The 56,445-nt window shown below is 60.7% G+C and carries 50 protein-coding genes (2 of these 50 only partly in view); 23 read left to right on the top strand and 27 right to left on the bottom strand.

All coding sequences use genetic code 11. From position 1 onward, the window contains the following. Positions 1-67, top strand: the final stretch of a protein-coding gene (gene dnaQ / locus ABDB87_RS17015) for a DNA polymerase III subunit epsilon (protein ID WP_345929267.1). Its footprint begins 644 nt before the window's first position; the window shows 67 of its 711 coding nt (coding positions 645-711); its start codon lies off the left edge, out of view; its stop codon occupies positions 65-67. 8 nt (positions 68-75) lie between these two features. Here dnaQ and ABDB87_RS17020 read toward each other — a convergent pair whose 3' ends face one another. Beyond that, complete coding sequence (locus ABDB87_RS17020) at positions 76-1,182, bottom strand: HD-GYP domain-containing protein (protein WP_345929269.1); 1,107 nt, start codon at positions 1,180-1,182, stop codon at positions 76-78. A gap of 155 nt (positions 1,183-1,337) precedes the next feature. Between ABDB87_RS17020 and ABDB87_RS17025 the strand changes: the two genes are divergently transcribed. The 9 genes from ABDB87_RS17025 to ABDB87_RS17065 all read left to right on the top strand — a co-directional run bounded on the left by ABDB87_RS17025 (position 1,338) and on the right by ABDB87_RS17065 (position 12,167). Then, a complete protein-coding gene (locus ABDB87_RS17025; protein ID WP_345929271.1) occupies positions 1,338-3,311 on the top strand; it encodes a DNA topoisomerase IV subunit B in 1,974 nt (657 codons plus the stop codon). Further along, the gene (gene mnmL, locus ABDB87_RS17030) at positions 3,311-4,282 is read left to right on the top strand and encodes a tRNA modification radical SAM protein MnmL/YtqA (RefSeq protein ID WP_345929273.1); all 972 of its coding nucleotides are present in this window, start codon (positions 3,311-3,313) and stop codon (positions 4,280-4,282) included. The genes ABDB87_RS17025 and mnmL overlap by 1 nt, the downstream gene beginning before the upstream one ends. Before the next feature lie 131 nt (positions 4,283-4,413). Further along, positions 4,414-4,716, top strand: coding sequence for an HU family DNA-binding protein (locus ABDB87_RS17035; RefSeq protein ID WP_345929275.1), 303 nt, complete (start codon positions 4,414-4,416; stop codon positions 4,714-4,716). A gap of 284 nt (positions 4,717-5,000) precedes the next feature. Then, positions 5,001-6,311, top strand: coding sequence for a trigger factor (gene tig / locus ABDB87_RS17040; protein WP_345929394.1), 1,311 nt, complete (start codon positions 5,001-5,003; stop codon positions 6,309-6,311). A gap of 129 nt (positions 6,312-6,440) precedes the next feature. Beyond that, a complete protein-coding gene (clpP, locus tag ABDB87_RS17045) occupies positions 6,441-7,019 on the top strand; it encodes an ATP-dependent Clp endopeptidase proteolytic subunit ClpP (protein WP_345929396.1) in 579 nt (192 codons plus the stop codon). Between the two features lie 30 nt (positions 7,020-7,049). Beyond that, entirely contained in the window at positions 7,050-8,318 is a 1,269-nt protein-coding gene (gene clpX / locus ABDB87_RS17050; RefSeq protein WP_345929276.1) for an ATP-dependent Clp protease ATP-binding subunit ClpX, read from the top strand. An 84-nt stretch (positions 8,319-8,402) separates the two neighbouring features. Next, positions 8,403-10,829: an endopeptidase La gene (lon, locus tag ABDB87_RS17055; protein WP_345929278.1), complete on the top strand. Its 2,427-nt coding sequence runs from the start codon at positions 8,403-8,405 to the stop codon at positions 10,827-10,829. A gap of 123 nt (positions 10,830-10,952) precedes the next feature. Then, the gene (locus ABDB87_RS17060) at positions 10,953-11,324 is read left to right on the top strand and encodes a PilZ domain-containing protein (protein WP_345929279.1); all 372 of its coding nucleotides are present in this window, start codon (positions 10,953-10,955) and stop codon (positions 11,322-11,324) included. Between the two features lie 66 nt (positions 11,325-11,390). Further along, positions 11,391-12,167: a TatD family hydrolase gene (locus ABDB87_RS17065; RefSeq protein ID WP_345929280.1), complete on the top strand. Its 777-nt coding sequence runs from the start codon at positions 11,391-11,393 to the stop codon at positions 12,165-12,167. A gap of 261 nt (positions 12,168-12,428) precedes the next feature. Here ABDB87_RS17065 and pflA read toward each other — a convergent pair whose 3' ends face one another. The 7 genes from pflA to ABDB87_RS17100 form a co-directional block, all read right to left on the bottom strand. Continuing rightward, positions 12,429-13,271, bottom strand: coding sequence for a pyruvate formate-lyase-activating protein (pflA, locus tag ABDB87_RS17070; protein ID WP_345929282.1), 843 nt, complete (start codon positions 13,269-13,271; stop codon positions 12,429-12,431). A gap of 121 nt (positions 13,272-13,392) precedes the next feature. After that, entirely contained in the window at positions 13,393-15,654 is a 2,262-nt protein-coding gene (gene pflB / locus ABDB87_RS17075; RefSeq protein ID WP_345929284.1) for a formate C-acetyltransferase, read from the bottom strand. 441 nt (positions 15,655-16,095) lie between these two features. Beyond that, the gene (locus ABDB87_RS17080; RefSeq protein ID WP_345929286.1) at positions 16,096-16,944 is read right to left on the bottom strand and encodes a D-hexose-6-phosphate mutarotase; all 849 of its coding nucleotides are present in this window, start codon (positions 16,942-16,944) and stop codon (positions 16,096-16,098) included. 25 nt (positions 16,945-16,969) lie between these two features. After that, positions 16,970-17,554, bottom strand: coding sequence for a DNA-3-methyladenine glycosylase I (locus ABDB87_RS17085; protein WP_345929288.1), 585 nt, complete (start codon positions 17,552-17,554; stop codon positions 16,970-16,972). Next, positions 17,551-17,862: a putative quinol monooxygenase gene (locus tag ABDB87_RS17090; protein ID WP_345929290.1), complete on the bottom strand. Its 312-nt coding sequence runs from the start codon at positions 17,860-17,862 to the stop codon at positions 17,551-17,553. The genes ABDB87_RS17085 and ABDB87_RS17090 overlap by 4 nt, the downstream gene beginning before the upstream one ends. A 37-nt stretch (positions 17,863-17,899) precedes the next feature. Further along, a complete protein-coding gene (locus ABDB87_RS17095) occupies positions 17,900-20,602 on the bottom strand; it encodes a bifunctional acetate--CoA ligase family protein/GNAT family N-acetyltransferase (protein ID WP_345929292.1) in 2,703 nt (900 codons plus the stop codon). Between the two features lie 226 nt (positions 20,603-20,828). After that, positions 20,829-21,539, bottom strand: coding sequence for an acetate uptake transporter (locus tag ABDB87_RS17100; RefSeq protein ID WP_345929294.1), 711 nt, complete (start codon positions 21,537-21,539; stop codon positions 20,829-20,831). Between the two features lie 245 nt (positions 21,540-21,784). On the opposite strand from ABDB87_RS17100, the gene acs reads away from it, so the two are divergent. After that, complete coding sequence (gene acs, locus ABDB87_RS17105; protein WP_428715126.1) at positions 21,785-23,746, top strand: acetate--CoA ligase; 1,962 nt, start codon at positions 21,785-21,787, stop codon at positions 23,744-23,746. Positions 23,747-24,020: 274 nt separating this feature from the next. On the opposite strand, the gene ABDB87_RS17110 is transcribed toward acs, so the two are convergent. From ABDB87_RS17110 to ABDB87_RS17130, 5 genes are all read right to left on the bottom strand, one after another. After that, positions 24,021-24,560 (bottom strand): YgjV family protein, encoded by a 540-nt coding sequence (locus tag ABDB87_RS17110; protein ID WP_345929298.1) that lies wholly within the window; start codon positions 24,558-24,560, stop codon positions 24,021-24,023. A 133-nt stretch (positions 24,561-24,693) separates the two neighbouring features. Next, on the bottom strand, positions 24,694-25,314 hold the full coding sequence (locus tag ABDB87_RS17115) for a 3'-5' exonuclease (RefSeq protein ID WP_345929300.1): 621 nt from the start codon (positions 25,312-25,314) through the stop codon (positions 24,694-24,696). Continuing rightward, positions 25,311-27,122 (bottom strand): putative nucleotidyltransferase substrate binding domain-containing protein, encoded by a 1,812-nt coding sequence (locus ABDB87_RS17120; RefSeq protein WP_345929302.1) that lies wholly within the window; start codon positions 27,120-27,122, stop codon positions 25,311-25,313. Before ABDB87_RS17120 ends, ABDB87_RS17115 begins: the two co-directional genes overlap by 4 nt. A 60-nt stretch (positions 27,123-27,182) precedes the next feature. Continuing rightward, the gene (locus ABDB87_RS17125) at positions 27,183-28,835 is read right to left on the bottom strand and encodes a cation acetate symporter (protein ID WP_345929398.1); all 1,653 of its coding nucleotides are present in this window, start codon (positions 28,833-28,835) and stop codon (positions 27,183-27,185) included. Beyond that, positions 28,835-29,146 carry a DUF485 domain-containing protein gene (locus ABDB87_RS17130; RefSeq protein ID WP_345929304.1) on the bottom strand — a complete coding sequence of 104 codons (312 nt, stop codon included), beginning with the start codon at positions 29,144-29,146 and terminating at the stop codon, positions 28,835-28,837. Before ABDB87_RS17130 ends, ABDB87_RS17125 begins: the two co-directional genes overlap by 1 nt. Before the next feature lie 208 nt (positions 29,147-29,354). On the opposite strand from ABDB87_RS17130, the gene ABDB87_RS17135 reads away from it, so the two are divergent. Both ABDB87_RS17135 and ABDB87_RS17140 read left to right on the top strand, forming a co-directional pair. Then, positions 29,355-30,242 carry a LysR family transcriptional regulator gene (locus tag ABDB87_RS17135; RefSeq protein WP_345929306.1) on the top strand — a complete coding sequence of 296 codons (888 nt, stop codon included), beginning with the start codon at positions 29,355-29,357 and terminating at the stop codon, positions 30,240-30,242. Beyond that, the gene (locus tag ABDB87_RS17140; protein WP_345929308.1) at positions 30,239-30,697 is read left to right on the top strand and encodes a YaiI/YqxD family protein; all 459 of its coding nucleotides are present in this window, start codon (positions 30,239-30,241) and stop codon (positions 30,695-30,697) included. Before ABDB87_RS17135 ends, ABDB87_RS17140 begins: the two co-directional genes overlap by 4 nt. Positions 30,698-30,708: 11 nt before the next feature. Here the strand turns inward: ABDB87_RS17140 and recQ are convergent, their stop codons facing one another. From recQ to yccS, 4 genes are read right to left on the bottom strand one after another with little or no spacing between them, the layout of a single operon-like run. Then, complete coding sequence (gene recQ, locus ABDB87_RS17145; protein ID WP_345929310.1) at positions 30,709-32,529, bottom strand: DNA helicase RecQ; 1,821 nt, start codon at positions 32,527-32,529, stop codon at positions 30,709-30,711. Continuing rightward, positions 32,526-33,653: a methyltransferase gene (locus tag ABDB87_RS17150; protein WP_345929312.1), complete on the bottom strand. Its 1,128-nt coding sequence runs from the start codon at positions 33,651-33,653 to the stop codon at positions 32,526-32,528. Before ABDB87_RS17150 ends, recQ begins: the two co-directional genes overlap by 4 nt. Then, entirely contained in the window at positions 33,650-35,263 is a 1,614-nt protein-coding gene (locus ABDB87_RS17155; protein WP_345929314.1) for an NAD(P)/FAD-dependent oxidoreductase, read from the bottom strand. Before ABDB87_RS17155 ends, ABDB87_RS17150 begins: the two co-directional genes overlap by 4 nt. 47 nt (positions 35,264-35,310) lie before the next feature. Continuing rightward, positions 35,311-37,485 carry a YccS family putative transporter gene (gene yccS / locus ABDB87_RS17160; protein WP_345929316.1) on the bottom strand — a complete coding sequence of 725 codons (2,175 nt, stop codon included), beginning with the start codon at positions 37,483-37,485 and terminating at the stop codon, positions 35,311-35,313. A gap of 81 nt (positions 37,486-37,566) precedes the next feature. Between yccS and ylqF the strand changes: the two genes are divergently transcribed. Then, positions 37,567-38,487 (top strand): ribosome biogenesis GTPase YlqF, encoded by a 921-nt coding sequence (gene ylqF / locus ABDB87_RS17165; protein ID WP_345929318.1) that lies wholly within the window; start codon positions 37,567-37,569, stop codon positions 38,485-38,487. A 15-nt stretch (positions 38,488-38,502) separates the two neighbouring features. Here ylqF and ABDB87_RS17170 read toward each other — a convergent pair whose 3' ends face one another. Together ABDB87_RS17170 and trxB are read right to left on the bottom strand one after the other, a co-directional pair. Then, a complete protein-coding gene (locus ABDB87_RS17170; RefSeq protein ID WP_345929320.1) occupies positions 38,503-39,330 on the bottom strand; it encodes a Smr/MutS family protein in 828 nt (275 codons plus the stop codon). A gap of 5 nt (positions 39,331-39,335) precedes the next feature. Further along, positions 39,336-40,292, bottom strand: a complete 957-nt coding sequence (gene trxB / locus ABDB87_RS17175) for a thioredoxin-disulfide reductase (RefSeq protein WP_345929322.1) — start codon at positions 40,290-40,292, stop codon at positions 39,336-39,338. 224 nt (positions 40,293-40,516) lie between these two features. Here trxB and ABDB87_RS17180 point away from each other — a divergent pair, with 224 nt between their 5' ends. The 4 genes from ABDB87_RS17180 (at position 40,517) to ABDB87_RS17195 (ending at position 45,568) form a co-directional block, all read left to right on the top strand. Beyond that, positions 40,517-41,188 (top strand): Crp/Fnr family transcriptional regulator, encoded by a 672-nt coding sequence (locus ABDB87_RS17180; protein WP_345929324.1) that lies wholly within the window; start codon positions 40,517-40,519, stop codon positions 41,186-41,188. Positions 41,189-41,267: 79 nt separating this feature from the next. Then, positions 41,268-43,583 carry a DNA translocase FtsK gene (locus ABDB87_RS17185; protein WP_345929326.1) on the top strand — a complete coding sequence of 772 codons (2,316 nt, stop codon included), beginning with the start codon at positions 41,268-41,270 and terminating at the stop codon, positions 43,581-43,583. 58 nt (positions 43,584-43,641) lie between these two features. Further along, positions 43,642-44,253 carry an outer membrane lipoprotein periplasmic chaperone LolA gene (gene lolA, locus ABDB87_RS17190; RefSeq protein WP_345929328.1) on the top strand — a complete coding sequence of 204 codons (612 nt, stop codon included), beginning with the start codon at positions 43,642-43,644 and terminating at the stop codon, positions 44,251-44,253. Between the two features lie 10 nt (positions 44,254-44,263). Continuing rightward, entirely contained in the window at positions 44,264-45,568 is a 1,305-nt protein-coding gene (locus ABDB87_RS17195; RefSeq protein ID WP_345929399.1) for a replication-associated recombination protein A, read from the top strand. A gap of 117 nt (positions 45,569-45,685) precedes the next feature. On the opposite strand, the gene ABDB87_RS17200 is transcribed toward ABDB87_RS17195, so the two are convergent. After that, complete coding sequence (locus ABDB87_RS17200) at positions 45,686-45,949, bottom strand: hypothetical protein (protein ID WP_345929330.1); 264 nt, start codon at positions 45,947-45,949, stop codon at positions 45,686-45,688. Positions 45,950-46,199: 250 nt separating this feature from the next. Between ABDB87_RS17200 and serS the strand changes: the two genes are divergently transcribed. After that, positions 46,200-47,483 (top strand): serine--tRNA ligase, encoded by a 1,284-nt coding sequence (serS, locus tag ABDB87_RS17205; protein WP_345929332.1) that lies wholly within the window; start codon positions 46,200-46,202, stop codon positions 47,481-47,483. Positions 47,484-47,543: 60 nt separating this feature from the next. Here the strand turns inward: serS and ABDB87_RS17210 are convergent, their stop codons facing one another. The 5 genes from ABDB87_RS17210 to grpE all read right to left on the bottom strand — a co-directional run bounded on the left by ABDB87_RS17210 (position 47,544) and on the right by grpE (position 52,526). Continuing rightward, a complete protein-coding gene (locus ABDB87_RS17210) occupies positions 47,544-48,230 on the bottom strand; it encodes an LrgB family protein (RefSeq protein WP_345929334.1) in 687 nt (228 codons plus the stop codon). Next, positions 48,227-48,640, bottom strand: coding sequence for a CidA/LrgA family protein (locus ABDB87_RS17215; protein ID WP_345929336.1), 414 nt, complete (start codon positions 48,638-48,640; stop codon positions 48,227-48,229). The genes ABDB87_RS17210 and ABDB87_RS17215 overlap by 4 nt, the downstream gene beginning before the upstream one ends. Before the next feature lie 90 nt (positions 48,641-48,730). After that, the gene (gene dnaJ, locus ABDB87_RS17220; RefSeq protein WP_345929338.1) at positions 48,731-49,867 is read right to left on the bottom strand and encodes a molecular chaperone DnaJ; all 1,137 of its coding nucleotides are present in this window, start codon (positions 49,865-49,867) and stop codon (positions 48,731-48,733) included. Positions 49,868-49,951: 84 nt separating this feature from the next. Then, positions 49,952-51,871 carry a molecular chaperone DnaK gene (gene dnaK / locus ABDB87_RS17225; protein ID WP_345929340.1) on the bottom strand — a complete coding sequence of 640 codons (1,920 nt, stop codon included), beginning with the start codon at positions 51,869-51,871 and terminating at the stop codon, positions 49,952-49,954. 91 nt (positions 51,872-51,962) lie between these two features. Continuing rightward, positions 51,963-52,526: a nucleotide exchange factor GrpE gene (grpE, locus tag ABDB87_RS17230; RefSeq protein WP_345929342.1), complete on the bottom strand. Its 564-nt coding sequence runs from the start codon at positions 52,524-52,526 to the stop codon at positions 51,963-51,965. 143 nt (positions 52,527-52,669) lie between these two features. Here grpE and ABDB87_RS17235 point away from each other — a divergent pair, with 143 nt between their 5' ends. Together ABDB87_RS17235 and ABDB87_RS17240 are read left to right on the top strand one after the other, a co-directional pair. Next, positions 52,670-54,034: a serine/threonine-protein kinase gene (locus tag ABDB87_RS17235; protein ID WP_345929343.1), complete on the top strand. Its 1,365-nt coding sequence runs from the start codon at positions 52,670-52,672 to the stop codon at positions 54,032-54,034. 97 nt (positions 54,035-54,131) lie between these two features. Then, positions 54,132-54,986: an SPFH domain-containing protein gene (locus ABDB87_RS17240; protein ID WP_345929344.1), complete on the top strand. Its 855-nt coding sequence runs from the start codon at positions 54,132-54,134 to the stop codon at positions 54,984-54,986. Positions 54,987-55,008: 22 nt separating this feature from the next. On the opposite strand, the gene smpB is transcribed toward ABDB87_RS17240, so the two are convergent. Next, positions 55,009-55,458 carry an SsrA-binding protein SmpB gene (smpB, locus tag ABDB87_RS17245; protein WP_345929346.1) on the bottom strand — a complete coding sequence of 150 codons (450 nt, stop codon included), beginning with the start codon at positions 55,456-55,458 and terminating at the stop codon, positions 55,009-55,011. 95 nt (positions 55,459-55,553) lie between these two features. On the opposite strand from smpB, the gene ABDB87_RS17250 reads away from it, so the two are divergent. After that, positions 55,554-56,015 (top strand): type II toxin-antitoxin system RatA family toxin, encoded by a 462-nt coding sequence (locus tag ABDB87_RS17250; RefSeq protein ID WP_345929348.1) that lies wholly within the window; start codon positions 55,554-55,556, stop codon positions 56,013-56,015. Continuing rightward, positions 56,005-56,304 carry an RnfH family protein gene (locus ABDB87_RS17255; protein WP_345929350.1) on the top strand — a complete coding sequence of 100 codons (300 nt, stop codon included), beginning with the start codon at positions 56,005-56,007 and terminating at the stop codon, positions 56,302-56,304. The genes ABDB87_RS17250 and ABDB87_RS17255 overlap by 11 nt, the downstream gene beginning before the upstream one ends. Before the next feature lie 45 nt (positions 56,305-56,349). Here ABDB87_RS17255 and ABDB87_RS17260 read toward each other — a convergent pair whose 3' ends face one another. Continuing rightward, on the bottom strand, positions 56,350-56,445 hold the final stretch of the coding sequence (locus ABDB87_RS17260) for a DUF4124 domain-containing protein (protein WP_345929351.1). Its footprint extends 384 nt past the window's final position; the window shows 96 of its 480 coding nt (coding positions 385-480); the start codon falls outside the window, past its right edge — the gene reads right to left on this strand; it ends in the stop codon at positions 56,350-56,352.

The following is a 56,445-nucleotide window of genomic DNA, read 5'->3' on the forward strand; positions in this document are numbered from 1 at the left end:
GGTACTCGCGGAGATTGCCAAGAAGGCAAACTGCCTCTGGTTGCCGCCAGCGCCCGCGGCGGAGTAAGCGCTGCCTTACTTCGTCCAGTAGCGCTCCGGGTCGATTTCAACTTTCACCTGCTCGCGCGCAAGCATCCGGGTGACGGCGTATTCCTTGCGCGATGTGTTCCTTGGCAAGGGAGCGCCGTATGACGAGCCCGCCGGGCTCAGCAGGCTCACCACGTCCGGCGCGTGCGCGAGTTTGCCGCGCTTGAGGACCAGTGCGACTTCGCCGTTTTCCAGTTGTACGAAACTGCCCGGCGGATAAATGCCTACTTCCTTGATCAGCGCGGCGATGACGGGATTGCGCTGATCGGCGGTAGAGGCCAGAAACATGGCCCGGGCGGCCTCCGACGCGGTCACCGGCTTGCGTGCGGCACGCGGGCTGACCTTGGCCGAGAAAGTGTCGGCAGTCTGGATCAGCAATGCTTCCTCGCTCGGCGTGGTGATCCCGAAAGGGTAACCGCCTCCCCCCGGCGCCTCATGATGTTCGAGTACCGCGCGCAGCCATACCGCGTCACTTACGCCGGCGCTCGTCAGCATGTCGTGGCCGAGTTTGGGGTGTCGCCGGATTTCTTCGCGCTGGGTTGCAGACGGCGCGATCCGCTGGCGACAGAGCTTCAGCTGCAGATCGATCATGCCGAGGTTCTGGGTGAGCGCTGCGCACACCAGGCTGCGGCGTCGCTCTGGAAGCCACCCGAGTCGTTGTGCGACCAGTTCGCACAGCACGGCAACATGCGCGCTGTGCGCGATGGGGTAACGCTGCTGATCGCTCAGTATCAACGCTGCAAGTGCGGTGTCCGCACTGCGTCGTGCCATGTCCTGGATCAGTCCGGACAGCGAAGCAAGCTGCGCGGGAAAGTCTTCCTGCAGACGGATTTTTTCGAGCAGCACTTCCGTTTCATCCAGAATGCTGCGCCAGACCTGAAACGGTCTGTACGCCTGACTCGGTGGCCGGGTGCGGGAAGGCGGTGCAACAGGCGATTCGGCGTAGAGACCGCGTGCTGCCAGGACTTGCCGCTGTGATTCGCGTGTAATGCGAAATCCCATGCACAGCAGGAGTTGTCCGTGCTCGTCAAACACATTCCAGGGCAGGGGGGCATTCAGCTCGAGCTGGTCGATGTGAATCCTGGATCGATGCATGGTGAAGGAGACTCCTCTGACAGACGCCCGCGCATGTTCGCCCGGGCCTGACGGTTCTACTCCGGATGAGGTACCGCACGCCTGCGCATTTTGCGCTGCACGCGGAGAGGCGATGTGAAAAAATGCGCACCTTGGATTGAACAGCCGGTAACGACATGAGCCAGAAACAGTACGACGAATCCTCTTTCCGTGTTCTCAAGGGGCTCGAACCCGTTCGTGAGCGCCCGGGCATGTACACGCGCACGGATTCGCCCTGTCACATGATTCAGGAGGTCATTGACAACGCCGCGGACGAGGCGTTGGCTGGCTTCGCCAAGAGTATTCATGTGCAGGTGCTGCGTGATGGCTCCATCACGGTTACGGATGATGGCCGTGGTATTCCCGTGGGGCCACATCCGGTCGAGAAAGTGCCGGTGGTGGTGCTCGCTTACACGGTGCTTCACGCGGGCGGCAAGTTCGACAAGAAGTCCGGCAATTCGGCTTATGCCTTTTCAGGCGGTCTGCATGGCGTGGGGGTGGCGGTCACGACCGCACTCTCCCTGCGCGTGGAGGTTGAGGTCAGGCGCGAAGGCAAGATCCATCAGGTGAGTTTTGTCGATGGTGGACGAGAAATCGGTGAGATCGTCGAGGCGGGTAACTGCGGTCGGCAGACCGGAACGCGGGTTCGGGTGTGGCCGGATGGCCGATATTTTGACTCGCCCCGGGTGCCGATGAATGAACTTGAGCGCCTCTTGCGCTCGAAAGCCGTTCTCCTGCCTGGTGTGCGCGTGATCCTGGAGATCGAGCAGGCCGACGGTTCTTTCAGCAAGCAGGACTGGCGCTACGAGGATGGCTTGCCCGGCTATCTGCGCGAGATGATGAATGGCTTCGAGCCTCTCGTTCCGGTTTATTCGACGGAAAAGTACGCGGGCGAAGATGAGGATTACGCGCCCGGAGAGGGCGCCGCCTGGGCCATCGGCTGGTTCGATGGTCACCAGATCGGTGAGAGCTATGTCAATCTGATTCCGACCGTGGCCGGCGGTACGCACGAGTCAGGTTTGCGGGCCGGCGTTTTCGAAGGCGTTCGCAACTTCATCGAGCATCACAGCCTGCTGCCAAAGGGAGTCAAGCTTCAGCAGGAGGATGTTTGCGGGCGAATGAGTTTCGTGCTGTCCGCCCGGCTGCTCGATCCGCAGTTCCAGGGGCAGGTCAAGGAAAAGCTCAATTCTCGCGAGGCGGTGAAGCTGGTTTCGTCGATGCTGCTCAATCCGTTCGAGGCTTGGCTGAATCAGAACGTCGAGCAGGGCAGGGCGATCGCTGATATCGCGATCCGGCAGGCGCAGTCCCGTCTGAAGGATGCGCAGAAGGTCGAAAAGCGCAAGAGCAGCGGCGTTGCCGTGCTGCCCGGCAAGCTCGCGGATTGCGAAAGCGGGCGCATCGATGAAAATGAGTTGTACCTCGTCGAAGGGGACTCGGCAGGTGGTTCTGCCAAGCTTGCGCGCGATCGCGAGACGCAAGCCATTCTCCCTCTGCGCGGCAAGGTTCAGAACGCCTGGGAAATTGACCCGAACAGGCTTTTCGCCAACGCCGAGATCCATGACGTCTCCGTTGCCATCGGCGTCGATCCGCACAAGGCGGACGCACCTGATGCCGTCCTGGCCAATCTTCGCTACGGCAAGATCATCATCATGGCGGACGCTGATGTGGATGGCTCCCACATTCAGACGCTCCTGCTCACGCTTTTTCTGCGCCACTTCCCGCGTCTGGTTGCGGCTGGCCATGTTTTCATCGCCTTGCCGCCGCTGTATCGGGTGGACGTACCCGCGCAGGGCAAGAAACGTCCTCCCAGAAGGTTCTACGCACTGGATGACGGCGAGCTGACTTCGATCCGGGATCGTTTGATCAAGGAAGGTTTCAGGGAGGATCAGCTTGAGGTAGGTCGCTTCAAGGGGCTGGGAGAAATGCAGCCCGCGCAGCTCAAGGAAACGGCCATGGCTCCGGCAACGCGTCGTGTGCTTCCGGTAACGCTGGGCGAGCTCGCGCACGCCGAAATCGACGCGCTCTTTGACTTGCTCATGGGCAAGGGCGAGGCCTCTGGGCGGCGTGCCTGGATGGAGCTCAAGGGCAATCTCGTCGAAGCGGATCTGTGATGGAACACTCCGAACTGCCCCGGGAGTTCGGTGGGCGTCGCTATCACGCCTACAACGACTGGGTCAGGCGTGAGCATGGCGGTCGTCTGCAGAAAATTTCCATCGATGCCGGCTTTACCTGCCCGAATCGCGATGGCAGTCTCGGCACAGGTGGCTGCAGCTTTTGCAACAACGACGGATTTACGCCCTCTTATCTGCGGGAGCAGCCGCGGCTAGAGGATCAGATCGAAACGGGTCTGACCTTCATGCGCCGTCGCTATCCCGAAACGAAGCGCTTTCTGGCCTATTTCCAGAGTTACTCGAATACCTACGGTGAGCTGGATGTAGTCAAGAGTGCCTATGCGGCGGCGCTGGCGCATCCCGGAATTGACGGTCTGGTGATCGGAACCCGACCTGACTGTCTGTCCGACGAGATGCTTGACCATCTCGCCATGCTTGCCCGGAAACATGTCGTCGAACTGGAGATCGGTATCGAATCCTGTTCTGACGCGGTGCTGCGGGAATGTCTGCGCGGACACGATTTTGCGAGCACGCAAAGCGCGATTCGTCGTGCGGCGGCGCGCGGGCTTTTCATTACCGGCCACTTGCTGGTCGGATTGCCGCGGGAGACGCGTCAGAGTCTGATTGACGGCGCGCGCGAGCTTTCGGCGTTGCCGATCGATGCGCTGAAATTTCATCAGCTCCAGATCGTCCGGCATACGCGGCTTGCGGTGCAATATCAGCGTAATCCGGATAGCGTTCCGCTGCTCTCCCCGGACGAATATGTCGATCGGGTCGTGGATATGCTCGAGCTTTTACCTGCGCATATGAAGGTGCAGCGGCTCGGGAGTGAAGTGCCTCCCTCGCTACGGGTTTCTCCTGATTGGGGGCTGCGTTTATCGGCTTTTCCTGCCTTGCTCAACACCCGCTTCAAAGCCCGCCAGACCTGGCAATCCCGTCTCGCTCCGGTTCGCGAAGGGCCAGTTGCCTGAAAATTTGATCAAACGACGCTGCAGCCCAGAAAAAAGTGCTTTTTCGGCGACAGAGGGACTATACAGCGCCCGACAAGGCTCTATACTCGGCCCTGCAGAAATGCACACCCATTTTTAACCGGAGATAACGCATGAACAAGACCGATCTGATCGCAGCGATCGCTGAGAAAACCAATCAGTCCAAGGTTGCTACGGGCGAGTTCCTGGATGCTGCCGTTGCCGTGATCGAAGAAACTGTTGCTGCTGGTGACTCGGTGACCCTGGTTGGTTTCGGCACTTTCAAGGCCGCCGCCCGCGCCGCTCGCGAAGGCAAGAACCCGAAGACTGGCGAAAAGATCAAGATCGCAGCGACGACCGTGCCGCGTTTCTCTGCAGGTGCCGGCTTCAAGACCAAGGTTGCTGCCAGCAAGCCGAAGAAGGCTGCCAAGAAGTAAGCTGCAATACCGGTTTCAGAACAGGGCACCTTCGGGTGCCCTGTTTGTTTTGTTCGCCCCGTTTTGCGTCTTGTTTGCCGCGATACCGTGCAGGAAAAAGCCGTTGCTTGTCGGCTTTGCGCCAAGCCTGGTCCATTCACCGCGAGGGGCTGGCGAATGTGATAGCATCGCCGGTTTGTTGGTTTTCTAGCCGGGCGTTTTTGCCGCGAACGAAAACAGTTTGCTTGCCGAAGTGATCTCGTTTGCTGTGTCCGCCCACTGTTCTGCTTCCAAGGATATTCCGCATGCAAACGAATGAAGTGACGCTTGGCGCGCTCGAGCGCCGCATCGACCTGACCGTTAACCTCAGCGACGTCGAAGCGCAGGTTTCAGAGCGCCTGAAGCGCTTGAGCCGTACCGTGAAGATGGCTGGTTTCCGCCCCGGCAAGGTGCCGATGAAAATGGTCGAGCAGTCCTATGGGCCCCAGGTTCGCAACGAAGTCCTGGGTGAGTCCGTCGAAAGCGCCTTCTCCAGAACGGTTCAGGAACAGAATTTGCGTGTTGCTGGCTATCCGAACATTGAGCCGAAGGCTTCTTCGGCCGAGGGCCAGATGGAATTCGTCGCGACTTTCGAAGTCTTCCCCGAAGTGGTGGTGGGTGATCTCGCCGCTGCCGAAATCGAGCGTCCGCAGCTGAGCGTTGGCGAAGCTGAAGTTGAGCGCACGATCGAAGTGCTTCGCAAGCAGCGCACCAGCTATGAGAAGGTTGAGCGCGCCTCGGCAGAAGGCGATCGCGTGGTAATCGATTTCACCGGCCGCAAGGATGGCGAGGTGTTTGAAGGTGGCCAAGCCAGCGATTTTGCCGTGGTTATCGGCAGCGGTCAGATGCTTCCCGATTTCGATGCAGCGCTGGCTGGGCTCTCGATCGGTGAAAGCAAGACCTTTGATCTGACCTTCCCGGAACAGTATCAGGCTGCGAATCTCGCGGGTCAGACCGTTCAGTTCGAAATCACCATGAAGGGTGTTGAAGGTCCGATTCTTCCTGAGGTTGATGCGACCTTCGCAAAGGCGCTGGGCGTGGTGGATGGTGATGTCGCCAAGATGCGTGAAGAGATCAAGGCCAATCTCGAGCGCGAAGTGGCACGTCGTATCCGTGCCCGTGTGCGTGATCAGGCCCTGGACGCCCTGAACAAGGCCTGCAGCTTCGAGGTGCCGAAGGCTCTGGTTGATGGCGAAGCAGGCCGCATGGCTGAGGCTGCCAAGCGCGATCTCGCTCAGCGTGGCGTCGATGTGAAAAACGTACCGGTCAGCAAGGACTGGTTTACCGAGCAGGCAGCCAATCGTGTCAAGCTTGGGCTCGTTGTTTCCGAAATCGTTGGCAAGAACGGCCTCGCAGCCAAGCCGGAGCAGATTCGCGCTCGCATCGAGGATATGGCTCAAACCTACGAACAGCCGGACGAAGTGGTGCGCTGGTACTACTCCAAGCCCGAGAATCTGCGCGATATCGAGGATTCTGTGGTTGAAGACAATGTTGTCGAATGGGTGCTCGCTCAGGCGAAAGTCGCCGACAAGGGCTTTACTTTTGAAGAGCTGATGGAGCAATCTCAGGCTGCGTAAGCTCAGTGAGGAACGGAGTCGGTCGGTTTGGGCCGGCTCCGGCTTGATGATGACTGAAGGGGGACGGCTTTGAAATTCTCAAACACGCAGCACTCTGATTGGGATCCGGTGGGCCTGGGCCTCGTGCCCATGGTGGTCGAACAAAGCGGTCGCGGCGAGCGCTCCTACGACATCTATTCGCGTTTGCTCAAGGAACGCGTGGTGTTTCTCGTGGGCCCGGTCAACGATGTGACGGCCAACCTGATTGTTGCCCAGCTTCTGTTCCTTGAATCCGAGAATCCGGACAAGGATATTTATTTCTATATCAACTCACCGGGTGGTTCCGTGACTGCCGGCATGTCGATTTACGACACGATGCAGTTCATCAAACCGAACGTGAGCACGCTCTGCATTGGTCAGGCTGCCAGCATGGGCGCATTCCTGCTCGCTGCAGGTGCCGAGGGCAAGCGTTTCTCCCTGCCGAATTCCCGCATCATGATTCACCAGCCGCTTGGCGGATTCCAGGGTCAGGCTTCGGACATTGAGATTCACGCTCGCGAGATTCTTTCTCTGCGCGCGAAACTCAATGACATGCTGGCCAAGCACACGAAGCAGCCGGTCGAACGGATCGAGAAAGATACGGACCGCGACAACTTCATGTCTGCTGAAGAAGCCTGCGCTTACGGCCTTGTCGACAAGGTTCTGACCAGCCGTGGCGACGTGGCCTGAGTCGATCATCTCTTTTAAGGAAGGCTGAAAATGACGGACAAGAAGTCTGGCAGCGAGAAGCTGCTTTACTGTTCGTTCTGCGGCAAGAGTCAGCATGAGGTTCGCAAGCTGATCGCGGGGCCCTCCGTATTCATCTGTGATGAATGCATTGACCTCTGCAACGACATCATTCGCGATGAAATCGGCAGCGATGCTTCTGGCCGTATGGACAAAGGCGAGCTGCCCACGCCTCGCGAAATCGCGGAAATCCTCGATCAGTACGTAATCGGGCAGGGGCCGGCCAAGCGTATCCTGGCCGTGGCGGTGTACAACCACTACAAGCGCCTGCGCCATCAATCGAAGGCGACGGACGAGGTCGAGCTTGCCAAGAGCAACATCCTGCTCATCGGCCCGACCGGTTCCGGCAAGACGCTGCTGGCCCAGACGCTCGCTCGTCTGCTTAATGTTCCTTTCGTGATGGCTGACGCCACGACACTTACCGAAGCCGGTTACGTCGGTGAGGATGTGGAGAACATCATCCAGAAGCTTCTGCAGAAGTGCGACTACGATGTGGAGCGCGCTCAGCAGGGCATCGTCTATATCGACGAAATCGACAAGATTTCGCGCAAATCGGACAACCCCTCCATCACCCGTGATGTGTCGGGCGAGGGGGTGCAGCAGGCGCTGCTGAAGCTCATCGAAGGCACGGTTGCTTCGGTGCCGCCTCAGGGCGGGCGCAAGCATCCGAATCAGGACTTCGTTCAGGTCGACACGGCCAACATCCTGTTCATTTGTGGCGGCGCCTTCGACGGTCTGGAAAAAGTGATCCGGAATCGTACCGAAACGGTCGGCATCGGATTCGGTGCCGAGGTGCGCAGCAAGACGGATATCAAGGTTTCCGAGGCTTTCCGTCAGTGCGAACCGGAAGATCTGATCAAGTTCGGCCTGATCCCTGAGTTCATCGGCCGTCTTCCTGTCGTGGCTACGCTGCAGGAGCTGGACGAGGCAGCACTGATCCAGATTCTGATCGAGCCGAAGAATGCGCTGATCAAGCAATACGCCAAGCTCTTCTCGATGGAAGGTGTCGAGTTGGAAGTACGGCCTGCTGCGTTGCAGGCAATTGCCAAGCGAGCCATCAAGCGTCGCTCCGGCGCACGTGGTTTGCGCTCCATTCTCGAGAGCGTGCTTCTGGATGTCATGTATGAACTGCCCGGCATGGAAAATGTCGAAAAGATCGTGGTGGATGAAAACACCATCGAATCCGGCGCAGCCCCGCTTCTGATGTATTCGGAGCAAGCGAAGGTTTCAGGTTCGAACTGAGCTGTTTCCCGACGGCTCGGTCGGGCTTGAAACCCCGGTTGTCACCCTCATGTAGCAAGCGTGCAGCCTCATTAGGACAAAAACATGACTAGCAAGCCTGAGCTCCCCCCTGAAGTGATCGAACTGCCCCTGTTGCCCCTGCGTGACGTGGTGGTTTTTCCCCACATGGTGATTCCGCTGTTTGTGGGTCGTCCGAAGTCGATCAAGGCACTCGAAGTTGCCATGGAGGCTGGCAAGAGCATTCTTCTCGTGGCGCAGAAATCCGCCGCGAAAGATGAGCCCTCGGCTGACGATCTGTATGACATCGGGTGCGTCGCCAACATTCTCCAGATGCTCAAGCTGCCTGACGGAACCGTGAAGGTTCTGGTCGAGGGTACGCAGCGTGCCCGCCTTGAACGCGTCGAAGAGCAGAAAGCGCTGTTCGTGGCCGAGGTTACGCCGGTCGCGAACGATGAGCGTGGTACGCACGAAGTCGAAGCCATGCGGCGTGCCATCATCAGCCAGTTCGACCAGTACGTTAAGCTCAACAAGAAGATCCCGCCTGAGATCCTGACTTCTTTGGGGGGTATTGAAGAGGCCGGACGTCTGGCGGACACCATTGCCGCCCATCTTCCGCTCAAGCTTGAGCAGAAGCAGGCTGTGCTTGAACTCTTCAACGTGGGTGAGCGACTCGAACGCCTGCTCTCTCAACTCGAAACCGAACTCGACATCCTTCAGGTCGAGAAGCGTATCCGTGGCCGCGTAAAGCGCCAGATGGAGAAAAGCCAGCGCGAGTACTACCTCAACGAGCAGGTCAAGGCGATCCAGAAGGAGCTTGGTGAGGGCGAAGACGGCGCGGATCTCGAAGAGCTCGAGAAGAAGGTCAACACTTCCGGTCTTTCCAAGGAAGCGCTTGCCAAGGCCCAGTCCGAGCTCAAGAAGCTCAAGCTGATGTCGCCGATGTCTGCAGAGGCTACGGTCGTTCGCAACTTCATCGAAACGCTGACCGGACTGCCCTGGAAGAAGAAGTCTCGCATCAGCAAGGATCTGGCCGAAGCACAGAAAGTGCTCGACAAGGATCACTTCGGGCTCGATAAGGTCAAGGAACGCATCCTTGAATATCTGGCTGTGCAGCAGCGCGTTGATCGCCTGAAGGCTCCGATCCTGTGTCTGGTTGGCCCTCCTGGTGTGGGGAAGACCTCGCTCGGGCAGTCGATCGCCAAGGCAACGAATCGCAAGTTCGTTCGCATGGCACTGGGTGGCGTGCGCGATGAAGCTGAAATCCGCGGTCACCGCCGGACCTATATTGGTTCCATGCCCGGCAAGATCCTGCAGAACATGACCAAGGTTGCGGTACGCAATCCGCTGTTCCTGCTCGACGAGGTTGACAAGATGGGTGCCGATTTCCGTGGCGACCCGTCGTCTGCCTTGCTGGAAGTGCTCGACCCTGAACAGAACTCGACCTTCGTCGACCACTATATCGAGGTGGAATACGACCTCTCCGAAGTCATGTTCGTGGCCACGGCGAATTCGTTCAACATTCCAGCTCCGCTGCTGGACCGCATGGAGATCATTCGTCTGTCCGGTTACACCGAAGACGAGAAGGTCAATATTGCCCAGCGTTATCTTCTGCCCAAGCAGATGAAGAATAACGGCGTCAAGGCGAACGAATTATCGGTTACGGAAGAGGCGCTTCGCGACATCATCCGTTACTACACTCGCGAGGCGGGCGTGCGCAGTCTTGAGCGCGAGGTTTCCAGAATTTGCCGCAAAGTGGTGAAGGCGCTCGTGTTGAAGAAGCGCGAATCCAAGGTGATCGTCAACGCGAAAAACCTGGACAAGTATCTCGGCGTGCGTCGATTCTCCTTCGGAATGGCCGAGAAGGAGAATCAGGTCGGGCAGGTGACAGGCCTGGCCTGGACGGAAGTAGGTGGCGAACTCCTGACCATCGAGGCGGTCAATCTCCCTGGCAAGGGCAAGATCATCACGACCGGCAAGCTGGGCGAGGTGATGCAAGAGTCGATTCAGGCGGCCTTGTCTGTCGTGCGAAAGCGCGCCCGGCAACTCGGTATTGCCGAGGACTTCCACTCCAAGAGCGATATTCACATCCACTTGCCGGAAGGTGCTACCCCCAAGGACGGGCCCTCGGCCGGTATCGCGATCGCCTCAGCGCTGGTTTCTGTGCTGACAGGTATTCCGGTTCGGGCAGATGTGGCGATGACGGGTGAAATCACCTTGCGTGGAGAGGTCTTGCCGATCGGTGGGCTGAAGGAGAAGCTGCTTGCGGCGGTGCGTGGCGGTATCCAGAAGGCGCTGATTCCGGAAGAGAACGTGAAGGATCTGGCTGACCTTCCGCCTGATATCAAGGATCGTATTGAGATCGTTCCGGTGCGCTGGTTCGACAAGGTGCTGGAACACACGCTGGAGCGTCAGCCCGAGCCGCTGCCTGATTCGACTGAAGTGGCTGCAGCACCTGCCATTGCAGAGGCGGAGACCGAGGACGGATCAGGAACCGGTGTGGTTACCCACTGACAAAAAACGGGTCTGGTACATCCAGGCCCGTTTTTCCGTCGGCTATCTGCTCTCAAGCCGTTTTTTCGCAGGCCGATATATGATCACGGTTCAGGGCATTGCTGCCCGTGTTCAGGAGTTTGAATGTCTCAATCTGCTGTTTCGCAGGCATCCGGCGTCCGTGCCGGCGTGCTGTCGCTGAATATCAATTCCAAGACGGCCTTGTATGCGGCCTACATGCCCTTCTTGAAAGGCGGCGGCTTGTTCATTCCGACCAATCGTGCCTATGTGTCCGGCGATGAGATTTTCATGCTTTTGCAGTTGATGGATGATCCCCAGAAGCTGGCCGTCAAAGGCAAGGTTGTGTGGCTCACGCCTGCAAACGCCCAGAATGGCAAGACGCAGGGCGTGGGGGTGCAGTTCGAGCCCGACGAGGGCGGCACGGCCGTCAAGATCAAGATCGAGCAGATTCTCGGTGGAGCCATCGGGTCCAATCGCCCAACCCATACGCTTTGATCTTGTTACGCGATGTACCGGGAACCGGGCTTGTGAGCCCGGTTTTTTGTTTCAAAGGGACGTTTCATGTATGTAGATTCACATTGCCATATCGATTTTGAAGATCTCGTTGCGCAGGGCGATGCATTGTTTGACCGCATGAGTGCCGCCAAGGTCAGTCATGCCGTGTGTATTGGCGTCAATCTCGAAAACATCGGGCGAGTGTTGGAGTTGGCGAACTCCCGTGCGAACCTCTTCGCGACTGTTGGGGTGCATCCGGAATACACCGAAGGCGAGGAACCCGATCTGGACCGTCTTGTAGCATTGGCAGCTGACCCGAAAGTGATTGCGATCGGAGAAACGGGCCTGGACTACTACTGGCACAAGGACAAGCCGGAATGGCAGCGTGATCGTTTTCGTACGCATATCCGTGCTGCTCGGGCCTGCAAGAAGCCGCTCGTTATTCATACCAGGGATTCGGCAGAGGACGTGATCAGGATTCTTTCAGAAGAGCAGGCCGAGGAGGTTGGTGGCGTCATGCACTGCTTTACCGAAAATCTTGAGGTGGCGCGTGCCGCCATCGAACTTGGATTCTGCATCTCCTTCTCCGGCATTCTCACCTTCAAGAATGCGACACAGGTGAAGGATGTTGCGGCCGCCGTTCCGCTCGACCGGATCCTCATAGAAACGGATTCCCCTTATCTGGCGCCCGTGCCTCATCGAGGGAAAATGAACGAGCCCTCCTACGTTCCGCATGTGGCCGCAGAACTGGCCAGGCTGCGGGGTATCACGCTTGAGGAGGTAGCTGCTGCTACGACAGCCAACTTCTTCCGGCTCTTCAGAACGGCTTTGGTAACACCCTAAGGGTTGCTGGATTGCGCGCCTGTATCTTTTACTGGCGGGGATGGACTGTGCGGACTGAACTGCGCACAGGACCGGCACGTGCAGGGAATAGAGGGCTATCGTGTTGATGCCGCTCTGAGCATCGGATCTGGCCTATTGCATGAGAGGCTCGCTGATCGGGCGCCGCACCGGTGACCCCGTGCGGAGCGCTCAGGATAGCGGGCACCGGCGCCTCGAGAAGCCGCGGGTGGCGATCCGCGGCTCTGTGCAGGACTGTTGCCTTCAGCTCGGGCAGTTCAGTCCGTATGAGCGGAAAATGATCTTTGCCGACTCCGTGGCTTCTGGGGATGGCGCATGGATGTCGGCCAATTCGTATTTCATGCCCATTTGTTCCCACTTGAAGCGACCAAGCTGGTGGAACGGCAGCACATCAACACGTTGCACGTTTCCGAGTGAGGCCGCGAAGGATGCGACCCCCTTGATGTTGTCGGCCGCGTCGGTGTGTCCGGGGACAAGCACGAAGCGCAGCCAGATCGGACGGCCGCGCGCAGCCAGCCGGCGTGCAAATGCCAGAACCGGTTCAACGTGTTTGGCAGTGACCTTGAGGTGGGTGGCAGGATCCCAGCTCTTGATGTCCAGAAGGAAGAGATCAATCTTGGACAGATCTTCGTCGGTCAGCCGGTCTCCCAGGTAGCCGTTTGTATCCAGCGCCGTGTGTATTCCCAAGTCATGAGCGCCACGAAGGATGTTCATGACGAAGGGCGCCTGAACCAGCGGCTCACCACCCGATATCGTGACGCCACCGCCGGCGAAGCGCAGGTAGTCCTTGTATTTCTTGAGCTCGTCCAGGATGTCGTCTGCGCAGACGATCTGGCCGTTCTTCATTTTCCAGGTGTCGGGGTTGTGACAGTAGGTACAGCGGAATTCACAACCCGTGGTCCAGAACACCACACGCATTCCCGGGCCGTCGACGGCCGAGCCGGTTTCCTCAGAGTGAAGGAAGCCCCACCGTCCTTCTTTTGCCATGCGTTCCGCTTCGGCATCATCGATCTGGTTTTCGTTCGCGCGCAGCTCGTATCGGCTGGCTTTGAGCGGACGTGTATTGCCTTGATTTTCCGGGGTCATCTATCGGGCACGTTCCATGAAGTAAAAGGTCTCGGCACCGTTGGCACAGTACCGAGACCTGAGTGTGACGCAATCGGCAGTGATCGGGAAAGGGAACTTCAGTCCCTTTCCCGGGAGCAGATCAGACCTCGCCGTGGAAGGTGCGGTTGATCACGTCAAGCTGCTGTTCCTTGGTCAGCTTGATGAAGTTCACCGCATAACCCGAAACACGGATGGTCAGTTGCGGATACTTCTCCGGATTTTCCATTGCGTCGATCAGCGTGTCACGGTTGAGCACGTTGATATTGACGTGGAAACCCGTCGTGCCGAAGAAACCATCCAGCGAGCGTGCCAGGTTGGCGACCTGATCGGTACGGGTGTTGCCCAGACCGCTCGGCACGATGGAGGATGTCAGCGAGATACCGTCCTGGCAGTGCTCGTACGGGATCTTGGCGACCGACATCGCGGACGCAATGAAGCCCATCTTGTCACGGCCATGCATCGGGTTAGCACCCGGTGCGAAAGGCTCGCCAGCGCGACGACCGTCCGGCGTGTTGCCGGTTGCCTTGCCATACACGACGTTCGAGGTGATGGTCAGCACCGATTGGGTGTGCAGCGCGTTGCGGTAAGTCGGATGCTTGCGCAGCTTGTTCATGAAGGTTTCGGCCAGCCACGAAGCGTACTGGTCGACACGATCGTCGTTGTTGCCGAATTTCGGGAAATCGCCTTCGATCTGGTAGTCAGTGATCAGGCCCTTGTCGTCGCGGACAACCTTGACCTTGGCATTCTTGATGGCGGACAGCGAGTCAGCAACCACCGACAGACCGGCAATGCCGAAAGCCATCGTGCGCAGCGGGTTGTAGTCATGCAGCGCCATTTCGATACGCTCGTAAGCGTACTTGTCGTGCATGTAGTGGATGCAGTTCATGGCATTCACATAGGTGCGGGCCAGCCACTCCATCGCGATATCGAACTTTGCCATCACATCGTCGAATTCCAGATACTCCGTCTTGACCGGCTCGAAAGCGGGCATGACCTGGTCACCCGAGACTTCGTCGCGACCGCCGTTGATTGCGTAGAGCATGCACTTGGCGAGGTTCACACGAGCGCCGAAGAGTTGCATCTGCTTGCCGACGCGCATGGCGGAAACGCAGCAGGCGATGGCGGTGTCGTCACCCCATGCCGGACGCATCAGTTCGTCGGACTCGTACTGGACGGACGAGGTGTCGATCGAAACCTTCGAGCAGAACTGCTTGAAGCCTTCCGGCAGCTTGGGCGACCAGAACACGGTCATGTTGGGCTCCGGTGCCGGTCCAAGCGTGTAGAGGGTGTTCAGGAAGCGGAAGGAGTTCTTGGTTACCAGCGCGCGGCCGTCTTCCGACACGCCACCAAGGGACTCGGTCACCCAGGTCGGGTCGCCGGAGAACAGCGCATCGTATTCCGGCGTACGCAGGAAGCGAACGATACGGAGCTTGATGACGAAGTCATCAATGATTTCCTGGGCTTGAGATTCGGTGATCGTGCCTTCAGCCAGATCGCGTTCGAAGTAGGCGTCGAGGAAGGTGGAGGTGCGGCCCAGCGACATGGCGGCGCCGTTCTGCTCCTTCACGGCGGCCAGATAACCGAAGTACAGCCACTGCACGGCTTCCTTGGCGGTGCTTGCAGGCTTGGAGATATCAAAACCGTACTTGCTGGCCATGACCTTCAGCTCTTTGAGGGCCTTGACCTGTTCGGACAGCTCTTCGCGGTCACGGATGATTTCGTCGGTCGAGTGGGCGCCATCGATGCTGCGCTTCTCGGCTTGCTTGGCTGCGATCAGCTTGTCGACACCGTAAAGGGCGACACGACGATAGTCGCCGATGATGCGGCCGCGGCCGTAAGCGTCGGGCAGGCCGGTCACGATGTGCGAGGAGCGAGCCTTGCGCACATCTTCCGGATAGGCATCAAAAACGCCGTCATTGTGGGTCTTGCGATACTTCGTGAAGATCTCGCGAACCTTGGGATCGGCTTCGTAGCCGAAGGCTTTCAGCGAGGTCTCGACCATGCGCCAGCCGCCATTCGGGAAAATGGCACGCTTGAGCGGGGCTTCGGTCTGCAGGCCGACGATGACTTCATTGTCCTTGTCGATGTAGCCGGCATCGTGGGCGGTGATGGAGGTCGGGATCTGGGACACGTCCAGAACGCCTTTTTCGCGCTCCTTGACGAAGAGTTCGGAAAGCTTGGCCCAGATCGCGGTGGTGCGGGGGGTAGCAGGGGCCAGGAATGTATCGTCGCCTTCATACGAAGTGACGTTCTTCTGGATGAAGTCGCGGACTTCAACCTTTTCCTGCCATTCGCCGCCCTTGAAACCGCGCCATGCATGGGCAACAGCTGCATCGAGGGTGAGAGTGTCACGTTCAGACATAAGAACCTCCAGTGATTGAATCAAAACCTGTGTGCCCCGATCGGGCCTTTCAAGGCCGGTCGCCATTGTGTGCCGCCCGGCTGCGTATTCCTTGAGTCCTGTACATCGGGGCGGGATGTCTTCACCGCGCCCTGTACTCTGTGGCCCCAATGCTAGATATTGTTAGAAGTGAATCCGAATCGAATGTTCGGATTTCGACATAAAGGATTGTGAAGGTGCGGCGCAGCAATTTTGATTGCTGTGTAACCTCATGATTTAAAACGTTTAAAAAGTGATTTTGAGGGGTTTCAGACAAAAGCGGATTTGAATGCACCCTCCGGGGCCGAAAACAGAAACGATTTTTCATGATCTATCTCAATTCGGGCCCGGAGGCGCCCCCCGGCGATACCGCTTTATTGCCTCAGCTAGAACTCTAGTCCGCGTGCTCGCGAAGTAAATCACTTACATCGCAACAAGGCTCTGACGACCCCACCAACTCTGACTCGCTTCGAGCTCAACCGGCTTGGTGATTGCCCCGGCTTCAACGCAGAGGAAACGCCGGAATGCGTTGTCCGGCAAATCTCCGATGGCGGCGCAGGTCTGCTCCCAGGGATTCCAGACCACGGTATCGGGCATGTTTTCGGTGTTGATGCCCAGCGCCTGGCGATCTTCCCGGAGCAGGAGCGGATTGGCGGTTTCCCTGTAAAGGCGTGTCGTTTCCCGATCAATGGAAACGAATGTGCCAGTCTCGGTATGCTCAGTACCCGTCAGCAGGTCGCGGTATTGCTGACCCCGCAGGCCTTCCAGTTGAACTTCCTCGGCTTCCTTGACCCTCATGTAGGTATGAAGCGCGGCAGTGAAGCTCAGCGAGGCGTCACCGGTGTTTTCGACTTCGAACTCCATATCCAGGCGTGCGCCCGTGATGCTGATGCTGAATTCGGCGGCAAATGGGTGAGGCCAGATGGCACGGGTTTCGGGGGTGTCGGTGATTCTGAAAACCGCCATGGCGAAATCATCGCCGCCGCGTGCCAAAACCTTGCTCCATTGCATGTTGCGAACGAAGCCATGCTGCGGCAGGGGCCCCGTCTTGCCGAATTGGGGAAAGCAGATCGGCACACCGCCGCGAATCGCCGCGCCGTTGTCGTAGACGGCTTGCTCGGAGAGGTAGATTCGCTCTTCTCCACCAGCGGGTTTCCAGGAAACCAGATGAGCGCCATGAAGCAGAATGATGGCTTCGGCACCGGCGGGTGTGGTCAGGGAGACGGCGGGAACGCCATTAAAAGTGATGTCTTGCGTGCTGGCTTGTGGCATGTGTCGAGTTCCATGACAGGTTGAATCAGGCATCGGGGTGGCAGAAACAGTCGGTCGTATGGTCGTTGACCATGCCGCTGGCCTGCATGAAGGCGTAACAGATCGTAGTGCCGACAAACTTGAAGCCGGCTTTGCGCAGTGCTTTCGACATGGCGTCGGACTCGGCGGTAGAGGCTGGAACAGCCGAGAGATCCTGTGGCGAGCGGATGAAGGGTTTTCCATCCACAAAGCGCCAGAGATATTCCGCCACGCTGCCATGCTGCGCTCTCAGGGCGATCCAGGCGGCTGCATTGCCGATCGCGGCCTGGATCTTGGCCCGGTTCCGGATGATCCCGGCGTTGTTCATCAGGCGGGTCACATCGGTCTCGTCGTAAGCTGCGATCCGCTCGATATGGAATCCGTCGAAGGCTTGGCGATAGTTGTCCCTTTTTTTCAAGACGGTGATCCACGACAGGCCGGCTTGTGCAGCCTCAAGGCAGAGAAGTTCGAACAGGCGCTGCTCATCGTGGCAGGGAACGCCCCATTCCCGGTCGTGGTAGTCCCGATAGATCGGGTCGGCAGAGGTGGCCCAGTTGCCGAGCCAGGCACAACGCGTCCGGGAGCCGCTCATTCGGAGAGTTCGCTGATGGGACGCAGGATGCGAATGTGCGGCAGTCCCTTCATTTTGCCGATCAGGCTCAGCACGCCTCTCGCGACGTGCGCGGAGTCAAGGTGGCGCTGGTGATCTTCCCGGTTGCGCCAGGTTTCGATCGTGTTGAGCTGATAAGGCTGCGTCGAATCGACGTAGACGTCGAAGCGGATGCATCCTTCCTCCTGCCGGCAGAGGTTCGCAAGAGCGGAAAGCGTTTCGAGGACTTCCGGGAAGTGCTCGGGCAAGGCTTCTGCCAGGGTGATGACGTGGATCTGGGTTCCGCTCATGTCGTGTGTGAAGTGGATTCGAGAGGGTACGCGATTGTCATTCGGCCAGATTGGCCTTGGCAAGGTCGAGCGTGCCATGCTTGAGAGATTTGTCGTCAGGATCACTGCGCAGCTCGAAACCGATCCGTTCGACAAAGCGAAGCATGCGGGCGTTGCTCGTCAGGAATTCGCCCTTCATCGTCTTGAGGCCGCGCTGCCAGGCAGTCTTGATAAGAAGGCCCATCAGGCGCCGCCCAAGACCGCTGTGCTGGAATTCGTCCGACACGACGATCGCGAATTCGCAGCTCGTGCCGTCCGGATTGGTCGTGAAACGGCAGACGCCGATCTGCTGTTCAAGATCGTCGATTTCACGCGTCGCGATGAAGGCGAGCTCGCGGTCATAGTCGATCTGCGTGAGCTTGGCCAGCAGCGCTGGCGAGAGTTCGCGCATGGCGCTCATGAAGCGGAAGTACTTGGTCTCTGGAGACAGCCTGCGCACGAAGTCCTGGTTGAGCTCGGCATCTTCCGGTTTGATGGGGCGGACGGTGATGGGCGTGCCATCCTTGAGCGTCCAGTGCTGTACGAGATTGCCTGGGTAGGGGTGGATGGCCATGTGCCCGTAATGGGGTGAGTGCCGGGAAACCTGCGTAATCTCGATGCGGGTGTCGGAGATCTCGAGTCCGCGATCATCGATATTGAGCGGATTGATTTCGAGCGACAGGATGGCCGGCATCTCGCAGATGATGTCCGAGATGCGGAGCAGGGTGTGTTCGAGTGCCTCGAGATTGGCCGCCGGCAATCCGTCGAGGGCGCCGAGGAGCCGGCTGGCATGAGTATTCTGCAGCAGGTCGCGAACCAGAAAGGCGTTCAGCGGAGGCAGGGCCACGGCGCGATCCGGCCAGTAGTTGGGGTCAAGGCTGCGCTCGCCGATTCCGATGACGGGGCCGAACACCGGATCGCGCCACACCTTCAGCATCAGCTCACGCGTGTTCCGGCTCTGCCAGGCAGGTTCGATGCACATCGCACCGGACTCTTCCGGCGTGAGGTATTGGCCGAGCTGAACCGAGAGATCTTCCCAGGCCAGATGCAGGGCGACGGTGCTGGCCAGATTGTCCCGTCCGCCGAGGTTCTTCAGACGGGTGCCCGTGAGCGAAACGTCGGGTCGGAGATTGACCGGGAAACCCGTGTTCATCGCAATCTCGATGGCTTCTGCCGGCGAACGCGCGAGTCGGGATTCAACCACCGGAATGTGAAAGGCCGCGAGCAGAGCCAGCGACTCATGGCGCCGCAGCACCGTGCGGCGCGCCTTGAGTGCCGTGTCGATGATCGAGTGGGCAAGTTCGTGGAGCGGGTCTTTCTCTGATTCCAGCGGCGAGGGGACCTGGCTCAGCAGTTGCTGGTTGCGGTAGTAGGAGCTGATATGCGAGAACACATCGACGGCACTTTCCGGCGTTCGAAGTGACGGAATGCGAGCCTGGCGGAAAAGCTCGCGGGCTTCGAGACACGCGTCGTCACCCAGCCAGCAGGTCAGCACAGGTTTGTCCCCCTGCCTGGTCAGCTCTACAACACGACGTGCGACTTCCGTGGGGTGACTCATGGCCAGGGGCGAGAGCAGGCACAGAACGCCGTCGACGTTGTCATCGGCGAGCAGTGCTTCCAGTGCTGCGCCGTAGCGTGCCGGACTTGAGTCGCCGATGAGGTCAACGGGATTGCCGACAGAAGAATGGGAGGGCAGCAGGGCTTCCAGCCTTCCGATGGTTTGCGGCGTGAGGCGGGCGAGCTGGATGCCGAGGTCTCCGGCCCTGTCGGCCGCCATCACGCCCGGTCCTCCGCCGTTTGTAATGATCGCAAGCCTGTTGCCCCGTGGCCGGAAGTGAACGAACAGTCCCTTCAGGTTGCTCAGCAGTTGGGTGAGCGTTCCAAGCCGGATCACGCCGGAGCGGCGCAATGCGGCATCAAAGACGGCGTCGTCGCCAGTCACGGCGCCCGTGTGGGCCTGTGCTGCACGCGAACCCACCGGATGGCGCCCGACCTTCAGCACCATCACCGGCTTGACCCGGGCCGCGGCGCGAATCGCGCTGAGGAAGCGGCGCGCATCGCGAATGCCTTCGATGTAGACGAGGATGGCTTCTGTCCGGAAATCCCACACCAGGTAGTCAAGGATCTCGCCGAAATCGAGCTCGGCCGATACCCCCAGCGAAATCACGTTCGAGAACCCGACGCGATTGGGCTTGGCATAGTCGAGCACCGCAGAGCAGAGTGCTCCGGATTGCGAAACGAAGCCGATCGAGCCCGCCGTTGCCGAACTGCCTGCAAACGTGGCATTGAGACCGACCAGCGGGCGTGCGACGCCAAAACTGTTGGGACCCAGCACACGCATGCCGTAGCCGCGGGCGATGCTGACCGTGTCTGCTTCCAGTTGGGCGCCCAGCGCACCGCTCTCGCCGAAACCTGCAGAAAGTACGGCCGCTACCCTGACGCCAGCGCGGCCACACTCATCAACCAGTCCGGGAACCGTGCCGGCCGGCGTGGCTATGACGGCAAGGTCCACCTTGCCGGGAACGTCCTGGATATGGGCGTAGCAGGTAATCCCCTGAACGCTCTGATATTTCGGATTGATGGCGTGCAGCGCGCCCTTGAAACCCGCCTCACGCATGTTCCGGAGGAGGATGGCTCCGAGGGCGTCAGCACGCTCGGTGGCTCCGATGATGGCGACGCTGCGCGGTTCGAAGAGGGGAGACAGATAGTGTTTTTCGTCCACGGGCCACTCGGGGAGCTCATCTCGATGAAGGCTGACCGAAGTATGCATGATGGACATGCGTTCTGCTTCGCGGCTTGCCCCTATCGCGATGTCCGGAACAAAGGCCTTTGCGATGAGACAAACACTTCGCGGATCCGCCCTGGCCGATTCTGGCTGTTGACGCCGTCGATGATACAAAAAAAGCCCTCCTGAACTCAGGAGGGCTTGGTGTTCGACGCGTGAGCGTTCAGGCTGCTTTCTTGAGGGCGGCTGCGGCGACTGCCGGCTTGTTTCCGAGCGGAAGCACTTCACGACCGAACATTTCGTTCAGAACCTGTGCCGCTGCTGCATACATGGCCGAGGCACCGCAGAAGATCCCTTCCCAGCCAGCGAGGTGGGTGATGGCTTCGTTGCCGGTTGCATCACCGATCGCAAGCAGAGCGAAGAGCAGCGTCAGCGAGCCGAAAATAATTTGCGTGGCGCGGTTCAGCGTGAAGGTGCCGACGAACAGGAACGCCGTGAAGATGCCCCACAGCGTGAGGAAGGCCACCATGCCGCCGGCGCTGGTTGCGTCCATCAGGCCGGTCTTGGGGAAGCTGACGATGCCAACCAGAACCATCCAGAAGAAACCGTAGGAGGTGAAGGCGACGGTGCCGAAGGTGTTGCCTTTCTTCCATTCCATCAGGCCGGCGATGACCTGGGCAGCGCCACCGTAGAAAAGGCCCATCGACAGGATCATGGCATTCATGCTGAACAGGCCAGCGTTGTGCAGGTTCAGCAGAATGGTCGTCATGCCGAAGCCGAGCAGTCCGAGCGGGGCGGGGTTGGCGGTGAAATCGTTGTGGTTGGCATGCGCCATGGAATAACTCCGTTTATGGGAAAGTTCGGGTTTTCCCGGTGATCGGGAAGGCGCGGCATTTTGGCATTTCTTCCCATCCGCGTTGTTTTTCCAGATCAAATTTGCTGCGACTGATGGATAAATGTTTCTATGGGTCGATAGGTTTAATGAATGGATATGATCAGCCAGGAGCCCCCGATTCGCGCAAGCACGAGGTGCTGAGGCGCGCGCGATATGCCGTTGGCAAGCAATCGCTATACCTTCGTACATCAGGGCTTGTGTTTATTTCCAGTGTGGTAGCCGCCACTTAGCATGACCGCACCCATCAGAGGAGACAAACACAGATGAGCACAATAAGTTCAGTCATGCAGGAAACCCGTGTCTTTCCGCCCTCTGCCGAAACGGTGGGGCGGGCGGCCGTTGCGGGAATGGCTGCCTATGAGGCGCTTTGCAAGGAAGCGGAGACAGATTACGCCGGCTACTGGGCGCGTCTTGCGCGAGAGCATGTGGTCTGGAAAACACCGTTTACCCAAAGCCTTGACGAGTCCAACGCGCCTTTCTATCGGTGGTTTGCTGATGGCAGCCTGAACGTTTCGTGGAACTGTCTTGACCGCAACCTCGAGAACGGAAATGCGGACAAGACCGCGATCATCTTTGAGGCGGACGATGGCAAAGCGACCCGGGTAAGCTACCGCGAATTGCATTTGCTGGTCTGCCGCTTTGCCAACGGCTTGAAATCCCGTGGCATCGGCAAGGGAGACCGGGTTGTCATCTACATGCCGATGTCCGTCGAGGGCGTGGCTGCAATGCAGGCCTGCGCGCGAATCGGTGCCACGCATTCGGTCGTGTTCGGTGGCTTCTCGGCGAAGAGCCTGCAGGAGCGCATTTCCGACGCCGGTGCGGTCGCCGTCATCACGGCTGACGAGCAATGCCGGGGGGGCAAAACCCTGGGGCTCAAGAGTGTGGTTGATGAAGCGCTGGGCATGGGAGGCTGCGAATCCATCAAGACCATGGTTGTCTATCGGCGAACCGGCGCGGACATCCCCATGCAGGCGGGGCGCGATGTGTTCCTTGACGACCTGCTGGCAGGGCAGGCTGACACCTGCGAACCCGAGTGGGTGGGGGCCGAGCATCCGCTGTTTCTGCTGTACACCTCGGGCTCCACCGGCAAACCGAAGGGCGTTCAGCATTCGTCCGGTGGCTATCTGCTGCATGCCATCCTGACCATGAAGTGGACCTTCGACATCAAGCCCGAAGATGTCTACTGGTGCACCGCAGACATTGGCTGGGTAACCGGCCACACCTACATTACTTATGGTCCGCTGGCCTGTGGCGCAACACAGATCGTGTTCGAGGGGGTGCCGACCTGGCCCGACGCGGGCCGTTTCTGGCAAACCATCGAGAAGCACGGGGTCAGCATCTTCTACACTGCACCTACCGCCATCCGTGCGCTCATCAAGGCCTCCGAAGTCGATCCCAAGGTTCATCCCCGGAACTACAGCCTGAGTACTTTGCGGCTGCTCGGCTCGGTAGGCGAGCCAATCAATCCAGAAGCCTGGATGTGGTACTACGAGCAGATCGGAGGCTCGCGCTGTCCCATCATGGATACCTTCTGGCAGACGGAAACCGGTGGGCACATGATTACGCCGCTACCCGGCGTGACCCCGCTGGTTCCGGGGTCCTGCACCTTGCCCTTCCCGGGTATCCAGGCGGCCATCGTTGATGAAACCGGCCATGACGTTGAATGGGGCAAGGGGGGCTTCCTGGTGGTCAAAAAGCCCTGGCCATCGATGATCCGGACAATTTACGGTGATCCTGAACGCTTCAAGAAAAGCTATTACCCGGAGGACCTCGGTGGCCGGCTCTATCTGGCTGGCGACGGTGCCATGCGTGACGCCAAAACCGGCAACTTCACCATCATGGGACGTATTGACGACGTCCTGAATGTCTCCGGCCACCGGATGGGAACCATGGAGATCGAGTCCGCGCTGGTTGCCAATCCGCTGGTCGCCGAGGCTGCGGTGGTGGGGCGACCCGATGATCTTACCGGTGAGGCCATCTGCGCCTTCGTCGTCCTCAAGCAGGCACGGCCGAGCGGTGATGCTGCCAAGCTGATGGTCAAGCAGTTGCAGGACTGGGTTGCCAAGGAAATCGGTCCGATTGCGAAGCCGAAAGACATCCGCTTCGGCGACAACCTGCCCAAAACGCGGTCCGGCAAGATCATGCGGCGGCTGCTGAGGGCGCTGGCCAAAGGCGAGGAAATTACGCAGGACGTTTCTACGCTGGAAAATCCGGCGATCCTGGAGCAGCTCAGACAGTCCGCCTGAGCCCACGAAGCGTTCCGGAAAAGGCAGGGCTTTCGTCCTGCCTTTTTTGCGGGCCGATGTCAGAAGGGCAGACGTCGTCTTGGGCGGTGAGCGTCTGACTTCTCTTCGACGTCTTTTTTCTCTTCAGCCCTGACCGGTTTGGCGGGGGTGTTCATGCTGGCTTCGGCAAAGCGAACCCTGCCTTCCAATACACAACCACGCATGCCAGGCGAACAGCGGGCACCGACGACGCGCTGACAAACGCCTCCTGCATCATGCGGGCAGCCCCAGGCGCTCATCCTTCGATCTCCACCGCATGCGCCTTGTGAGCGCCAGCTCTGGCATCCCGCCGCATGCGTCGGATGGTGTTGCAATTGACCACGAAGATCACGATCTCCAGGGCGCTGCCGCCGATGGAGCCTGAGATGAGGTTGTTGGCGATCCAGAGTGCAGTGCCGAACAGCATGGCGATCCGCATCCGGATGCCGCTCAGCAGGAAAAGCGCAAGCGTGCCGATGCAGGATGCCAGCAGGGGAAACCAGTTCCACCAGTGTTCGACTAGTCCGGCACCGAGCCCCAGATTGATGCTGACGACCACAATCGCCACCCACACCGAGTTCGTGTAGAGCGAGAGTATCGAGCGGGCGGTGGACATGATCGAGCTTGCGACTGCGGTCGGATTGCCGAGCAGCCAGAAATGCAGCACATAGGCGATGCACTCGCCAGTCATGAACAGCTTGAAGCGGCGATCGTTCTTTTGCAGGAAGGAGCCGACGCCGAGAACAAATGCTGCGTAGCCGAAAAGCTGGCCGGGGGATAACGCGTCGTGAAACATGGGATGAAGCCGTAACCGGTAAGCCGGTCACTTTATCCCTTGCTGCGCGGATGGTCGATCCCTGACCTGAATGTCATTTGGTTGACTGGTTAACGCAGCGTTTTTCAGAAAAACTGATGCAGCAGATTGGCGTTCATGATGAAGACACGCGGGCAGCACGAAGTTTCACGAATATCATCGCCGCCAGCACCGCATCATTGACCGGGTCATGCCGGGGCAAGTCGGGCAAATCGAGATTCCGGAGGATGCTCGTGAGGCTCAGATCAACTTCCGGTCGGTAGGCTGTAACCGTGCGATCGTAGTAGAGGCCGGAAACCTCGATGAGTTTGTTGGGAAGCGCGATACCCAGCCGCGGTTTCAGCGCCCGGTCAAGCAGCGCGACGTCGAACTCCAGGTAATAGCCCAGCAGCGGGCGCGGGCCGATGAAGTGGAGCAACGCTCCGAGCGCCTGATCCAGCTCGAGACCGTTTTCGAGATCCTGCTGGCGAAGCAGGTGAATCGGGATGCTCCCCGGCGAGATCGGGTTGCGTGGCCGGATCTTCAGGTACAGCGCCCGGGAGCGCTGGATTGTGTTGCCCGAGACCGGCACTGCCGCAATGCTCAGGATCTCTGCCTCGGCCGGATTGAGACTGCTGGTCTCACAGTCGATGCTGATCCATTCGTCGGCAGGCGGCTCGTCGAACAACCCTGCGTGCTCCGGATCCCGCAAGTGCCGGCGGGCGTACCAGCGCTTGAACGCTTCAATCGGGCTCATGTGATCCTTTGCAGCTGGAAGTGGTGCTCGACATGCTGGCGGAAGCGTTTGACTACGCCCAGGGCATCCTTGAGCAGGTCACGATCCAGAGTGGAAAGCACTTCCGGATCAATCAGGTTGTCCGCGCCTCGCCCGGCACGGATGGCGTGGATTCCGTGCTGCAATCGGATGCCTTGCAGGAACGACAGGGTTTCCCGCAGATCCAGGGCAAGCTCGGGCGGCAGCAGCCGCGCGGAAACCAGCTCCTCGATGCGTCGGTAGGAGTTTGTCGGGGTGATACCGGCTTTGACGGCCATGCTGCGCAGACCGTGTACCAAGGGGAAAATCCCGCCCTTCTTGATGTCCAGCCGATCCTTGTCCGAGCCGGCGTCCACGACCAGACGCGAGAAGAAGTTCAGCGGCACGTCGAACTGCATGACCGGCAGCGCGAAACGTGCAAGGAAAGGCGTGTCCAGTTCGGGGAGCGATGCCAGGCGCACCGGCTCGAGCAATGCGGCATTGCCCGCGACCGCTTGTGCATCGGCCCAGATGGCCAGTTTCATGACGTTTTCCGCGGTGGCGCTACGAATCCACTCAAGCAGGCGCTGTCGCATGCGGGACTGACTGCAGCACCATTCGGGCTGGCTCAGCATGATGCCGCCCGGGCAGGGCGGGTAGCCGAAATCGAGCAGGGTTTCGGTAAAGCGCTGGCAAACCTGGTCGAGCTCCGGAGCCTCGTAGCCATTCTCGATCAGCAGCGCATTATCCTGGTCCGTCTTGAGGATCTGTTCGCCGCGGCCTTCCGAGCCCAGCACGAGCAGGCAGACGTGCTCCAGCATGCCGGGGGGCGCAATGAGCGTGAAGAGGCGGGCGAGCAGATGGCGGCGCAGCTCGCACAGGAGATCTGCGATCATCGTGACCTTGACGCCGTTGCCATGCAGCAGACCGATGAGCTCTTCCATGCCGTTGCTGGCGGTGCGCAACTCCTCAATGCTCCGTGCGCGCTCGATCTGCGCGATCACGATGTGGGACTGGTTGGACAGGAAGGACAGCAGCTCCACCTGCTCAAGCACGCCGATCACCGCATCGTTGCGCATCACCACCAGACGCTGGATCGTGTGCGTGGTCATCGCCAGTTGTGCCCGATAAAGATAGTCGGTGGCTTCGATCGTATGCAGAGGCCGCCTGGCGAGCGGGCCCAGCAGCGCGAGTGCGGCGTCTTGCCGGCTGATCACGAAGTCGCGCAGATCGCTGCGCGTAAAGATGCCGGGCCCTGCTGCTGTGTCGCGGACCAGCACGCAGCTCGCATGATGCTGCTTCATGAGCTCTGCGGCAGTCAGTACCGTGTCGCCTGACTCTAGCCAGAGCGCTGGTGAGAGGTAGGCGGAATCCAGCCTGCTCATCAGCATCGACTGCAGTTGCCCCTGTATGGGCCGGTTCGCGAGGGCCGCGAAGCGTGCGGCTACCTGCTGGTAGAAGAAGGCGCCGAAAACCGGATTGCGCTGGGTGAGATCAAGAATGACGCCGCGAGGAATGCAGAACACCAGGCTGTCTTCCGTGGCGAGAAAACGGTGCTGCGCCTTGCCGCCCAGCATCGAGCGCGAGTCGAAGCTGTCCTGCGGGCCGTAGAGCGCCGTGGTTTCCCCCTCATCCTGTTCAGCGACGAGTCCCTTGATCACGACATACAGGGTTTCAACATGGGAGCCCGCCTCGTGAAGGCATTGGCCAGCCGGGAAGTAGGCGATGTCGACATGCCGTGCGAGCCGTTCCCGCTCGGCGGTGGTGAGGCAGTCGAAGGGGGCGTGGCTGAAGTCGAAGGGTGTCGTCATGCAGCGGCCTCACATGAAAAAGCCCCGGACAGGTGTCCGGGGCCGTTGCTTTGCTGCGGATCAGTGCTTGCTTGCGCCTTCTGCACCGACTCCCGTCATGGAGCGGATGAACTGCGGCAGGAAGGCCGCACGCTCCTTGTTGGCGGCCTCGCTGCTGTCCATCACCGAGAACAGCCAGGTGAAGACGAAGGCCGCGGTCATCGAGAAGAGTGCGGGGTTCTTGTACGGGAAGATGGCCTCGGGGTTCTTCAGCACATCTACCCACACGGTTGGACCGAGCACGATGAGTGCGACGGCGGAAGTCAGGCCGATGATGCCGCCCAACAAGGCGCCGCGCGTCGTGAGGCCTTTCCAGAACATCGACAGGAACAGGACCGGGAAGTTGGCCGAGGCAGCGATCGAGAATGCCAGACCGACCATGTAGGCGATGTTCTGCTTCTCGAACGCGATCCCCAGCAGGATGGCGACGATACCCAGCCCGACTGTCGCAAACTTCGAGACGCGGATCTCGTCGGCTTCGGTGCTGCGGCCATGGCGCCAGACGCTGGCATACAGGTCGTGTGAAACGGCCGAAGCGCCCGAGAGTGTGAGCCCTGATACCACCGCCAGGATCGTGGCGAAGGCCACCGCCGAGATGAAGCCGAGGAAGAGGTCACCGCCCACTGCATTGGCGAGATGGATGGCCGCCATGTTGTTGCCGCCGATCAGGCCCTTGGCATCCATGTACTCCGGCTTGTTCAGCACCAGCATGATGGCGCCGAAGCCGATGATGAAGGTCAGGATGTAGAAGTAGCCGATGAAGCCGGTGGCATAGAACACGGATTTGCGTGCTTCCTTGGCGTCAGAGACGGTGAAGAAGCGCATCAGGATGTGCGGCAGCCCCGCCGTACCGAACATGAGGCCGATACCCAGCGAGATGGCATCGATCGGATTGGCTACCAGGCCGCCCGGCGACATGATTGCCGCGCCCTTGGAGTGGGCTGCGATGGCCTGGCTGAACATGGTCTCGAGGCTGAAGCCTGACATGCTGAGCACCATGAAGGCCATGAAGCTCGCGCCTGCCAGCAGCAGGACCGCCTTGATGATCTGCACCCAGGTGGTGGCCAGCATGCCGCCGAACATCACGTACATCACCATCAGTATGCCGACCAGTACCACGGCGGAGCTGTAGTTCATGCCGAAGAGCAGCTGGATCAGCTTGCCCGCGCCGACCATCTGGGCGATCAGGTAGAGCGCGACCGTGCAGAGCGTGCCCACCGCCGCAAAAGTGCGGATCGGCGCCTGCCCGAGACGGTACGAGGCGACGTCGGCAAAGGTGTACTTGCCGAGGTTGCGCAGGCGCTCTGCGACGAGGAAGGTAATGACCGGCCAGCCGACGAGAAAACCGATCGAGTAGATCAGGCCGTCATAGCCGCTGCCGAACACGAGTGCCGAGATCCCGAGGAAGGATGCGGCCGACATGTAGTCGCCGGCAATCGCCAGGCCATTCTGGAAGCCGGTGATGCCGCCGCCGGCCGCATAGAAGTCCTTGGCGGAGCGGGTGCGCTTGGCGGCCCAGTAGGTAATGAAGAGTGTTGCACCAACGAAAATGAAAAACATCACGATGGCATGGACATTGAGCGAGCGTTGCTCGACCGGGCCGCTTACCGCATCGGCCGCGAGCACATGGGCGCTGCCGAGCAGGCTCGCCAGCAGGAACGACAGACGCTTCATCATTGCTGCGCCTCCTCTACGATTTCGCGGGTCAGTTGGTCGAATTCCCTGTTGGCCCGGCGTACATAGATGCCGGTCAGGATGAAGGCCGAGAGGATGATGCCGACGCCGACCGGGATACCCCAGGTAATGACGGTGTCGGGCCCGATGGGCGTGCCGAAGAGTTCTTTCTTGAAGGCGACGATGAGGATGAAGCCGCAATAGATGGCGAGCATCGCGATCGACAGTGACCACGAGAAGCTGCTCTTGGTGCGGACCATTTCATGGAACTTCGGATTATTTTGTATCCGTTCAATGGTGCTTGCTGACATGTCTCTCTCCTTTCGGGATGAACCTTGTGCGAGCCAAGGTGAATCAACTTTATTTAATCGTTTATTGATGTGGCTAATGAGAATTCCTGATGTGGTGGATCAGGATGCATAATGCAGGGCGAAACAGGCCCTGTTTTCAAGGGTTTCGAGAAAGACCCATGTCCTGATCAGGACTTTCATCCTGCGAGTAAACACCTAGGCTCCTGTCATGGAAATCTATCAACTCAGAAGCTTCCAGGCCGTTGCACAACAGGGTCATCTGACCCAGGCAGCAGAGATGCTGCACCTCTCCCAGCCGGCCGTGACTTCCCACATCAAGGCGCTTGAGGAGGCCCTTGGCGTCAGCCTGTTCGTGAGGGTTTCGAGTGGTGTGCAGCTGACCGATGCGGGGCGCCGTCTGCTGGCGGATGCCGAGCGCGTGCTCTGTGACATGCGGGCGATGTACGACCATGCCCGCAGCATGCAGGCCATGCTGCAGGGAAATATCCGCATCGGCACGCTGGCGGTTCCGGCGCGATTGCGGCTGGGGCAGTGGCTGCAGGATGTGAATCGCCGGCATCCACTGCTGGGAATCCAGACCCGGCTCGGGCTCTCGCGCGAGTTGCTCGCGGAAATCCGGCGCGAGAATCTCGATTGCGGCTTCTTTCTCGGGCGGGACGAGTTCAAGGGCATGAGCACGGTCGCGCTGGCGGAAATCGGTTTCTGCGTCGCGATTCCCTGCCACCTGGCGGATGCCCTCGGCAATGCCGACTGGGCCCAGATGAACAGCACGTCCTGGCTCGGCATCTCGCCGCGCTCCACGATTGCCTCGATGACCGAAGAGCTCTGGCGGCAGCACAACATCCGGCCGAAGATCGTCGGCGAGTTCGATGACGAGGCTTCGCTGGTCGAGCTGGTGAAAAGCGGGCTGGGCCTCGCCCTGCTGGCCGAGCGCACGGCCAAGCGCTTTGCCGCCGACGGAGCCTTCGTGCTCTGGCGGGGCGGTGAGGTTGTCAGCAAGTCCCCCCTGCAGTTCGTCTATCCGGCGATCAGGGAGGCGGACCCTCTGCTACGCGCGCTGCGCGACTCGCTGCGCACGATCTGGGATCTGCCATGAGCGTCACCGCAAGGCTGTGGGTGGATGCCGATGCCTGCCCGGTGGTGATCAAGGAAATCATTTTCCGGGCGGCCATCCGGAAGGAGATTGCCACCACGCTGGTGGCCAACCAGATGCTGCGGGTTCCGCCTTCGCCCTGGATCCGGTCGGTGCAGGTGCCGTCAGGGTTCGACGTCGCTGATCATTACATCGTCGAGCAGGTCCGGACGGGCGATCTCGTCGTGACAGCAGACATTCCGCTGGCGGCCCGGGTCATCGAGGGCGGTGCCAGTGCGATCAATCCGCGTGGTGAGCTCTACACCCAGGCGAACATCCGCGAGAGCCTGTCGATGCGCGACTTCATGGAAAGCCTGCGCTCATCCGGCGTGCAGACCGGCGGGCCTGCAGCTTTCAGCCAGGCAGACCGGCAGGCCTTTGCCAATCAGCTCGATCGCCTGCTTGCCAGAATCGCCTGAGCCGGGCGTGCTCAGGCGTGACGACGCTGGTGGTTCTGGATGACCTCCAGAAACTGCATGCCGTAGGCATCGAGCTTGCGGTCCCCCACGCCAGAGAGCTCGTACATCGCGTCGAGGCTCATCGGCCGGTGATCCAGCATCTGCTTCAGGGTGGCGTCTCCGAAAATCATGTAGGCCGGCACGCCCTGTTCGTCCGCCAGATCACGCCTGCATTGCCGCAGCGCGGCCCACAGGGTGCGGGCCTCGTCGGACTCGAACTCCACTTCGCGGCGCACGCTGCTGGCTGCTTTCGGCGCGGCAGCACGCACACGCCGGGCCATGAAGGAAACCTCTCCGCGCAGCACCGGCCGGCAGGCTTCCAGCAGGATCAGCCCGCCGTGTTCGGTCACGCCAAGTAGGCCCTGGGCGACCAGCTGGCGGAGCAGGGAGTTCCATTGCGCGTCCGGCAGGCTCTTTCCGATTCCGAAGGTGCTGAGTTTGTCGTGACCGCGCTCGATCACCTTGGCACTGGCCTTGCCGATCAGGATGTCGATGATGTGTGCGGCGCCATAGCGCTGCCCGCTGCGGTAGATCGTTGACAGTGCCTGCTGCGCGGCGACGCCCGCATCGAAGGTTTCCGGCGGGGTGAGGCACATGTCGCAGTTGCCGCACGGCGTCGACTCCTCGCCGAAATACCTCAGCAGCACCACACGCCTGCAGGCGGGGGCTTCGGCGTAGCCCAGCAGCGCTTCGAGCTTGCGCCGTTCCACGCGCTTGATTTCGTCAGGCGCCTGCGACTGCTCGATCATTTCCCGCTGCAGCACCATGTCCTGCAGGCCATAGGCCATCCAGGCGTTGGAAGGCAGTCCGTCGCGGCCGGCCCGACCGGTTTCCTGGTAATAGGCTTCGAGGGATTTGGGCAGGTCGAGGTGGGCCACGAAGCGAACGTCCGGCTTGTCGATGCCCATTCCGAAGGCTACCGTCGCGCACATCACCACACCATCGCCGCGGACGAAGCGGGTCTGGTGTTCGGCACGCACGGCGGCGTCCAGCCCGGCGTGATAGGGCAGGGCAGAGATGCCTTCGGTGCGCAGCCAGGCGGCGGTTTCCTCCACCTTCTTGCGCGACAGGCAATAGACGATGCCGGCGTCGCCGTCGTGGTGGGCGCGGATGAACTTCAGCAGCTGTTTGCGCGGATTGTCCTTCTCGATCACCGTGTAGCGGATGTTCGGCCGGTCGAAGCTCGACACGAAAACCCGTGCGTCTTCCAGTGCGAGTCGCTCGATGATTTCCGCACGCGTGGCGGCATCCGCCGTTGCGGTCAGCGCGACCCGCGGAATATCTGGGAAGCGTTCATGCAGAACGGTGAGCTGGCGGTATTCAGGCCGGAAGTCGTGCCCCCACTGCGATACGCAATGAGCCTCGTCGATCGCGAAGAGGGCGATGGCCGAGCTTTCGAGCAGGCCGATGCAGCGGCTGTTGAGCAGCCGCTCCGGCGCGACATAGAGCAGATCGAGTTCGCCGGCGAGCAGCTGGCGTTCGATGGCCGAGGCCTCTCCGGCTTCCAGCGTGGAGTTGAGATAGGCCGCACGAACACCGAGCTGGCGAAGCGCCTGAACCTGATCCTGCATGAGTGCGATCAGGGGTGAAACCACGATGCCGCAGCCTGCCCGCAGCAGCGACGGAATCTGGTAGCAGAGCGACTTGCCGCCACCGGTGGGCATCAGGACCAGCGCATCGCCGCCCTGTTGCACATGGCTGACAATCGCGGCCTGCTCGCCGCGGAAGGCCGGGTAGCCGAAGGTGTGGCGCAGGATGCCCAGCGCCGGATCGATCTGCTCGGGCTGATTCATGAGACGGCCACCAGACGCCAGAGCGAAGTCACTTCGCGCGAGCGGGCATCAAACAGCGGGTCGGACGCATCCTGTGCCTTGCCATGGCGTGGCCGGATGTCGAGTCGCTCGATGCAGCGCAAGCCGGCCTCGCTGATCCAGGTTTCGAGCTCAACACGGCTGCGCAGGCCCAGATGCTCGGCGATGTCGGAGAGGATCAGCCAGCCTTCTCCACCCGGCATGAGGTGGCCGGTAAGCCCATCCAGAAAGCCTCGCAGCATGCGGCTTTCGGGGTCATAGACAGCGGCTTCGACGGGCGAGGTCGGCGTTTCGGGCAGCCAGGGCGGGTTGCAGACCACCAGCTCGACACGACCGGCCGGAAAGAGGTCTGCAGCGTGCAGCTCGACGCGATCCGTCAGTCCGAGGCGCTGCAGGTTGTCTGCGGCGCAAGCCAGAGCCCGTGCTGCGGTATCGGTCGCAATGACCCTGCCCACGCCGCGGCGGGCCAGCAGTGCGGCGATCACGCCGGTGCCGGTGCCGATGTCGAAGGCTGAGGCCTTGCCGGGCAGCGGCGCCCGGGCGATCAGATCGAGATACTCGCCTCGAAGCGGTGAGAACACGCCGTAATGGGCGTGAATTCTGGCGCCCAGCACGGGCACTTCCACGCCCTTCTTGCGCCATTCATGCGCGCTCACCACGGCGAGCAGCTCGCGCAGCGAGACCAGGTACGCACTGTCGGATTCGCCGTAGGCCTCATGGCAGGCGAGTTGCACGTCCTGCGCCCGGCGGGCCTGAATCCGGTGGTCTGCGCTGACTTCGACCAGCAAACGGGCCAGGGCGCGGGCGCGTCGCGCCTGGTTCTGGCGGTGAGTGCGGAACGCCTCGAGTGCGGTCGCCGGGGCTTTGCCGGGGCGCGCGCCCTGCCGGTCGGCGCGCCGGCTGACGGCTTGTAACAAGTGACGGGCATTCTGCCAGTCGCCGCGCCAGAGCAAACCGACGTCTGCCTGCATGAGTCGCCAGGCTTCGGCAGCAGAAAGGGCGTCATCCACGATGCAGATCTCCGCAGGCGGGTTGGCTGCCGCTTCGGATTGCCAGCGCGCCGAATGCGCGAGGCCCGCTTCCTGCCAGCTGAGCTGCTGTGTCATGCCTGCTCGCCCAGCATGTCGAGCGCCAGCGCTTCGGCGATCTCGATGCCGTCCACGGCGGCCGACATGATGCCGCCGGCATAGCCTGCGCCTTCGCCACCCGGGTAAAGACCGCGCGTGTTGACGCTCTGATAGTCGGCGCCGCGGCGGATGCGGATCGGCGACGAGGTGCGTGTTTCGACGCCGGTCAGCACCGCGTCGGGCAGGTCGTAGCCCCGGATCTGGCGCGCCATCGCCGGGATGGCTTCACGCATCGCCTCGATGACATAGTCGGGCAGCGCGCTGGAGAGGTCTGTCGGCGTGACGCCCGGCTTGTAGGAGGGCTGGACACTCCCCAGCCCAGTCGATGGCCTGCGGGCGAGAAAATCGCCCACGCGCTGGGCAGGCGCGAAGTAGTTCCGTCCGCCGAGTTCGAATGCGCGGCTTTCCCAATGACGCTGGAAATCGATGCCGGCGAGCGGATTCTCCGGGTAGCCGGGGAAGTCTTCCGGATTGATATTCACCACCAGGCCGGCATTGGCGTTGCGCTCGTTGCGCGAATACTGGCTCATGCCGTTGGTGACGACGCGGCCCTCTTCAGAGGTGGCAGCCACCACCGTGCCACCGGGGCACATGCAGAATGAATAGACTGCGCGGCCGTTCGCAGCGTGATGGACCAGCTTGTAGTCGGCCGCGCCCAGGATGGGGTGGCCGGCGAAGGGGCCGTAACGGCATTCGTCGATCAGGCTTTGCGGGTGTTCGATGCGGAAGCCGACTGCGAAGGGTTTGGCTTCGACGTAAATGCCTCGCTCATGAACCATCCGGAAGGTGTCGCGCGCGCTGTGGCCGACTGCGAGCACCACATGGCGCGAGGCGATGAATTCGCCATTCACGGTCACGCCGGTGACCTGACCTTGCTCCAGATGAATGTCTTCCACCCGGCTTTCGAAGCGGATTTCTCCGCCCAGTTCGATGATCTCTGCGCGCATGCGCTCGACCATGCCGACCAGACGGAAGGTGCCGATGTGCGGGCGATTGATCCAGAGGATCTCTTCCGGCGCGCCGGCTTTCACGAATTCTTCGAGGACCTTGCGCGTCAGATAGCGAGGATCCTTGATCTGGCTGTAGAGCTTGCCGTCGGAGAAGGTGCCGGCGCCGCCTTCGCCGAACTGCACGTTCGATTCCGGATTGAGCTTCTGTTTGCGCCACAGCCCCCAGGTGTCCTGCGTGCGCTCGCGCACCGCCTTGCCGCGTTCGAGCACGATGGGGCGAAAGCCCATTTGCGCCAGGACCAGCGCAGCAAGGATGCCGCAGGGGCCGAAGCCGATGATGACCGGCCGCTCCTGCAGGCCTTCCGGCGCCCGGGTAACGAAGCGGTAGGCCATGTCTGGCGTCGGTCCGATGTGGGACTTGCCTTCGAATCGCTTGAGCACGCCGGCCTCGTCTGCAAGCGTCACGTCGACCGAGTAGCTCAGGAGGATGGCGCTTTTCTTGCGGGCGTCCGGACTGCGTTTGAAGACCTGGAAGTCCAGCAGTTCGTCGGAGGGAATGCCGAGCCGGGCAAGGATGGCAGGGCGCAGGGCGTCTTCCGGATGGTCGATCGGAAGCTTGATTTCGTGAAGTCGGATCATGCTGTGGCCTGATGTCTATTCAGGAGGGTGAAGCGAAGGCCGGCATTTTACCTGCTCAATTGCTGTCTGCCCCAGAAGGTTTCGGTGAGCTGGGCGAGTTCGGGCAGCAGATGGGTGATGAGCGCGAGCTGCCGGATGATGCGCCGCTCTTGCGGCGAGGTGTCGGCGGGAATGTCGTCGAGCTCGGGCATGGCCTGCAGGCCAAGCGATTCCGCCTGGACCGGGCGGCGGGCCTCGAAGGCCTCAGCCAGTTGAGCGAGCGTGCGGCTGGCCTGGAGGCAGGCGCTGTCCACCAGTTCGCTGCGCTGCCAGACGTCGATTTTCTCTCGGTGCGCACCAAGAGCCGAAATGTAGGCCAGCAGCGTGTGGCTGGCGCACAAGAAACGGAACGAGGCTTCGGGCGTAACGCGGTACTGATCTGGCTCGCCGAGCATGGAGGCCAGCGTCAGTGAAAGTTCGGCGTCGGCATTGTGTGCATCACGCCGGGCCACGCGGTAGGGCAGATGATCGTCCTTGCCTGCGCGGTACTGGTTCAGCACTTCGCGCAGGTATAGCCCCGAGCAGGAAAGCGTCTTGCCCATCGCCAGGTGAAAGCGCAGGCCCTGCCAGTCCGGCAGCACGAAGGCGATGGCGGCTGCTGCGATCAGGGAACCCAGCAGGGTGTCGATCAGGCGCGGCAGGATCAGCGCATAGCCGCTGCCGAGCTGATTGAAGCAGAGCAGCACGAGGATCGTGATGAAGGCGGTGGCCAGTCGGTAGCGGTTGGCGCGGAAGAAGAAAAATGCCACGCCCGAGAGCGTGGCCAGCGCGAGCTGGGCTTCGTCCTGCGGAAAGATGTGCAGGAAGGCCCAGGCGCCGACCAGGCCGAGCACAGTGCCGCTGATGCGCTGGCCGAGCCGCTTCCAAGTATCGCTGTAGGTTGGCAGCAGGACAAACACGGTGGTCAGCATCACCCAGTAACCCTGAGGCAGATGGAGCAGGTGGAGCAGGGCGTAGCCCGCAGTGAGCGCCAGCGCGAGCCGGATGCCGTGCCGGAATCGACCCGAGCGCGGCGTGAATTGCATCAGCACGCGCTGGACGGCTTCGCGGAAGCTCGCGGGATTGCTGTCGCGCAGCGTGGTGTCTTCGGTCTGCAGGAGCGCATCCGGATTGCCGGCATTCGAGAGTTGCCGCTCGATGGTGGTGATGTTGCGCACCAGATCGCTGACCGGATCGACCTGACGCAGCCAGCGCGGGTCATTGCTCTGCTGCACGTGTTCGACTGCCGCGGCAAGTTCGTCCAGCGCCGGCAGGCTGTCTCGGCCGTAGTCGAAGTACTTGTCGAGCGCGATGGCCTTGGCCAGGCGGGCGCAGGCGCCGCCCTGCAGCTGCATGAGATGCGCGCAGCGGAAGAGGATGTCACTGCGGGCAAAGGTCCGCGCCAGCTCGGCGTATGACTGGTGAGTCGAACTGCTGCGTTCGTGGATGTCCTGGGCAAGGAAGTACCACTTCAGGAAGCGCGCGCTGCGGGGCCGGGGCTGGCCGTTCTTCATCCAGCCCAGCAGGATCTGGCGGGCCTGGTTCATGTGGGTCACGAGCTTGCTGTTCTGCTCGGCCATGGCCAGCCGGAGGGTGTCCAGATTCCGGCCGCTGATCGGCGCCAGCAACTCTGCTTTCAGTGAGAGGTGGCGCGACAGTCCCATGTAGACGCTGGCGAGAATCTGTCGTGCCGGGCGTGCTGCGAAGGTGGCGACCCAGATGATCGAGATGAGTTCGTACCAGGCTGCGCCGCCGAGCAGTTGCAGCGGATCGATCCAGATCGGTGCATTGGCCTGGCCAGGGCGACTGGCGCTGAGCATGGCGTAGATGGCGAGGATCAGTGAAGCGGTCGACATCCGTCCGTAGCGTTCGCTTACCGCGCCCAGCATGACGAAGCCGAAGGTCGAGAGCATGAGGCCGATCGCGAAAATCCACGGATAAGGGAAGAGGATGCGTACCGAGAACGCCGTGATGGCAAAACAGCTCAGGGTGACAAGCACCGCGAGCAGTCGGCCAAGCGGGCGGTCTTCTGTTTCAGCGAGGGCTGCGGCGATGACGCCGAGGATGGGGCCGATCAGCCAGTCCGTCCGGTCGAGCAGGGCGCAGGCCCCGACGACACCTCCCAGCGCGAGGGCGACCTTGACGCTGTCGCTGGTTTTTTCGTGGGCCCAGAACAGGCGCCAGAGTTCGTGCAGTCGGGTCATCGGCTCTACAAGGGAGGTTTAGCGCGACAGGCTAAGTGCTGTCGTGGGACAATTCCATCGTTTCGATCAAATATTCCTCACATGCCCATCCAGTGGTTTCCCGGACACATGACCTCCGCCCGCAAGAAAGCGGGTGACGCCATGGAGTCTATCGACGTTGTCATCGAGGTGCTTGACGCCCGTCTGCCCCAGGCGAGCTGCAATCCGATGATCGCGCAGTTGCGCGCGCACAGGCAGCGTCCCTGTCTCAAGATTCTCAACAAGGTCGACCTCGCTGATCCGGAGGCGACTGCGGCCTGGATCGAGTATTTCAACGCCCAGCCGGGTGTCAAGGCGGTGGCCCTGTCCTGCAAGAAGGCGTCCGACGTGGCACGTGTGCCCAAGCTGTGCCAGCCGCTGGCGCCGCATCGAAATGACAACGTCAAGCCGCTGCGGATGATGATCATGGGGATTCCGAACGTGGGAAAATCCACGCTGATGAATGCCTTGCTGGGGCGAAAGCTCTCGGCGGTGGGCGATGAGCCGGCCGTGACCAAGAGCCAGGTGCGGGGCGATATTGACCTTCGTCACACCCTGGTGGATACGCCCGGAATGATGTGGCCGAAGATCCAGTACGACAGCGACGGCTACATGCTCGCGGCCAGTCACGCGATCGGTCGCAACGCGGTGATTGATGAAGAAGTGGCCTGTTTTCTGGCGGACGTGCTGCTTGAGCGCTACCCGCAGCGGCTGACCGAGCGATATGGATTCGCGGCTGCCGGCATGGATGGTATTGCCGTGGTGGAGGCCATCGGCAAGCGACGCGGCTTCAGAGTCAAGGGTGGTGGTCTGGATCTGGAAAAGGCCGCGCTCACGCTGCTCCAGGACTATCGCGATGGCCGTCTCGGGCGGATTACCCTTGAAACGCCGGCGTCACGCGCGCGGATGATTGCCGCGCATGAAGCCAGGCTCCAGACGGGGCAGGACAGCGCCGCGCAGGATGAAGACGACGCGGCAGACTGAGCCGAGGGCGTCCGCCTAGAGCAGTGCAGTGGTGCGGGAAGCCTTGAGCAGCACGATCAGGGCTCCGGCGCCACCATCCACCAGCCGCGCCTGGCAGTAGGCCATGACGTCCGAGTAGTTGATCAACCAGCCGGCAACCAGCTTCTTGAGAATGGGCTCACGGCCTGGTGAGCCGCGGCCCTTGCCGTGCACGACACGTACGCAGCGCAGGCCTTCCTTTTTCCATCGCCCCATGCAGGCGGCGAGCAGATCGCGGGCTTCGTCGCGATTGCAGCCATGCAGATCAACCTGATCCTGAACGACCCAGCGGCCGCGACGCAGATCCCGCAGCACCGAGCGCGGGACGCCGTTGGCAAGATGGGTGAGCTCGTCGCCGCCTTCCAGGTGCATGTCGAGTGTGGTCGGGGCATAAATCGACTCCGCCAGGGCGGATTGCTCATCACGCTCGTGCTGCAGCGGGCGGGGCTGCGGCTTGGGCAAGTCGAGCTCGATCCGCTTGCTTGCTATCGGGCGGACGCCCCTGAGGGCTTCGGCCAGTTCCGGGTGATCGTTCGTCACGACGGGGTCCTCGCGCTGCCACGCGGCGGGAATCCAGTTGTCCTCGACGGCCACGGCAGGGGCGGCCGTCTCGTTCGCCTGCGACGCATGGCGACGAACCGGCGCCGGCCTGGGTGTGTCGAGGTTCGCATGCTGGTCGGCGGGCAGGGCCTTGACGCCCGCCAGGGCCGCCCGGAGCAGACTCGCGTCGTCAGCGGCTTCAGCGACAACAGCCCGCTTCGGGGCGGGCTGTTGCTGGGCGAGCTTGCGTTTCAGATCGGCAAGCGGCAGTCGGCTGCGACTCATGGCATTCAGAAGCTGCCGAGATAGCGTTCCGCGTCCAGGGCTGCCATACAACCGGTTGCTGCGGAAGTGATGGCCTGCCGGTAGGCATGATCCGCCACGTCTCCGGCGGCAAATACGCCAGGGATGCTGGTCTGGGTCGCATTGCCATCCTGTCCCGACTGAACCTTCAGGTAGCCGGTGTCGTTCATCTCCAGCTGGCCCTTGAAGATGCCGGTATTCGGCGCATGGCCGATGGCGATGAAAATGCCTTGCAGTGCGATGTCCTTGGATGCGCCGCTCTTGAGATGACGCACACGGATGCCGGTCGCGCCGCTCTGGTCGCCGAGGACTTCTTCCAGCGTCGAATCGAGTTCGAGCACGATCTTGCCTTCCTTCACGCGCTCCATCAGCTTGTCGACCATGATGGCTTCGGCGCGGAACTTGTCGCGCCGGTGAATCAGGGTGACCTTGCTGGCGATGTTGGCCAGATACAGGGCTTCCTCGACGGCGGTATTGCCACCACCGACCACGGCAACTTCCTGGTTGCGGTAGAAGAATCCGTCGCAGGTCGCGCAGGCCGAAACACCCCGTCCGGAGAACTTCTCTTCGGAGGGCAGGCCCAGGTATTTGGCGGTCGCTCCCGTCGCGATGATCAGCGCGTCACAGGTGTAGGTGCCGGCATCCCCGGTCAGCGTGAAGGGCCGCTCGGTCAGCTTGGTGGTGTGGATGTGGTCGAAGATGATTTCGGTGTTGAAACGCCGGGCGTGGGCTTCGAAGCGTGCCATCAGTTCAGGGCCCTGTACCCCTTCTGCGTCGGCCGGCCAGTTGTCGACCTCGGTCGTGGTCATCAGTTGCCCGCCTTGCGCCAGGCCGGTAATGAGTACGGGTTTGAGGTTGGCGCGGGCGGCATACACGGCGGCGGTGTATCCGGCGGGGCCGGAGCCCAGGATGATCAACGGATGATGTTGCGTGCTGGAGCTCATTTGGGCATTCCTTTTATTGGTGTTCTGGAGGCTGGCGGATTATAGCCGACCCGGATCCGGCCGCTTCATCGGGGCTGGCTATCGACGCAATGCGGGCGGCCGCTGGATTGTGTTTTGAAGATGAGGCTCATGCATCAGTTTTCAAGCGTGATATGGGTCACATATACTCTGGCATGCTTGCCGCTGTCATTGAGTTCATCAGGGCGTGGCGCTTCGGAGAGCACATGACGATCAAACACACGATTTCAGCGACGGCCTTGCGTACCATTCCGATGTTCCAGGGGATCGAGGCCGATCGTCTGGAGCTTATCGCGCGCTGTGCAGGCCTGCGCCGGGTTTCCCGGGGGACTACTGTCGTTCAGGCAGGAGATCTCATCGACAACGTCTATTTCGTTCTCAATGGCAGTCTGAAGGTCCTCGTCAGCGATGAAGACGGCCGGGAAGTCATCCTGACCATGCTCGGGCATGGCGATGTTTTCGGCGAGATGGGCGTGGTCGACACCGAGCCGCGCTCGGCAACCGTTACGGCGGTGGCTTCCTCTGATCTGATCGTGATCGCCCAGGCGGACTTCCGCAAGATCCTGGCGGACAACTTCGAGATCTGCCTGCGCATCATGTGCAGTCTGGCGAACAGACTGCGTGCGGCGGATCGCAAGATCGAGAGCCTCGCACTCATGGACGTCTATGGCCGCGTTGCGCGACTCCTGCTCGATATGGCGGAAACGCGGGACGGGCGCAGCGTGGTGCGGCGCAAGATTTCCAAACAGGACATCGCGAAGATGATCGGCGCCTCGCGCGAGATGGTTTCCCGCGTAATGAAAGACCTGCAATCCCGCGGCCTGCTTGAGGAAACCGACGAAGGCCTCGTTCTGCGCGACAGCATCGCGAGCCTGTGAGTCCTGAGTCCGGACGGCAGGAAGGGGCCCGGGCTCTCGCGTTATAATCGCCGGCACACTTCCCTGCCACGGCCCACTCATGCTGTTTCGAGCTTCAACCCGTCCTCCTTCGCAGCCCCTCCCCGAAAAGATCGCAGCGCTCCTGCGTGAAGCGGGCTGGCTGCTGCTGGGCGCGGCCGGCGTTTATCTCGCCATGATCCTCTTCGGCTTCAGCAAGGCGGATCCGGGCTGGTCGCATGCGGTCGACAGCAACGTCATCCGCAATCCGGGCGGACGCTTCGGTGCCTGGTTTGCCGACATGCTGCTGGACCTTTTCGGCTCGTCGGCCTGGCTGCTGGTGGCGCTGATGTTCTGGGGACTTTTTCTGGGCGGGCGCCGTTTCCGGGGGCAGCTGGAGTCCGATCGCCGTTCCTTGTTCATCGTACTGACCGGTTTTGTCATTCTGCTGCTGACGAGCTGCGGGCTGGAGGCCATGCGTTTTCACAGCAGTCATGCCAGCCTTCCCGGTAGTCCGGGGGGCGTGATCGGGCTGGAGTTCGGTGGTCTCGTCACGCGCTACATGGGTTTTACCGGCGGCACGTTGATGATGCTGGCTTTCTGGCTGGGCGGCCTGAGCCTGTTCTGCGGGTTTTCATGGGTCGAAGCTGTCGAGAAGGTCGGCTACTGGCTTGAAACGCTCTGGACCGTGGCCGATCGCGGGATCCAGGCCTGGCGGGACAGGAAGGTCGGCAAGGAAATCGCCGTCAAGCGCGAGGAAAAGGTCAAGCGGGAGCGCAAGAAGCGTGAGGAAGCGCCGCCGGTCGAAATTCACATCGAGCCGGCGATGAAGAGCGAACCCGTCCGCATCGTCGAGCCGGTCCGGGCCGACAAGGAGCGCCAGGTCGGACTCTTCGGAGATGTGCCTGCGGGAGCAGGCTTGCCGGGTCTCACGCTGTTGGACGCGCCGAGCAATGACGTGGAGCCGCCCTCCAAGGAGACGCTCGAATATACGTCACGCCTGATCGAGCGGAAGCTTGCCGACTTCGGCGTCGAGGTGAAGGTGCTGGCCGCATATCCGGGGCCGGTCATCACCCGCTATGAAATCGAGCCGGCGGTGGGCGTCAAGGGTGCGCAGATCATGAACCTCGTCAAGGATCTGGCGCGTGCGCTGTCCGTGATGAGCATCCGGGTCGTCGAAACCATCCCGGGCAAGGCCTGCATGGGCCTCGAGATCCCGAACGTGAAGCGCCAGACCGTCCGTCTGTCAGAGATCATCGGTTCCAAGGTCTATCACGACATGGCTTCGCCGCTGACCGTGGCGCTCGGCAAGGACATCGGCGGCAATCCAATGGTGGCGGATCTGGCCAAAATGCCGCACTTGCTCGTGGCCGGGACCACCGGCTCAGGCAAGTCGGTGGGCATTAACGCAATGATCCTTTCGCTGCTCTACAAGGCGGGGGCAGACAAGGTCCGGCTGATCCTGGTCGACCCGAAGATGCTGGAGCTCTCGGTCTACGAAGGCATTCCGCATCTGCTGGCTCCAGTCGTGACCGACATGAAGCACGCCGCACACGCACTCAACTGGTGTGTGGGGGAGATGGAACGCCGTTACAAGCTGATGGCCGCATTGGGCGTGCGCAACCTGGCCGGTTTCAACAAGCAGATCGCGGATGGCATCAAATCCGGAACGCCGATGACCAATCCCTTCTCGCTGACGCCGGAAAATCCCGAGCCGCTCGAACACATGCCGATGATCGTGGTGGTGATCGACGAGCTGGCCGACCTGATGATGGTGGTCGGCAAGAAGATCGAAGAGCTGATCGCGCGTCTGGCACAGAAGGCCCGTGCAGCCGGCATCCACCTGGTGCTGGCCACCCAGCGTCCGTCGGTTGACGTGATCACCGGCCTGATCAAGGCCAATATCCCGACGCGGATGGCGTTCCAGGTCTCGAGCAAGATCGATTCGCGGACCATTCTGGACCAGATGGGGGCTGAGTCCCTCCTGGGCATGGGCGACATGCTTTATCTCGCCCCGGGTACCGGTTTGCCGACACGCGTCCACGGCGCCTTTGTCGATGACAAGGAAGTACACAAGGTGGTGGAGTACCTGAAGTCGACCGGCGAACCCAATTACATCGAAGGCATGCTGACCGGCGCCTCGGAAGAGGGAAGTGGCGAGTACTCCACCGACGGCATCGGGGACTCCGGCGGGAAGGAGTCCGATGACCTCTATGACAAGGCGGTCGCCATCGTGCTTCAGACGCGTCGCCCATCCATCTCGCTGGTTCAGCGTCATCTTCGCATCGGCTATAACCGTGCGGCCCGGCTCATCGAACAGATGGAGCAGTCCGGGCTGGTGTCGGCCGCCAACGCAACCGGTGGCCGGGAAGTCCTGGCACCGCCTCGCGAAGCCTGAGCCTGTTTGCCGACGCTGCGACGCCGGCTGTTCCTTTCACCGATATCGAGCCGAATCCATGAAAAAAATGCTTTTCTCCGTGCTGGCACTCGGCGTTTCCGGCTTTTCACATGCCGGCGCGATCGACCAGCTCAACCAGTTTCTGGATGCGACGAAAACCGCGAGCGCCAGCTTCAGCCAGAAAGTCATCTCCAAGACGGGCAAGCCAGGTCAGTCGGCCTCCGGCACCATGAGTTTCCTGCGTCCCGGCAAGTTCCGCTGGGAGTACACCAAGCCCTACAGCCAGCTGATCGTTGGGGATGGTGCGAAACTCTGGAGCTACGACAAGGAGCTCAATCAGGTGGTCATCAAACCGATGAGCGCCGCGCTGGGCGCCACGCCGGCCGCGCTTCTGGCGGGCAGCAATGACCTGAAAAAGAACTTCACCCTGAAAGAGGACGGCAGCGCTGACGGACTGGAGTGGGTCGAAGCCTTGCCGAAGAGCAACGAGGCGGGCTTCGAGCGTGTCCGGATCGGTCTGAAGGACAACCTGCCGCAGGCCATGGAAGTGCACGACAACTTCGGTCAGACCACGCTTCTGCAGTTCTCGGGCTTCGTGCGCAACCCTGCACTGGCAACTGGCAGCTTCAGTTTCACGCCTCCCAAGGGCGCGGACGTCGTTGGCGAGTAATTCCAGCGGCATGCCGGATCTTTTTACCCGCGAACCCGCTGCGCCGCTGGCTGAGCTGCTCAGACCCAAGACGCTGGATGAAGTCATCGGGCAGTCCCACCTTCTCGGTGAGGGCAAGCCCCTGAGGCTGGCCTTTCGCTCCGGCAAGCCGCACTCCATGATCCTTTGGGGGCCGCCGGGGGTGGGCAAGACCACGATCGCCCGCCTCACTGCCCAGGCTTTCGGCTGCGAGTTCATCGCGCTCTCGGCCGTTTTTTCCGGGGTCAAGGACATTCGTGCCGCGATGGAGCAGGCCCAGCAGAATCTGGATCGCGGCCTGCACACCATCCTTTTTGTCGATGAGATCCATCGCTTCAACAAGAGTCAGCAGGACGCGCTGCTGCCCTATGCCGAGTCCGGCCTGGTGACCTTCATCGGTGCGACCACCGAAAACCCCTCTTTCGAGGTCAATTCGGCGCTGCTTTCCCGTGCGCAGGTCTATGTGCTGAAGTCGCTCAGCGAAGCGGAGCTGCGCCAGCTGCTGACGCGGGCCCGTCAGCATGCGCTCGGACATCTGGAGTTTGAAGACAAGGCCGTTGATACCATCATCGGCTATGCAGACGGGGATGCGAGGCGCTTCCTGAATCTGCTCGAGCAGTGCAGCACTGCCGCAGGCGCTGCAGGCGTGGCGCACATTGACGCTGCTTTCATCGAGAATGCGCTGACGCTCAACAGCCGTCGTTTCGACAAGGGCGGTGACAATTTCTACGACCAGATTTCAGCCCTGCACAAGTCGGTCCGAGGATCGAATCCGGATGCCGCGCTTTACTGGCTGTGCCGGATGCTTGATGGCGGCGCCGATCCGCGGTACCTCGCTCGTCGCATCGTCCGCATGGCGTGGGAAGACATCGGGCTAGCGGATCCGCGCGCCATGCAGATTGCCAATGATGCGGCACTGACCTTCGAGCGTCTGGGCTCTCCGGAGGGAGAGCTGGCGCTGGGTCAGGCGGTGATTTATCTCGCGATTGCGGCCAAGAGCAATGCTGGCTACATGGCCTACAACGCGGCACGGAGCTTCGTGAAGCAGGATGGCAGCCGCGAAGTGCCGGTGCATCTGCGCAATGCGCCGACCCGCCTCATGAAGGAACTGGGCTACGGGCACGACTACCGTTATGCCCATGACGAACCGCACGCCTATGCCGCAGGCGAAACCTATCTGCCGGAAGGTGTTCCGGAGCCGGGCTGGTATCAGCCCGTTCCACGCGGACTGGAACAGAAGATCGCCGACAAGCTGGCCTTTCTGCGGAAACTGGACGAGGAAGCCGGCAAGGCCTGATGAGCCGCCGGGTGCCCGCAGTCATCGGGCAGGGCCCGGTGACTGCGGGGATGGGCGGTGAAGCCCGCTAGCTCGCTTGCCTGAAAGGGCGGGATCGCCGGAAACGGGCTTCCGGAATCACTGCGCGAGCGGGTGCGCAGAACGGAACTGCGCGTACACGTGAAGCACGTGCTCTGCTTCGTCCAGAGCGCCACGCGACATGGCGTCGGATACGAAATCACTGAAACAGCTGCAGATCAACTCGACGCCCTCGTCGCTCTGCACGAGGCCGCACGCAATCGGGGCCGCAATTTCCTCGGGCAGATGTTCGTGTTCTGCAAAAAGCCCGACTTCTTCTGGCGTCAGGTCACAGTAATCGAGGCAGTCCTGCATCGTCAGCATCCTTGTGCCTCCTTTTCTGGTCAGGCCCCGGGCCGGGCCTTACTCAAAGCTAGAGCAGCACAGAGTGATCGCCAGTTGTCATTGGCTATGCGCTGTCCGATGTGCGATTGCACGCTGCAATGGTCCGCGGAGAAGCTTGCGTCGAGAGGATTTCATCCTGCGTCGGGCGGAAAACTTTGCGCTGCACAAGAGGCATACCCCCGGCGTCGTGTAAACTGCTCGACTTCCAAAAACAAGATGTTCCTCTGTCATGCTCGATATCCAGCTTCTTCGTACCCAGCTCGATTCAGTTGCCCAGCGTCTGGCTACGCGCAAATTCGTTCTCGACGTCGCCGCCTTCCAGTCCATGGAAGATGAGCGCAAGGGGCTTCAGACCCGCACCCAGGAGCTGCAATCGAAGCGCAACAGCCTGTCCAAGCAGATCGGCATGTTGAAGGGCAAGGGCGAAGACGCTTCTGCCGTGATGGCCGAAGTCGGCGGGCTGGGCGAAGAGCTGAAAACCTGCGAGGAGCAGCTGGCTGCCCTGCAGGCCCGGCTCAATGACTTTCTCGCACGCATTCCCAATCTGCCGGATGAGTCGGTGCCGGTCGGCAAGGATGAAACCGCGAATGTGGAAGTGCGTCGCTGGGGGAGCCCGCGCAGCTTCGAATTTGCGGTCAAGGACCATGCCGATGTGGGAGAGCCGCTGGGGATGGATTTCGACACCGGTGCGAAGCTGGCCGGTGCGCGTTTTTCATTCCTCAAGGGGGGCATGGCGCGCCTGCATCGCGCCATTGCGCAGCTGATGCTCGATACCCAGACCGGCGAGCACGGCTATACCGAATGCTATACGCCCTACATCGTGAATCCGGACGTGCTGTTCGGGACGGGGCAGTTGCCCAAGTTTGCCGAGGACATGTTCCGCGTCGAGCGGGGCGGTGAAGACGGCCAGACCCAATATCTGATTTCAACCTCTGAAATTTCCCTGACCAACATGGTCAAGGACACGATCCTCAAGACCGAAGACCTGCCGCTCAAGCTGACCGCCCATACACCGTGCTTCCGCTCGGAAGCAGGCAGCTACGGTCGGGACACCAAGGGCATGATCCGTCAGCATCAGTTCGACAAGGTGGAGATGGTGCGCATTACCCGGCCGGAAGACAGCTCCGCGGCACTGGAGGAAATGGTTGGTAATGCCGAGGCGGTGCTGCAGAAGCTGGGCTTGCCTTATCGCGTCGTCGCCTTGTGCACCGGTGATATGGGCTTCTCCGCCGCAAAAACCTACGACCTTGAAGTCTGGTTGCCCGCACAGAACACCTATCGCGAAATTTCGTCGGTTTCCAACTGTGGCGCCTTCCAGGCGCGTCGCATGCAGGCCCGTTACAAGAACGAGGCCGGCAAGAACGATCTGGTGCACACCCTCAATGGGTCCGGGCTGGCCGTCGGGCGGACACTCGTGGCGATTCTGGAAAACTACCAGCAGGCAGATGGCTCGGTCGTTGTGCCGGAGGCACTGCGTCCCTACATGGGCGGGCTGGAAGTACTGAAGCCCTGAGCTTCGCGGCAGATCGACAAAAAGGCTCATCCGGGAGCCTTTTTCAGTTGTGCACGCAGTTCAGAGCCAGGCAGACAGCCACGGCGCCAGCAGCACCATCAGGATCCCGGCGATGATCATCGTTAGGCTGGAAATGACACCTTCTTCGGTGTCGCGGCGATGCGCGGTAGCCGTGCCGACCGCGTGCGCGCCGGCTCCGAACAGCGCGCCACGCGCGAGTGCGCTTCTGACCGGCAACCAGCTCAGCAGCCACTCGCCAAGCACCATGCCGGCCAAGCCGGTAATCACGACGAATACCGCTGCAAGCTCGGCCTGTCCGCCCATTTGTGGCGCAGCGGCAATCGCGAACGGTGTGCTGATCGAACGGACCGACAGACTGCGCTCAAGCGACTCCGGCAGGCCAAACAGCCTGGACAGAACGACCGTGCTGACGACTGCCACGGTCATTCCCACGACGACCCCCGCAATCAGCGGCATGAAATGACGCCGGATCACCGCCCGGTACTCGTGGATCGGCACGGCGAACGCAACCGTTGCCGGGCCGAGCATGGCAGAGAGCCAGTGACTCTGGGCGTTGTATGACGCGTAGGAAACGTGCGCAGCCAGGAGAATCACGATCAGCAGGACCGGCACGGCTATGAGCGGAGAAAGCAGCGTGTGCGGAACGCGCTTGTGCAGACTGCGGGACGCGACATAGAGCACGATGGTCAGTGCCAGCCAGAAAAGGCCTTGGGGCAGATGAATCACTGTCCGGACTCCTTTTTGTCACGCAGATGTTTTTCAAGCCGCCAGGCGAGATCAACCGTGAAGGCCGTCGCCAGCATCACGCAGGCGGTGCTGCCCACGATCACGCACAGGATGGCGATCATCTTGCCTTCAAGCAGACTCCGGTACTGGAGCACGGCGATGACGACCGGGATGAAGAACAGCAGCATTTCCCGCAAGAGCCAGGTGGCGCCATCAGCGACCCATTCGCGGCGCAGGAGGCCCAGCGTCATCAGGGCGAGCGCAATCGCGATGCCGCTGACCGTCGGCGGAATACCCGGCAGAAACCGGCCGGAGACTTCAACCGCGAGCAGCCAGATGCCTACGATCAGTCCGATCTGGAAAAGTGTCCTCAGAAAGCTCCGGAGCTTTCCTGAATTCGGGAGTGTCATGAGGGAAGGGGAGAGGCGGCAGCAGTCACAATGATACGTGTCCGAGAACGAAAAAGCCCGCCGAAGCGGGCTCGATCGTGTCAGGGGGCTTCAGTTCGAGAAGAAGTCCTTGACCTTGTCCATCCAGGACTTGGCACGAGGATTGTGGCTGTCGCCACCGTCCTTGCAGGTGATTTCGAACTCCCGCAGAAGCTCTTTCTGGCGTTCGGTCAGCTTGACCGGTGTTTCGATCACCACATGGCAGTGCAGGTCGCCGTGATAGCCGCTGCGAACATTCTTGATGCCCTTGCCACGCAACCTGAAGATTTTTCCGGTCTGCGTCTCGGCAGGAATCTTGATCGACGCCGCACCATCCAGCGTCGGGATCTCGATTTCACCGCCCAGTGCCGCTGTCACGAAGCTGATCGGCATTTCGCAATGCAGATCATCGCCGTTGCGCTCGAATACCGGGTGTTCCTTGATATGGATCTCGACGAACAGATCGCCTGCAGGGCCTCCATTGACGCCCGGCTCGCCAAAGCCGGCATGACGCAGGCGCATGCCTTCGTCGATGCCTGCCGGCACCTTCACTTCCAGCGTCTTTTGCTTCTTCACACGCCCCGCGCCATGGCAATCGCCACAGGGGTCGGTGATCACGCGGCCCGAGCCATGGCACTTCGGGCAGGTCTGCTGGATCGAGAAGAAGCCCTGCTGCATGCGGACCTGACCTGCACCACCGCAAGTGCCACAGGTCTTGGGCTGGGTGCCGGGCTTGGCGCCCGAGCCATGACAGGTCCCGCATTCCTCCTGAACCGGAATGCGGATGGTTTTCTCGACCCCGCGCGCTGCTTCCTCGAGCGTGACTTCCATGTTGTAGCGCAGATCCGCGCCGCGATAGACGCGCGAGCCGCCTCCGCCGCCGCCCCGTCCGCCGCCGAAGATTTCGTCGAAGATGCCGCCGAACGCATCGCCGAAGTCGCCACCAAAGCCCTGACCTCCACCGAATCCGCCGCCCGCTGACGGATCTACACCGGCGTGGCCATAACGGTCATAGGCACCGCGCTTCTGGCTGTCGGAAAGCATTTCATAGGCTTCCTTGACCTCCTTGAACTTCTCTTCGGCGTCCTTGCTGTCCGGATTCCGGTCAGGGTGGTACTTCATGGCCAGCTTGCGGTAGGCCTTCTTGATATCGTCGTCCGACGCGTCGCGGTTGACGCCGAGAACTTCGTAATAATCTCTTTTTGCCATGACTTTTCCTCAAGGCAAGAGCGCAAAGAGCGCCGGAAATGCTGCCGGGACCCTTTGCGCTCTGCGCCTGTGCGGTGACGGGAATTACTTCTTGTCTTTGACTTCCGTGAATTCCGCATCCACCACGTTGTCGTCGGCAGGCTTGGCTTCCTGTTGCGGGGCGGCATTGCCGGCTTCGCCACCTTGCTGCGCATACATGGCTTCGCCCAGCTTCTGCGAAGCCATGGCCAGCGCCTGGGCCTTGGCTTCGATCTCGGCCTTGTCGGAGCCCTTGATGGCTTCTTCCGCATCCTTCAGCGCGGCTTCGATCTTGGCCTTTTCGTCAGCCGAGACCTTGTCGCCATGTTCGGTGAGGCCCTTCTTCGTCGTGTGGATCAGCGCGTCGCACTGGTTGCGGGCGTCGATCAGTTCATGCTGGCGCTTGTCTTCTTCGGCATGTGCGGCAGCGTCGTTCACCATCTTCTGGATCTCGTCTTCGGAGAGGCCGGAGTTCGCCTTGATGGTGATCTTGTTTTCCTTGCCGGTGGCCTTGTCCGCGGCCTTCACATGCAGGATGCCGTTGGCGTCGATGTCGAAGGTGACCTCAATCTGGGGCACGCCACGCGGAGCGGGCGGAATGCCTTCAAGGTTGAATTCGCCCAGCATCTTGTTGCCGGCCGCCATTTCACGCTCGCCCTGATAGACCTTGATGGTCACTGCCGGCTGATTGTCGTCAGCGGTCGAGAACACCTGCGAATGCTTGGTCGGGATCGTGGTGTTGCGCTTGATCATGGCCGTCATCACCCCGCCCAGGGTTTCGATGCCCAGCGAAAGCGGGGATACGTCGAGCAGCAGCACGTCCTTCACGTCGCCTTGCAGCACGCCGCCCTGGATCGCAGCGCCCACCGCCACGGCTTCGTCGGGGTTCACGTCCTTGCGAGCTTCCTTGCCGAAGAATTCGCGAACCTTTTCCTGCACCTTGGGCATGCGGGTCTGGCCGCCGACGAGAATCACGTCGTCGATGTCGGAAACCGACAGACCTGCGTCCTTCAGTGCCTTGCGGCAAGGTTCGATGGTGTTGTTGACCAGCTCTTCAACCAGCGATTCGAACTTGGCGCGGGTGATCTTCATGGTCAAGTGGGCGGGCGCGCCGTTGGCCATGGTGATGTAGGGCTCGTTGATTTCGGTCTGCTGCGAGGACGACAGCTCGATCTTGGCACGCTCGGCAGCAGCCTTGATGCGCTGCAGGGCAATCGCATCCTTCGAGAGGTCGATGCCGTTGATCTGCTTGAACTCGGCCACGATGTGGTCGATCAGGCGCTGGTCGAAGTCTTCACCGCCGAGGAAAGTGTCACCGTTGGTCGCGAGCACTTCAAACTGCTTGTCGCCATCCACATCGGCGATTTCGATGATGGAGATGTCGAAGGTACCGCCGCCCAGGTCGAATACGGCAACCTTCTGATCCTTCTTGCCGGCCTTGTCGAGGCCGAAGGCCAGTGCGGCAGCGGTCGGTTCGTTGATGATGCGCTTCACATCCAGACCGGCGATGCGGCCGGCGTCCTTGGTGGCCTGACGCTGGCTGTCGTTGAAGTAGGCCGGCACCGTGATCACGGCCTCGGTCACTTCTTCGCCCAGATAGTCTTCGGCGGTCTTCTTCATCTTGCGCAGCACGTCAGCCGAGATCTGCGGCGGGGCCATCTTCTTGCCGCGCACTTCAACCCAGGCGTCGCCGTTGTCGGCCTTGACGATGGTGTAGGGCATCAGGTTGATGTCCTTCTGCACTTCCTTCTCTTCGAAACGGCGGCCGATCAGGCGCTTGACGGCGTAGAGCGTGTTCTTCGCGTTGGTCACGGCCTGGCGCTTGGCCGGCGCGCCGCACAGCACTTCGCCATCTTCCATGTAAGCAACAATGGAGGGCGTCGTGCGCGCACCTTCCGAGTTTTCGATGACCTTGGGGCTGCCGCCTTCCATGATGGCTACGCAGCTGTTGGTAGTGCCCAGGTCGATCCCGATGATCTTTGCCATTTCAAAAAGCTCCTTGATGACGTTGGGTGGCGCATCCTGCGTCCACCGGAATTTCGTTTCTGATGATGAATTGGGGGTGGCTCGCCGTATTTCAAGCCGACTGAGCGACGGCGACAAGCGCGGGACGCAGCACGCGGCCTTCGAGCAGATAACCCTTCTGGAAGACCTGGATCACCGTGTTGGCAGGTTGATCGGAGGGCAGGGCTGAAATGGCCTGATGCTTGTGCGGATCGAATTTTTCGCCGATCGGGTTGATCTCTTCTAGGCCGCTTTTCTCGAAGGCCTTGGCGAGGTTCTTGAGCGTCAGGTCTGCGCCTTCGCGGATGGAGTCAACGCTGGGAGCTTCCACCGCAAGCGTCTGCTCCAGGCTGTCCTTGACCACCAGGAGCTCACCGGCGAACTTCTCGATGGCGAACTTTGCGGCCTTGCTGATGTCTTCCTGAGCACGGCGGCGAACGTTTTCGGTTTCAGCCTTCGCACGGAGCCAGGCGTCGTGATGTTCACTGGCAAGGAGTTCGGCCTGGCGCAGTTGTTCTTCAAGGCCCGGGAGGGTGTCAGTGTGTTGAGATTCTCCGGCTGCGCCTTGGTTTGCGGCATCCGCAGAGATAGTTGCGCTATCGTTGTCGTCCTTGGGGGTGTCAGGTTGCTGAGACATGAAGCAGGGCTCCTCAATGAGTACAGCCACTCAAGTGAGGCGTATGTCGGATATTTCAAGTGTCTTTCTTCTATTTTTTCGTGATCTTTGCCACACTCCCCGCTGTAGCCCAACAGAATCCGCGCTGACAATGGACGCAACACATGGCTGAGATGCCTGAACGCGTAGGCAAGTACAAGATCCTCCGCGAAATAGGACGGGGTGCGACCGCGGTCGTCTATCTGGCCGAGAATCCCTATTACCCCGAACCGGTCGCGCTGAAATACATTTCCTTCCGGGACCGGGCGAAGGACGAGGCCAAGTGGAATCGGCGCCTGCTGAAGCTTTTGCGGGCCGAAAGCTCCGTCGCCCGCAGGCTTGAGCACCCCAACATCATCCGGATCTACGAGGCCGTCATCGAAAAGGATGAGGCTTATGTCGTCATGGAGTACTTCCCCGGCGGCTCGCTGGAAGACTTCTGCAGCTATGAGCGGATGCTGCCGGTGCAGCGCACCACCAGCATCATTTTCAAGATCGCGATGGCGCTCGACTACGCCTACCGTCAGGGCATCATCCATCGTGACATCAAGCCGGCAAACATTCTTGTTGATGCGGACGATAACGTGAAGATCACCGACTTCGGTCTGGCGATGAACGTGAACAAGAAAAGCGCCGAAGATTCGACTTTCATCATGGGCGTCGGGTCGCCGGCCTACATGTCGCCCGAGCAGATCAAGAACTATCCGCTGAACCAGAAAACCGACCTGTATTCGCTGGGCGTCGTGCTCTTTCACATGCTCACCGGGCGCCTGCCGTTTCGCGCCAAGAATCCCGCTCAGCTCGTCTACAAAATCATCAATACCGATCCACCTGCTGCCAGCGCGCTGAATCCCGATGTGCCGGAAGCGATGGATGCGGTGATTCGCAAGTCGCTCGAAAAGGATCTTTACTCCCGGTATCGCAACGGAGCCGAGTTTGCGAAAGATCTGTCAGGCGTGCAGTTCAAGATTTTCAACGAGCACGACAGCCTGCCTGACAGCTCGCGTTTTTCTCAAATTCGCCGCCTGGGATTCTTTACCGATTTTGAAGACGTTGAAATCTGGGAGGCTTCACGTTTTTCCGCTTGGCGGGTAGGGGAGCCGCTGACCCAGATCGTGCGTGAAGGAAGTTCCGATCAGCGTTTCGGAATCCTGCTTGAGGGCGAGGTCGAGTTGTCCATCAGCGGCCGCGTGGTGGCGGTCCTGGGGCCGGGCGAGTGTTTCGGCGAGACCGCTTATCTGGACAAGATCGAGCACCGCCAGGTCTGCACGGTGGTCAGCAAGACCTTTGTTCGCTATCTGGAAATCACCCCGGCAGCGCTCGCGCTTGCCTCGGAGGAGTGTCTGGAGCATTTCCGGGAGCGCCTCATGACAACCGTGGTGCAGCGTCTTGCCAAGGCATCTGACGCCGTGGCGCAACACGGTGGCGCGGCATTGAAAGCGGTGAATGTCACCACCGCAAGCATGGAGTTGCAGCTGGTGGACGATTGAGGCTGCTGCTGTTTGTGGCAGCCCGCATGAAAGGGCGCGGATGCGTTCCGCTTTTCCGTGCCCCTTAAGATGAGTTTCCTTTTTTCAGGGTATTGCCATGGAAGGTCTGATCGTAGTTCTTGCCATTCTGGCATTCGTCGTCGTCACGATTGCCAAAGGCGTCAGGATTGTTCCGCAGGGCGAAGAGTGGGTTGTCGAGCGCCTCGGCAAGTACCTCAATACGATTACGCCCGGCCTCAGTGTACTGATTCCCTACCTCGATCGCGTCGCCTACAAGGTCACAACCAAAGACATCATCCTCGACGTGCAGGAGCAGGAGGTGATCACCCGAGACAACGCCGTGATCCTCACCAACGCCATTGCGTTCATCAAGGTGACTGACCCCGTTCGGGCTGTCTATGGAATTACCAATTTTCACGAAGCGATACGCAATCTGGTCATGACGACCTTGCGCTCAATCGTCGGGGAAATGGAGCTGGACGAAGCGCTCTCTTCGCGCGACCGCATCAAGGCCCGCCTGCGCGAGAGCATTTCGGACGAGGCGCTGGACTGGGGCATCAGCATCAAGACTGTTGAAATCCAGGACATCAAGCCTACGGAATCCATGCAACGAGCGATGGAGTTGCAAGCGGCTGCCGAGCGGGAGCGCAAAGCACTCGTTACGCGCGCGGAAGGTGACAAGCAGTCGGCGATTCTCGGGGCAGAGGCCCGTCTCGAGGCGGCAAAGCGTGACGCGAATGCGCAGGTATCGCTGGCGACTGCCTCGGCCGAGGCCATTCGTCGCGTGAGTGAAGCGATCGGCGGCAATGCGACGCCGATGATGTTCATTCTTGGGGAAAAGTACATCAACTCGCTTGAAAAGCTCTCCAGCTCCGAGAACGCAAAGATCGTCGTGCTTCCTGCCGATTTGCAGGAGACGCTCAAGCGATTCGCGGGGAGCAAGCCCGTCTGACGGACTGCTGGCCGGCTGGGTTTCAGCGCACTTTGGCGCGCATCAGTCGTTGCTTTTCGCGATCCCAGTCGCGCTGCTTTTCGGTTTCACGTTTGTCGAACTGCTTCTTGCCCTTGGCCAGGCCGATTTCCATCTTTACCCGGCCTTTGGTGTAGTGCAGATCCAGCGGAACAAGCGTGAAACCTGCGCGCTCCACCTTGCCGATCAGCGTTTCGATCTGGTGCATGTGAAGCATGAGCTTGCGCGTACGCGTAGGGTCGGGCTTCACATGCGTTGACGCCGCAAGCAAAGGGCTGATGTGCATGCCGATCACAAACAATTCCGCACCGCGGATCAGGATGTACGCTTCCTTGATCTGTGCTCGTCCGGCGCGAATCGCCTTCACTTCCCATCCTTCAAGGACCAGGCCGGCCTCGAAGCGCTCTTCGATGAAGTAGTCGTGAAAGGCCTTGCGATTGTCGATGATGCTCATGGTTTCCGATGCAATGGTTTCGGGCGGGAGGGTTTCCGCTAGAATCCGCCATTCTATCAGTGCCGCCCGGTCAGGCGGCTTCAAACCGGCGAAGCATGGCTGAGATCAGAAAATCCGTATTGATCGAACATCGCGCAGAAAAGATGTATGCGCTTGTGGATGGCATTGAAGACTATCCCGCCTTTCTCCCTTGGTGTGGCGGAGCGGAGATCATGGATCGGACGCCGGATTCCGTGAAAGCGATGCTGCATATCAGCTATCACGGGATCAAGGCTTCTTTCTCGACCATCAATGAAAACGAGCCGGGCCGCTCCATCCGCATGAGGCTTAACGACGGCCCGTTCCGCAAGCTCGATGGCGAGTGGCGTTTTCTGCCTTTGGGTGACAAGGCGTGCAAGATCGAATTCATGCTTGTCTACGAGTTCTCCAGTACCTTGCTCGACAAGGTTCTGGGCCCGGTTTTCAATCATATTGCCAACAGTTTCGTTGAAGCATTCATCCAGCGCGCGGATCAGTTGGCTGCGTCATCAACTCCTGGTCTGAACAATGAAAATTGAAGTGTGTTATGCCCTGCCACAGAAGCAGGAGCTTGTGCGGATTGAGCTGAACGAAGGCGCGACGCTTGAAAGCGCTGTCATCTCCTCCGGCTTGATGGCCAAGTACCCGGAAATTTCCCTGGCGGACGGGAAGTTCGGTGTGTTCGGGAAAATTGTCCGGACGGACGGCGTACTTGCTGATGGAGATCGCGTAGAGATCTACCGCCCCCTTATCGCGGATCCCAAGGAGGTTCGTCGTAAGCGGGCCGAAGAGGGCAAGGCGATGAAAAAGGGGGGCGGAGAACTCTGATCGGCGACATCCCGGTCGGTTGGGGCTGTCGCCGGCAGGGCGGCTTTACTTGCAGTCCTTGGACAGCGCTGCGCGTGCGCGGTCGAGCTCAGCCTGGAGTTGGTTGTCCGACATCGGGATCGCCTCTCCCTTGTCGTTGGC

It is taken from the genome of Uliginosibacterium paludis (assembly GCF_039631355.1).
GTDB classification, from domain to species: domain Bacteria; phylum Pseudomonadota; class Gammaproteobacteria; order Burkholderiales; family Rhodocyclaceae; genus Uliginosibacterium; species Uliginosibacterium paludis.

Bases quoted from the DNA above. Each gene is read 5' to 3' on its own strand.
- ABDB87_RS17020 (WP_345929269.1), bottom strand. From the start codon at position 1,182: ATGCATCGATCCAGGATTCACATCGACCAGCTCGAGCTGAATGCCCCC.
- ABDB87_RS17025 (WP_345929271.1), top strand. From the start codon at position 1,338: ATGAGCCAGAAACAGTACGACGAATCCTCTTTCCGTGTTCTCAAGGGG.
- mnmL (WP_345929273.1), top strand. From the start codon at position 3,311: ATGGAACACTCCGAACTGCCCCGGGAGTTCGGTGGGCGTCGCTATCAC.
- ABDB87_RS17035 (WP_345929275.1), top strand. From the start codon at position 4,414: ATGAACAAGACCGATCTGATCGCAGCGATCGCTGAGAAAACCAATCAG.
- tig (WP_345929394.1), top strand. From the start codon at position 5,001: ATGCAAACGAATGAAGTGACGCTTGGCGCGCTCGAGCGCCGCATCGAC.
- clpP (WP_345929396.1), top strand. From the start codon at position 6,441: ATGGTGGTCGAACAAAGCGGTCGCGGCGAGCGCTCCTACGACATCTAT.
- clpX (WP_345929276.1), top strand. From the start codon at position 7,050: ATGACGGACAAGAAGTCTGGCAGCGAGAAGCTGCTTTACTGTTCGTTC.
- lon (WP_345929278.1), top strand. From the start codon at position 8,403: ATGACTAGCAAGCCTGAGCTCCCCCCTGAAGTGATCGAACTGCCCCTG.
- ABDB87_RS17060 (WP_345929279.1), top strand. From the start codon at position 10,953: ATGTCTCAATCTGCTGTTTCGCAGGCATCCGGCGTCCGTGCCGGCGTG.
- ABDB87_RS17065 (WP_345929280.1), top strand. From the start codon at position 11,391: ATGTATGTAGATTCACATTGCCATATCGATTTTGAAGATCTCGTTGCG.
- pflA (WP_345929282.1), bottom strand. From the start codon at position 13,271: ATGACCCCGGAAAATCAAGGCAATACACGTCCGCTCAAAGCCAGCCGA.
- pflB (WP_345929284.1), bottom strand. From the start codon at position 15,654: ATGTCTGAACGTGACACTCTCACCCTCGATGCAGCTGTTGCCCATGCA.
- ABDB87_RS17080 (WP_345929286.1), bottom strand. From the start codon at position 16,944: ATGCCACAAGCCAGCACGCAAGACATCACTTTTAATGGCGTTCCCGCC.
- ABDB87_RS17085 (WP_345929288.1), bottom strand. From the start codon at position 17,554: ATGAGCGGCTCCCGGACGCGTTGTGCCTGGCTCGGCAACTGGGCCACC.
- ABDB87_RS17090 (WP_345929290.1), bottom strand. From the start codon at position 17,862: ATGAGCGGAACCCAGATCCACGTCATCACCCTGGCAGAAGCCTTGCCC.
- acs (WP_428715126.1), top strand. From the start codon at position 21,785: ATGCAGGAAACCCGTGTCTTTCCGCCCTCTGCCGAAACGGTGGGGCGG.
- ABDB87_RS17110 (WP_345929298.1), bottom strand. From the start codon at position 24,560: ATGTTTCACGACGCGTTATCCCCCGGCCAGCTTTTCGGCTACGCAGCA.
- ABDB87_RS17115 (WP_345929300.1), bottom strand. From the start codon at position 25,314: ATGAGCCCGATTGAAGCGTTCAAGCGCTGGTACGCCCGCCGGCACTTG.
- ABDB87_RS17120 (WP_345929302.1), bottom strand. From the start codon at position 27,122: ATGACGACACCCTTCGACTTCAGCCACGCCCCCTTCGACTGCCTCACC.
- ABDB87_RS17125 (WP_345929398.1), bottom strand. From the start codon at position 28,835: ATGAAGCGTCTGTCGTTCCTGCTGGCGAGCCTGCTCGGCAGCGCCCAT.
- ABDB87_RS17130 (WP_345929304.1), bottom strand. From the start codon at position 29,146: ATGTCAGCAAGCACCATTGAACGGATACAAAATAATCCGAAGTTCCAT.
- ABDB87_RS17135 (WP_345929306.1), top strand. From the start codon at position 29,355: ATGGAAATCTATCAACTCAGAAGCTTCCAGGCCGTTGCACAACAGGGT.
- ABDB87_RS17140 (WP_345929308.1), top strand. From the start codon at position 30,239: ATGAGCGTCACCGCAAGGCTGTGGGTGGATGCCGATGCCTGCCCGGTG.
- recQ (WP_345929310.1), bottom strand. From the start codon at position 32,529: ATGAATCAGCCCGAGCAGATCGATCCGGCGCTGGGCATCCTGCGCCAC.
- ABDB87_RS17150 (WP_345929312.1), bottom strand. From the start codon at position 33,653: ATGACACAGCAGCTCAGCTGGCAGGAAGCGGGCCTCGCGCATTCGGCG.
- ABDB87_RS17155 (WP_345929314.1), bottom strand. From the start codon at position 35,263: ATGATCCGACTTCACGAAATCAAGCTTCCGATCGACCATCCGGAAGAC.
- yccS (WP_345929316.1), bottom strand. From the start codon at position 37,485: ATGACCCGACTGCACGAACTCTGGCGCCTGTTCTGGGCCCACGAAAAA.
- ylqF (WP_345929318.1), top strand. From the start codon at position 37,567: ATGCCCATCCAGTGGTTTCCCGGACACATGACCTCCGCCCGCAAGAAA.
- ABDB87_RS17170 (WP_345929320.1), bottom strand. From the start codon at position 39,330: ATGAGTCGCAGCCGACTGCCGCTTGCCGATCTGAAACGCAAGCTCGCC.
- trxB (WP_345929322.1), bottom strand. From the start codon at position 40,292: ATGAGCTCCAGCACGCAACATCATCCGTTGATCATCCTGGGCTCCGGC.
- ABDB87_RS17180 (WP_345929324.1), top strand. From the start codon at position 40,517: ATGACGATCAAACACACGATTTCAGCGACGGCCTTGCGTACCATTCCG.
- ABDB87_RS17185 (WP_345929326.1), top strand. From the start codon at position 41,268: ATGCTGTTTCGAGCTTCAACCCGTCCTCCTTCGCAGCCCCTCCCCGAA.
- lolA (WP_345929328.1), top strand. From the start codon at position 43,642: ATGAAAAAAATGCTTTTCTCCGTGCTGGCACTCGGCGTTTCCGGCTTT.
- ABDB87_RS17195 (WP_345929399.1), top strand. From the start codon at position 44,264: ATGCCGGATCTTTTTACCCGCGAACCCGCTGCGCCGCTGGCTGAGCTG.
- ABDB87_RS17200 (WP_345929330.1), bottom strand. From the start codon at position 45,949: ATGCTGACGATGCAGGACTGCCTCGATTACTGTGACCTGACGCCAGAA.
- serS (WP_345929332.1), top strand. From the start codon at position 46,200: ATGCTCGATATCCAGCTTCTTCGTACCCAGCTCGATTCAGTTGCCCAG.
- ABDB87_RS17215 (WP_345929336.1), bottom strand. From the start codon at position 48,640: ATGACACTCCCGAATTCAGGAAAGCTCCGGAGCTTTCTGAGGACACTT.
- dnaJ (WP_345929338.1), bottom strand. From the start codon at position 49,867: ATGGCAAAAAGAGATTATTACGAAGTTCTCGGCGTCAACCGCGACGCG.
- dnaK (WP_345929340.1), bottom strand. From the start codon at position 51,871: ATGGCAAAGATCATCGGGATCGACCTGGGCACTACCAACAGCTGCGTA.
- grpE (WP_345929342.1), bottom strand. From the start codon at position 52,526: ATGTCTCAGCAACCTGACACCCCCAAGGACGACAACGATAGCGCAACT.
- ABDB87_RS17235 (WP_345929343.1), top strand. From the start codon at position 52,670: ATGGCTGAGATGCCTGAACGCGTAGGCAAGTACAAGATCCTCCGCGAA.
- ABDB87_RS17240 (WP_345929344.1), top strand. From the start codon at position 54,132: ATGGAAGGTCTGATCGTAGTTCTTGCCATTCTGGCATTCGTCGTCGTC.
- smpB (WP_345929346.1), bottom strand. From the start codon at position 55,458: ATGAGCATCATCGACAATCGCAAGGCCTTTCACGACTACTTCATCGAA.
- ABDB87_RS17250 (WP_345929348.1), top strand. From the start codon at position 55,554: ATGGCTGAGATCAGAAAATCCGTATTGATCGAACATCGCGCAGAAAAG.
- ABDB87_RS17255 (WP_345929350.1), top strand. From the start codon at position 56,005: ATGAAAATTGAAGTGTGTTATGCCCTGCCACAGAAGCAGGAGCTTGTG.